Origin of the sequence: Embleya sp. NBC_00888 (assembly GCF_045207655.1) — a bacterium.
Taxonomy (GTDB): domain Bacteria; phylum Actinomycetota; class Actinomycetes; order Streptomycetales; family Streptomycetaceae; genus Embleya.
Genome location: NZ_CP108784.1, coordinates 3,452,501 through 3,510,171 on the forward strand (window position 1 = coordinate 3,452,501; position 57,671 = coordinate 3,510,171).

Annotated in this window: 44 protein-coding genes, 3 rRNA genes and 2 pseudogenes (2 of these 49 running past the window's edge); 18 read left to right on the top strand and 31 right to left on the bottom strand. The window is 71.5% G+C overall.

Annotation, left to right across the window (positions count from 1 at the left end; translation table 11 throughout):
* From OG948_RS14140 to mtrA, 4 genes are all read right to left on the bottom strand, one after another.
* A protein-coding gene (locus OG948_RS14140) for a ComF family protein (RefSeq protein WP_406300255.1) crosses the window boundary here: on the bottom strand, window positions 1-495 show its 5' portion. 387 nt of this gene lie to the left of the window's left edge; 495 of the gene's 882 nt are visible here — the first part of the coding sequence; its start codon is at window positions 493-495; its stop codon lies beyond the left edge, outside the window.
* Window positions 496-660: 165 nt separating this feature from the next.
* Window positions 661-2,436, bottom strand: coding sequence for an LpqB family beta-propeller domain-containing protein (locus OG948_RS14145; protein WP_406296704.1), 1,776 nt, complete (start codon window positions 2,434-2,436; stop codon window positions 661-663).
* The gene (mtrB, locus tag OG948_RS14150; RefSeq protein ID WP_406296706.1) at window positions 2,433-4,205 is read right to left on the bottom strand and encodes an MtrAB system histidine kinase MtrB; all 1,773 of its coding nucleotides are present in this window, start codon (window positions 4,203-4,205) and stop codon (window positions 2,433-2,435) included. The genes OG948_RS14145 and mtrB overlap by 4 nt, the downstream gene beginning before the upstream one ends.
* A 16-nt stretch (window positions 4,206-4,221) precedes the next feature.
* Complete coding sequence (gene mtrA, locus OG948_RS14155; protein ID WP_026219725.1) at window positions 4,222-4,899, bottom strand: MtrAB system response regulator MtrA; 678 nt, start codon at window positions 4,897-4,899, stop codon at window positions 4,222-4,224.
* 381 nt (window positions 4,900-5,280) lie between these two features.
* Between mtrA and OG948_RS14160 the strand changes: the two genes are divergently transcribed.
* The 5 genes from OG948_RS14160 to OG948_RS14180 are packed head-to-tail and all read left to right on the top strand — an operon-like array spanning window position 5,281 to window position 10,908.
* Window positions 5,281-6,837, top strand: coding sequence for a hypothetical protein (locus OG948_RS14160; protein WP_406296708.1), 1,557 nt, complete (start codon window positions 5,281-5,283; stop codon window positions 6,835-6,837).
* A complete protein-coding gene (locus OG948_RS14165) occupies window positions 6,834-7,502 on the top strand; it encodes a DUF4129 domain-containing protein (protein WP_406296710.1) in 669 nt (222 codons plus the stop codon). Before OG948_RS14160 ends, OG948_RS14165 begins: the two co-directional genes overlap by 4 nt.
* Window positions 7,499-8,641: a DUF4350 domain-containing protein gene (locus tag OG948_RS14170; protein WP_406296712.1), complete on the top strand. Its 1,143-nt coding sequence runs from the start codon at window positions 7,499-7,501 to the stop codon at window positions 8,639-8,641. The genes OG948_RS14165 and OG948_RS14170 overlap by 4 nt, the downstream gene beginning before the upstream one ends.
* Complete coding sequence (locus tag OG948_RS14175; protein ID WP_406296713.1) at window positions 8,638-9,606, top strand: AAA family ATPase; 969 nt, start codon at window positions 8,638-8,640, stop codon at window positions 9,604-9,606. Before OG948_RS14170 ends, OG948_RS14175 begins: the two co-directional genes overlap by 4 nt.
* 6 nt (window positions 9,607-9,612) lie before the next feature.
* Window positions 9,613-10,908 (top strand): DUF58 domain-containing protein, encoded by a 1,296-nt coding sequence (locus tag OG948_RS14180; protein WP_406296715.1) that lies wholly within the window; start codon window positions 9,613-9,615, stop codon window positions 10,906-10,908.
* 212 nt (window positions 10,909-11,120) lie between these two features.
* Here the strand turns inward: OG948_RS14180 and OG948_RS14185 are convergent, their stop codons facing one another.
* From OG948_RS14185 to OG948_RS14210, 6 genes are all read right to left on the bottom strand, one after another.
* On the bottom strand, window positions 11,121-11,861 hold the full coding sequence (locus OG948_RS14185) for a response regulator (RefSeq protein ID WP_406296717.1): 741 nt from the start codon (window positions 11,859-11,861) through the stop codon (window positions 11,121-11,123).
* Window positions 11,858-12,994, bottom strand: coding sequence for a sensor histidine kinase (locus OG948_RS14190; protein WP_406296719.1), 1,137 nt, complete (start codon window positions 12,992-12,994; stop codon window positions 11,858-11,860). Before OG948_RS14190 ends, OG948_RS14185 begins: the two co-directional genes overlap by 4 nt.
* Window positions 12,995-13,741: 747 nt before the next feature.
* A 5S ribosomal RNA gene (gene rrf, locus OG948_RS14195) occupies window positions 13,742-13,858 on the bottom strand.
* Between the two features lie 125 nt (window positions 13,859-13,983).
* Window positions 13,984-17,112: ribosomal RNA gene (locus OG948_RS14200) — 23S ribosomal RNA — on the bottom strand.
* 344 nt (window positions 17,113-17,456) lie between these two features.
* A 16S ribosomal RNA gene (locus OG948_RS14205) occupies window positions 17,457-18,980 on the bottom strand.
* The 16S, 23S and 5S rRNA genes sit together here, the layout of an rRNA operon.
* 763 nt (window positions 18,981-19,743) lie before the next feature.
* Complete coding sequence (locus tag OG948_RS14210; protein ID WP_406296721.1) at window positions 19,744-20,751, bottom strand: stage II sporulation protein M; 1,008 nt, start codon at window positions 20,749-20,751, stop codon at window positions 19,744-19,746.
* 50 nt (window positions 20,752-20,801) lie between these two features.
* Between OG948_RS14210 and OG948_RS14215 the strand changes: the two genes are divergently transcribed.
* On the top strand, window positions 20,802-21,803 hold the full coding sequence (locus tag OG948_RS14215) for an RDD family protein (protein ID WP_406296722.1): 1,002 nt from the start codon (window positions 20,802-20,804) through the stop codon (window positions 21,801-21,803).
* Here OG948_RS14215 and OG948_RS14220 read toward each other — a convergent pair.
* A complete protein-coding gene (locus tag OG948_RS14220) occupies window positions 21,787-22,392 on the bottom strand; it encodes a hypothetical protein (RefSeq protein WP_406296724.1) in 606 nt (201 codons plus the stop codon). The genes OG948_RS14215 and OG948_RS14220 overlap by 17 nt on opposite strands.
* 9 nt (window positions 22,393-22,401) lie before the next feature.
* A complete protein-coding gene (locus tag OG948_RS14225) occupies window positions 22,402-22,857 on the bottom strand; it encodes a MarR family winged helix-turn-helix transcriptional regulator (protein ID WP_406296726.1) in 456 nt (151 codons plus the stop codon).
* Window positions 22,858-22,941: 84 nt separating this feature from the next.
* Here OG948_RS14225 and OG948_RS14230 point away from each other — a divergent pair, with 84 nt between their 5' ends.
* Complete coding sequence (locus OG948_RS14230; protein WP_406296728.1) at window positions 22,942-23,871, top strand: zinc-binding alcohol dehydrogenase family protein; 930 nt, start codon at window positions 22,942-22,944, stop codon at window positions 23,869-23,871.
* 46 nt (window positions 23,872-23,917) lie between these two features.
* Here the strand turns inward: OG948_RS14230 and OG948_RS14235 are convergent, their stop codons facing one another.
* The 8 genes from OG948_RS14235 to OG948_RS14270 all read right to left on the bottom strand — a co-directional run bounded on the left by OG948_RS14235 (window position 23,918) and on the right by OG948_RS14270 (window position 32,232).
* On the bottom strand, window positions 23,918-24,694 hold the full coding sequence (locus tag OG948_RS14235; protein ID WP_406296730.1) for an HNH endonuclease family protein: 777 nt from the start codon (window positions 24,692-24,694) through the stop codon (window positions 23,918-23,920).
* A 157-nt stretch (window positions 24,695-24,851) separates the two neighbouring features.
* Window positions 24,852-26,300, bottom strand: a complete 1,449-nt coding sequence (gene ahcY / locus OG948_RS14240) for an adenosylhomocysteinase (RefSeq protein ID WP_406296732.1) — start codon at window positions 26,298-26,300, stop codon at window positions 24,852-24,854.
* Between the two features lie 159 nt (window positions 26,301-26,459).
* Window positions 26,460-27,440 (bottom strand): cation diffusion facilitator family transporter, encoded by a 981-nt coding sequence (locus tag OG948_RS14245; RefSeq protein ID WP_406296733.1) that lies wholly within the window; start codon window positions 27,438-27,440, stop codon window positions 26,460-26,462.
* 231 nt (window positions 27,441-27,671) lie between these two features.
* On the bottom strand, window positions 27,672-28,910 hold the full coding sequence (manA, locus tag OG948_RS14250) for a mannose-6-phosphate isomerase, class I (protein WP_406296735.1): 1,239 nt from the start codon (window positions 28,908-28,910) through the stop codon (window positions 27,672-27,674).
* Between the two features lie 2 nt (window positions 28,911-28,912).
* Complete coding sequence (locus OG948_RS14255) at window positions 28,913-30,094, bottom strand: SIS domain-containing protein (protein ID WP_406296737.1); 1,182 nt, start codon at window positions 30,092-30,094, stop codon at window positions 28,913-28,915.
* Complete coding sequence (locus OG948_RS14260; protein WP_395874503.1) at window positions 30,091-30,276, bottom strand: Trm112 family protein; 186 nt, start codon at window positions 30,274-30,276, stop codon at window positions 30,091-30,093. Before OG948_RS14260 ends, OG948_RS14255 begins: the two co-directional genes overlap by 4 nt.
* 104 nt (window positions 30,277-30,380) lie before the next feature.
* Window positions 30,381-31,751 carry a phosphomannomutase/phosphoglucomutase gene (locus OG948_RS14265; protein ID WP_406296739.1) on the bottom strand — a complete coding sequence of 457 codons (1,371 nt, stop codon included), beginning with the start codon at window positions 31,749-31,751 and terminating at the stop codon, window positions 30,381-30,383.
* A 106-nt stretch (window positions 31,752-31,857) separates the two neighbouring features.
* Complete coding sequence (locus OG948_RS14270) at window positions 31,858-32,232, bottom strand: DUF3499 domain-containing protein (protein WP_395874499.1); 375 nt, start codon at window positions 32,230-32,232, stop codon at window positions 31,858-31,860.
* A gap of 277 nt (window positions 32,233-32,509) precedes the next feature.
* Here OG948_RS14270 and OG948_RS14275 point away from each other — a divergent pair, with 277 nt between their 5' ends.
* Window positions 32,510-32,875 carry a metallopeptidase family protein gene (locus OG948_RS14275; RefSeq protein ID WP_078976974.1) on the top strand — a complete coding sequence of 122 codons (366 nt, stop codon included), beginning with the start codon at window positions 32,510-32,512 and terminating at the stop codon, window positions 32,873-32,875.
* Between the two features lie 117 nt (window positions 32,876-32,992).
* Here the strand turns inward: OG948_RS14275 and OG948_RS14280 are convergent, their stop codons facing one another.
* The 3 genes from OG948_RS14280 to OG948_RS14290 all read right to left on the bottom strand — a co-directional run bounded on the left by OG948_RS14280 (window position 32,993) and on the right by OG948_RS14290 (window position 38,598).
* On the bottom strand, window positions 32,993-34,462 hold the full coding sequence (locus OG948_RS14280; RefSeq protein ID WP_406296741.1) for a DUF5719 family protein: 1,470 nt from the start codon (window positions 34,460-34,462) through the stop codon (window positions 32,993-32,995).
* A complete protein-coding gene (locus OG948_RS14285; RefSeq protein ID WP_406296743.1) occupies window positions 34,459-38,196 on the bottom strand; it encodes a glycosyltransferase in 3,738 nt (1,245 codons plus the stop codon). Before OG948_RS14285 ends, OG948_RS14280 begins: the two co-directional genes overlap by 4 nt.
* A 132-nt stretch (window positions 38,197-38,328) precedes the next feature.
* Window positions 38,329-38,598: a WhiB family transcriptional regulator gene (locus OG948_RS14290; RefSeq protein WP_355545315.1), complete on the bottom strand. Its 270-nt coding sequence runs from the start codon at window positions 38,596-38,598 to the stop codon at window positions 38,329-38,331.
* An 829-nt stretch (window positions 38,599-39,427) separates the two neighbouring features.
* Here OG948_RS14290 and OG948_RS14295 point away from each other — a divergent pair.
* Both OG948_RS14295 and OG948_RS14300 read left to right on the top strand, forming a co-directional pair.
* A complete protein-coding gene (locus OG948_RS14295) occupies window positions 39,428-39,991 on the top strand; it encodes a cysteine dioxygenase (protein ID WP_406296745.1) in 564 nt (187 codons plus the stop codon).
* Window positions 39,988-40,386, top strand: a complete 399-nt coding sequence (locus OG948_RS14300; protein ID WP_406296747.1) for a rhodanese-like domain-containing protein — start codon at window positions 39,988-39,990, stop codon at window positions 40,384-40,386. Before OG948_RS14295 ends, OG948_RS14300 begins: the two co-directional genes overlap by 4 nt.
* Before the next feature lie 260 nt (window positions 40,387-40,646).
* Here the strand turns inward: OG948_RS14300 and OG948_RS14305 are convergent.
* Window positions 40,647-41,759: pseudogene (locus tag OG948_RS14305) on the bottom strand (glycosyltransferase 87 family protein); the annotation flags it as partial.
* A gap of 209 nt (window positions 41,760-41,968) precedes the next feature.
* Here OG948_RS14305 and OG948_RS14310 point away from each other — a divergent pair.
* Window positions 41,969-43,135, top strand: a complete 1,167-nt coding sequence (locus OG948_RS14310) for a molybdopterin-dependent oxidoreductase (RefSeq protein ID WP_406296749.1) — start codon at window positions 41,969-41,971, stop codon at window positions 43,133-43,135.
* Window positions 43,132-43,638: a hypothetical protein gene (locus OG948_RS14315; RefSeq protein ID WP_406296751.1), complete on the top strand. Its 507-nt coding sequence runs from the start codon at window positions 43,132-43,134 to the stop codon at window positions 43,636-43,638. The genes OG948_RS14310 and OG948_RS14315 overlap by 4 nt, the downstream gene beginning before the upstream one ends.
* Window positions 43,639-44,398: 760 nt before the next feature.
* Here OG948_RS14315 and OG948_RS14320 read toward each other — a convergent pair.
* Genes OG948_RS14320 through OG948_RS14330 form a run of 3 tightly spaced genes read right to left on the bottom strand, consistent with a single transcriptional unit; the run spans window position 44,399 to window position 46,427 of the window.
* A complete protein-coding gene (locus OG948_RS14320) occupies window positions 44,399-45,118 on the bottom strand; it encodes a class I SAM-dependent methyltransferase (protein WP_406296752.1) in 720 nt (239 codons plus the stop codon).
* Complete coding sequence (locus tag OG948_RS14325) at window positions 45,115-45,735, bottom strand: DUF2064 domain-containing protein (protein ID WP_406296754.1); 621 nt, start codon at window positions 45,733-45,735, stop codon at window positions 45,115-45,117. Before OG948_RS14325 ends, OG948_RS14320 begins: the two co-directional genes overlap by 4 nt.
* Window positions 45,732-46,427: a glycosyltransferase family 2 protein gene (locus OG948_RS14330; protein WP_406300256.1), complete on the bottom strand. Its 696-nt coding sequence runs from the start codon at window positions 46,425-46,427 to the stop codon at window positions 45,732-45,734. Before OG948_RS14330 ends, OG948_RS14325 begins: the two co-directional genes overlap by 4 nt.
* 219 nt (window positions 46,428-46,646) lie before the next feature.
* Here OG948_RS14330 and OG948_RS14335 point away from each other — a divergent pair, with 219 nt between their 5' ends.
* Window positions 46,647-47,342 carry a response regulator gene (locus OG948_RS14335; RefSeq protein WP_406296756.1) on the top strand — a complete coding sequence of 232 codons (696 nt, stop codon included), beginning with the start codon at window positions 46,647-46,649 and terminating at the stop codon, window positions 47,340-47,342.
* Window positions 47,339-48,451, top strand: coding sequence for a sensor histidine kinase (locus OG948_RS14340; protein WP_406300257.1), 1,113 nt, complete (start codon window positions 47,339-47,341; stop codon window positions 48,449-48,451). The genes OG948_RS14335 and OG948_RS14340 overlap by 4 nt, the downstream gene beginning before the upstream one ends.
* 305 nt (window positions 48,452-48,756) lie before the next feature.
* On the opposite strand, the gene OG948_RS14345 is transcribed toward OG948_RS14340, so the two are convergent.
* Window positions 48,757-49,755 (bottom strand): NAD-dependent epimerase/dehydratase family protein, encoded by a 999-nt coding sequence (locus tag OG948_RS14345; protein WP_406296758.1) that lies wholly within the window; start codon window positions 49,753-49,755, stop codon window positions 48,757-48,759.
* A 715-nt stretch (window positions 49,756-50,470) separates the two neighbouring features.
* Between OG948_RS14345 and cofD the strand changes: the two genes are divergently transcribed.
* Window positions 50,471-51,433, top strand: a complete 963-nt coding sequence (gene cofD, locus OG948_RS14350; protein WP_406296760.1) for a 2-phospho-L-lactate transferase — start codon at window positions 50,471-50,473, stop codon at window positions 51,431-51,433.
* Window positions 51,433-52,767, top strand: a complete 1,335-nt coding sequence (locus OG948_RS14355; RefSeq protein ID WP_406296762.1) for a coenzyme F420-0:L-glutamate ligase — start codon at window positions 51,433-51,435, stop codon at window positions 52,765-52,767. Before cofD ends, OG948_RS14355 begins: the two co-directional genes overlap by 1 nt.
* Window positions 52,768-53,215: 448 nt before the next feature.
* Here the strand turns inward: OG948_RS14355 and OG948_RS14360 are convergent.
* Together OG948_RS14360 and OG948_RS14365 are read right to left on the bottom strand one after the other, a co-directional pair.
* A pseudogene (locus OG948_RS14360) lies at window positions 53,216-53,659 on the bottom strand (SRPBCC family protein); the annotation flags it as partial.
* A gap of 193 nt (window positions 53,660-53,852) precedes the next feature.
* The gene (locus tag OG948_RS14365) at window positions 53,853-54,782 is read right to left on the bottom strand and encodes a DNA-3-methyladenine glycosylase family protein (protein ID WP_406296764.1); all 930 of its coding nucleotides are present in this window, start codon (window positions 54,780-54,782) and stop codon (window positions 53,853-53,855) included.
* Between the two features lie 82 nt (window positions 54,783-54,864).
* Between OG948_RS14365 and OG948_RS14370 the strand changes: the two genes are divergently transcribed.
* Window positions 54,865-56,109: a glycosyltransferase gene (locus OG948_RS14370; protein ID WP_406296766.1), complete on the top strand. Its 1,245-nt coding sequence runs from the start codon at window positions 54,865-54,867 to the stop codon at window positions 56,107-56,109.
* A gap of 22 nt (window positions 56,110-56,131) precedes the next feature.
* On the opposite strand, the gene OG948_RS14375 is transcribed toward OG948_RS14370, so the two are convergent.
* Window positions 56,132-57,298: a peptidoglycan recognition protein gene (locus tag OG948_RS14375; RefSeq protein WP_406296768.1), complete on the bottom strand. Its 1,167-nt coding sequence runs from the start codon at window positions 57,296-57,298 to the stop codon at window positions 56,132-56,134.
* Window positions 57,299-57,422: 124 nt separating this feature from the next.
* On the opposite strand from OG948_RS14375, the gene OG948_RS14380 reads away from it, so the two are divergent.
* Window positions 57,423-57,671: the 5' end (the start) of a TIGR03089 family protein gene (locus OG948_RS14380; protein ID WP_406296770.1), read on the top strand. The gene runs 498 nt beyond the window's last position; the window shows 249 of its 747 coding nt (coding positions 1-249); its start codon is at window positions 57,423-57,425; its stop codon lies beyond the right edge, outside the window.

Here is a 57,671-nt window from a genome sequence, read left to right on the forward strand (position 1 = left end):
CCGTTCACGTGCGGAAAGACCGGCTTGATCCCGTACTCGACGGGTATGTCGCAGTGCCGGCAGCACGCGCGTACGGGTCCCGCCCGCGCGCAACCGACCGGCCGCGCGCACGGCCAGCTCGCCGGTGGCGTCCCGACCCCGGCGGCGCACCGCGGCCCGGGTCGAGGGCACCGGGACCAGCAGACAGGGCCCGGCCGGGTCGCTCAGCCCGGCCGCCGCGGCCCGCGCGAGCGCGTCGCCGAGCGGACGGGCCAGGGTGTGCGCGCCGTGCTCCTTGTACGCGGCGAGCACCGAGCGCACCGGCCCCTCGTACCCGGTGATCGCGTGCACCGGCGGCAGGCCCTCGGGCGCGGGGGTCGGCCGCGCGGGCGCGGGCTCCGGGGCGAAGACCCCGTGGCACTCGGCGCACAGCAGCGCGCCCGGCTCGGCGCAGCCCGCGCAGTGCACGGGCAGCACCAGGTCGGCCCATGTCGCGAACACCCGACGCCGTTCCATGTCCCCAAGCTCGCACGTCCGGCCCGGAAACGGACCCGTCGCGGGCGCGACCACCCGATCCGGTCATGGCGCGCCGTGGCGAACGATCGAACCCGCCCGGGCCCGACCGGACCCGCCCACAGCCGACCGGTACGCCACGCGGCCCGCCGGGACGGCGGGCACGCCCTAACCGGGATAGACCGGGTACAGCCCGCTGTGCACCTTGGTCCAGTTGTTGCCCTGGGACAACTGGTAGATGTTCTCCTCGCCGGAGTCCGCCAGCAGGGGCTGGTCCGCGCCGTCCGGGGCCGCGATGCGCAGCATGCCGTTGACCGAGGCGACCGAGACCGAGATGCCGCCGTCGATGTCCACGATCTGCGGCTGGAGCGCGCCTTGGCCCTCCTTGCCCAGCACCACGAGCCGGTCGGCGCCGTTCCAGGAGATCGCCTTGACCTCGACCAGCGAGGGGATCACCGAGCGCGGCGCGGCGATCGTCATGGCCACCGTGCCGTTGCTCACCCGCCGCTCGACCCGGCCGATCAGGACCTTGCCGTTGTCCACGATCAGCGCGGCGCGCGCGCCGTCCGGGGACAGCCGCAGGCCGGTGATCCGGGACGCGGCGATGCCCTGCACGTCGACCTCGACCCGGGTGATCTGCTTGCGTTCGTCCTCGTACAGCGCGAGCACCCGCTCGGCGTTCCTGGTCCGGTCCAGCACCCACAGCACACCCCGGCCGTCCCAGGTCGGGCTGAGCAGCGACGCCGGACCCGTGCTCAGCCACTCCTGAACCTCGCCGTGGCCGTCCACGTCACCGACCCACAACTTGCGGCCGTTGGTGTCGATGCCCGCGATCCGGCGGCGGAAGGGGTCGCGCGAGACGGCGATCTGGTCGACCTTGTAGGTGCCGTCGCCGAAGGGTCCCGGCAACACCGGCGGATTGCCGTTCGGGCCGGGCACCACGTTGACCACGTTGCCCTTGGCGATGAAGTAGCCGGTGGGCGAGGACGTCTTGGCGGCCCGACCGGGGTCGTACTGCGCCGCGTCGTCGTCGGAGAGCGAGCACATCGGGGCGCCGCCGCCGGTGATCGAGACGGAGTCCACCCCGGAGACCTGGCGCAGCGTGTACAGCAGTTGCGCGGCCATCCGCTCGCAGCCCTTGGTCTGGGCGAGTCTGGCCTCGCGGTTGAGCTGGACCCGGGCGATCCGGTTGTCCTCGATCGAGACCACCCGGTCGGCCGGCGCGGTGCCCGGCGGGAACGCGGTCTCCACGACCGGCCGCAGCCAGTCGGTGGGGCCTTCCACGAGTTGGCGCACCAGCGCGGAGGTCAGGCCGACCCGGCTGCGCAGGTAGACCGGGTCGGGCACCAGCATGTCCTTGCCCACCGGCATCGCGGTGGCGAACCAGTAGGTGTTCACCGACCGGTAGATCCGGTGGAACTCGGCCCGGGACAGGATCAACCCGTCCGGAAGGTCGGCGATCCGCCACTGGTTGTCGGTGCCCAGACGCAGTTGCAGGGTGGCCCGGTACTGCGCGTTCGGCTGCTGCTCGGGCTGGTAGGCGTTGCGGCTGTCGACCGTGCCCACCCGGGTGCCGGACACCTCGGCCTGGTAGGTCCGCTCGTCGGCGCCGGGCACGAGTTCGATCCGGGCGATCGACTCGAGCACCACGATCTCGCGCGTGGGCACCCACTTGGCCCGCGCCTCCGGGGTCAGGTAGGCCCGCGCCGTCGCGTAGTCCGGCTCGTCGCTGGTGACCGCCTCCAGGAAGCCGGCGACCATGCCGTGCGGCTGCTCGCCGGGCTTGGGCGGCACGGCGAACACTCGCACCTGCTGCTCGGGGCCCTGGTCCTTGGTGCCGCCCTTGCCGGCCTCGCGCACGCTGCCGCTGTGCGGCATCGACGCGCACGCGCTGAGCGTGCACAGCACACACAGCAGGGCCAGGAACGGGGTGATCCGCCTCATCGACTGCCTCCCGGGGATCCGGCCGCGCGCACGGTGCGCCGATACGGCGAGCCGGCCGGGCCCAGGCCCCGATTGGCCCGCGAGTCCTCGGGCTCCAGCGGCAGCGGCGAACGCACCAGTTCGCCGCCCGCGGTCTTGGGCAGGCTCAGCCGGAACTGCGAGCCGCCGCCGGGCTCGCCCCACGCCTGGAGCCAGCCGCCGTGCAGGTTCGCGTCCTCCAACGCGATCGACAGGCCCAGGCCGGTGCCGCCGGTGGTCCGCGCCCGGGCCGGGTCCGCTCGCCAGAACCGCGCGAACACCAGGGAGGACTCGCCGGGCTTGAGGCCCACGCCGTAGTCGCGCACGGCCACCGCGACCGAGTCCTCGCCGCCGGCGACGCTGACCACCACGTCGTGGCCCTCGCCGTGCTCGACCGCGTTGACCACCAGGTTGCGCAGCACCCGGTCGATCCGGCGCGGGTCCACCTCGGCCACACACGGCTTGTCCGGCACGCGCACCACCAGGCGGCTGCCGCGGCGCTCGGCCAACGGCTCGGCGCCCTCGACCACCCGGCGCACCAGGTCGCGCAGGTCCACCGGCTCGGCGTCGAGCACGGCCGCGCCCGCGTCGAACCGGCTGATCTCCAGCAGGTCCGACAGCAGCGCCTCGAACCGGTCCAACTGGTTCTGCAACAGCTCGGCCGATCGCCTGGTGGCCGGGTCGAAGTCCTCGCGCGCCTCGTGCAGCACGTCGGCGGCCATCCGCACGGTGGTCAGCGGCGTACGCAATTCGTGCGAGACGTCCGAGACGAACCGGCGCTGGACCCGGGAGAGCTCCTCCAACTGTCTGATCTGGTTCTGCAGGTTGGAGGCCATCTTGTTGAACGAGGACCCCAGCCGGGCCAGGTCGTCCGCGCCGACCACGCGCATGCGCTCCTCCAGGCGCCCGGCGGCCAGTCGCTCGGCGATCCGCGCCGCCATCCGCACCGGCGTCACCACCTGCCGGGTCACCAGCGCGGCGATCGCCACCAGGAGCAGCACCAGGAACACCCCGGCGGTGGCCAGCGTGCTGCGCACCAGCCCCAGGGTCTTCTCCTCCGGTCCGAACGAGAAGAAGTAGTAGAGCTGGTAGGACCCCCCGTCCGGGTCCTCCAACCGGGCTCCGACCACCAGACCGGCCTCGCGGGTTCGCTCGGCCGGACCGTCGCCGCGCTGCCCCTCGCGGACGATCTGGGTGTACTGCAACAGCGCGACCCCGCGCTTGAGGCCGACCTCGCGGCGCAACTCGGCGGGCACGCTCGCGTCCGGGACCACGTCGCCGGACGCGCGCGGGCTGCGGCCGGACCCGGGGGAATCGTCCGCGGTGTCCTGGCTGGTGGCGGCCACGTCGTAGACCCCCTGACCGCCGCTGGAGAGCTGCTTGACCAGCGCGTTGAGCCAGTCGCCGGTGTTCACCCGGGTGCCGGACGCCGGGGTGCCGGTGGGCACCTGGACATGCCGGCCCGGACTGGTGGCGATCTCGTCGGCCTGGGCGCGGGCATCCTCGAACCCGCCCTGGGCCTGGGACCGGGCGGAGGCCACCTTCGCGTCGAGCAGGCCGTTGCGGACCTGGCCGACCACCACCACCCCGAGCAGCACCATCACGGCGACGGACAGGACCAGCGTGGTGGCCACCACGCGAAACTGGATCGATCTGTTCCACAGCGCGATGACCCGGCCCACGCCACCGCGCACACGACGCAGGGCGAGGGACCAGGCCGACGGGGAGGGCGGGCGCTGTGCGGTGCTCACCGGTACGAACTCAAGGTCAGGCCGGTCCCGCCTTGTAGCCGACCCCGCGCACGGTGACCACCGTCTCCGGGCGCTCGGGATCGCGCTCGATCTTCGAGCGCAGCCGCTGGACGTGCACGTTCACCAAGCGGGTGTCGGCCGCGTGTCGGTAACCCCAGACCTGTTCGAGAAGCACCTCGCGGGTGAACACCTGCCAGGGCTTGCGGGCGAGTGCGACAAGGAGGTCGAACTCCAACGGGGTGAGCGCGATGTTCTGCCCGTCCCGCTTCACGGCGTGGCCGGCCACGTCGATCACCAGATCGCCGATCACCAACTGTTCCGGGGTGGGTTCTTCGGCTCTGCGCAGGCGGGCCCGCACACGAGCGACAAGCTCCTTGGGCTTGAACGGTTTGATCACATAGTCGTCGGCTCCGGATTCCAGCCCGACCACGACGTCGACCGTGTCGCTCTTGGCGGTGAGCATCACGATCGGCACGCCGGACTCGGCACGGATCTGGCGGCAGACGTCGATGCCGTCGCGGCCGGGCAGCATCAGGTCCAGCAGCACCAGGTCCGGTTTGACGTCCCGGAAAGCCTGGAGTGCCTTGTCGCCGTCCGCCACGAACGACGGCTCGAACCCTTCGCCACGCAGCACGATGCCGAGCATCTCGGACAGTGCGGTGTCGTCGTCAACGATGAGGACGCGTCCCTTCATGTGCATCATCGTCGCATTACCGGATTGTGACCTGCACTCATCCGACCGATTCCGGCCGCGTCCACGCGCGTCAAATCCACCTTTTTCGGGGCAATTGCCATGATCGAGAAGGTGGAATCACCGCGAATACCGGTCGAATACCGAGGCGTACGCCGGCCCGCCGACTCGCGCAACGGACATTTCGGCCACGAGCACGACCGCCGCGGGCATCCGCCGACGCCGCGCCGGCCGGCCCCGGAACGCGTGCGGAGCCCTCCACGTTGTCCACCCGATCGGTGCGCCCGCACGGCGAACCGCATCCCGTGACCGCCCGTTCATCCGGGCCCCGCGCAGGCATGCCACGATGAGTCACCACCCGATCAGGACGAGGAGCGCAAACGCATGACGGACTCGCCCGGCCCGCCCACCCCGGACGCCCCGGGGCCGGACGGAGAACGCCCGTCGGACGACGCCACGTCACCCGACCGGACCGCACCCGCGCCTGCCTCGCAACCTCCGGCCACACCCCCGGTCGCGCCTCCCGCCACGCCCTCGTCCGCGGGCTCGTCCCCGGACGAGACGGCCGGCGAGGCCGCCGAGGAGGCCGCCGGCGAGCCCGTGCCCGCGGACCGGCCCACGTCCTCGGACGAGCCCGCGTCCTCGGACGAGCCCGCCGCCGCGAACGCGCCGACGTCGTTGGACAAGCCGCCCGCCGAGGACCGGCCCCAGCAGCCCGGCCCGCGGGCCCCGGCTCCCGGTTGGGCACCCGTCCAGCCCCCCGCCGCCGGCTGGGGCCCGCCCCAACCGGGCCCGGGCAACGGCTGGGGACCCCCGAACCAGGGCCCGGCCAACGGCTGGGGACCCCCGCAGCAGGGCCCCGGCCCGCAGGGACCCGGTCCGGACCCGCGCTGGGGCGGCAACCAGCAGCCCCTGTGGGGCGCTCCTCCCGGCTGGAACGGCCCCTACGTCCAGGCCGCCAAGCCCGGCGTGATCCCGCTGCGCCCGCTGAGCGTCGGCGAGATCCTCGACGGCGCCTTCGCCGCCATGCGCTCGCACTGGAAGGTCATGATCGGCATCGCCGTCGTGGTCGCCCTGCTCACCCAGTGCCTCGAAGTGCCCATCACGTGGCTGCTCAACCGCGAGTTCTCGCCCAGCGACCTCGGCGACGACCCCTCCGGCGAGGAGGTCCGGCACTACCTGCGCGACACCGCCGCACTGGTGTTCGTGCCGATCGTGGTCTCCACCCTCGGCCAGATCGCCGCCACCGCCATGCTCACCGTCGTGGTCAGCCGCGCCGTGATCGCCAAGACCATGTCCGCCGGCCAGGCCTGGGCGGCCGTCCGCCCGCTGTTCCCGCGGCTGCTCGGGGTCACCTTCGCCAGTTGGCTCATCCCGGTCGGCGCCCTGCTGGTGGCCCTGCTGCCCGGCCTGGTCCTGCTGGCCGTCGGCGCCGACGGCCTCGGCGCCCTGCTGCTGCTCCCCGGCATGATCGGCGGCATCGTCGCGGCGATCTACCTCTACGTCTGCCTCGCCCTGGCCGGCCCCACGCTGATGCTGGAGAAGCAGTCGGTCCGCAAGTCCCTGGAACGCTCACGCAAGCTGGTCACCGGCTCGTGGTGGCGCGTGTGCGGCATCATGCTGCTGATCGCGCTGATCATGGCGATCGTCGGTGGCATCATCCAGACACCGTTCCTGCTCGCCTCCGACGGCTTCTCGGCGATCACCGCCTCGGACGCCTCCGACATCCCCGAACCCTCCTTCCTCGACCTGCTGATCACCGGCGTCGGCGCGGTGATCTCCTCCGCGCTGCTGTTCCCGTTCGCCGCCGGCGCCACCGCGCTGCTCTACATCGACCAGCGCATCCGCCGCGAGGCACTGGACCTCGACCTCGCCCGCGCGGCCGGCGTCCTGGACGACCAGCCCGGCGGCGACACGACCTCGGGACCCACGCCGGCGTGACCCGCCACATGCCGCCGATCCCGGCCCGGGACTGGGAACCGGTGGACATCCCGCGCGACGACGCGCGGGATGCCGCCCGGGACGAGCTCTCCCGCAGCGAATACCACCGCGACGACCCCAGCCTGCTCAGCCGCGCCCTGGACTGGTTCTTCGACCACCTGGGCGACCTGCTCTCCCGGGCCGGCGACAACAGCCCCGGCGGCGGCATCGGCCTGGTGGTGATCCTCCTCGTGCTGATCGCCGCGATCGTGCTGCTGCGGCTGCGCCTGGGCCCACTGCGCGCGGCCCGCCGCCGCGCGGACCTGCCGATCTACGGCGACCAGGGCCCGATGTCGGCCGCCCGACACCGCGCCGCCGCCGACGCGCACGCCGCCGAGGGCCGCTGGGACGAGGCGGTCCGCGAACGCTTCCGCGCCATCGTGCGCGCCCTGGAGGAACGCGCCGTGCTCGACGTACGCGCCGGCCGCACCGCCGACGAGGCGGCCGTCGAGGCGGGCCGAGCGCTGCCCGACGCCGCGGCGGACCTGCGCACCGCCGCGGCGACCTTCGACGACGTGCACTACGGCGGCCGTACCGCCGACCGGGAACTGGACCACGCCCTGCGCGAACTCGACGCCCGCTGCGCCGCCGCCCGCCCGCACACCGACGAGCGGGTGCCGCGATGAGCGAGACCGCGCTCGGCCCCACCACCGAACAGGTGTGGCGGCGCCTGCGCCTCCCCCTGGCCCTGGTCGCCCTGGTCCTGATCGTGGTCTCCGCGCTCGTACTGCTCCAGGGCGACCGACACGAGGGCCGCCTGGACCCCCGCTCCACCGGCGGCCAGGGCAGCAAGGCCCTGGCCCGGCTGCTCGGGGCCGAAGGCGTCCAGGTGAGCACGGTCCGCTCCGCCGAGGAGGCGGCCCGCTCCGTCGGCCCGGACACCACCCTCCTGCTGCCCTTCCCCAACCTGCTCACCGAAGAGAGCCTGCGCACCCTCGCCGCCGCCGCGCCGGCCCGCACCGTCCTGGTCCGCCCCGGCGAGGACGCGCTCGCGATCCTGGCGCCCGGCGTGCACACCGCCCGCGACGCCGACCACCGCACCCTGCAACCGGGCTGCGCACTGCCCGCCGCCGAGCGCGCGGGCGACGCGGACATCGGCGGCGGCCGCTACGACACCTCGCTGCTCCCCGGCGCCACCGGCTGCTACCCGGACGCGGGCCGACCGACGCTCGTGCTCGCCCCGATCGGCACCGGCCACGACACGGTCGTGCTCGGCTCCGGCAGCCCGCTGGTCAACGACCGGCTCGACGACCGCGGCAACGCCGCCCTCGCACTCAACCTGCTCGGCGCCCACCCGCGCCTGGTCTGGTACCTGCCCGGCTCCGGCGAACTCCCGCCCGCCGACGACTCGCTGTGGGACCTGCTCCCCTCCGGCTGGCGGTGGGGCGCCGCCCAACTGGCCGTGGCCGCCGTCCTGCTGGCCCTGTGGCGGGCCCGCCGACTCGGCCCCGTGGTGGCCGAACCACTCCCGGTCGTGGTGCGCGCCGCCGAGACCGTGGAGGGCCGTGCCCGGCTGTACCAGCGCGGCCGCGCCCGTGGCACCGCCGCCGAACTGCTGCGCGCCGCCGCCCGCGAACAGCTCGCGCGCGCCCTGGGCGGCAACGCCGGCGAAGCCGCCCTGATCGCCTCGATCACCGCCCGCACCGACCACACGTCCGCGCACCTGCACGCCCTGTTGTACGGTGCGAACCCGGAGAGCGACGAGGCCCTCGTCACCCTGTCCGACGAACTCGACGCGCTGATAAGGCAGGTACGCACGACGTGAGCGCACCCGAGCAGACCCGCGAGGCGCGCGACGCCCTCGAAGCCCTGCGCGGCGAGATCGGCAAGGCCGTGGTCGGCCAGGACGCCGCCGTCACCGGACTGGTGATCGCCCTCCTGTGCCGGGGCCACGTGCTCCTGGAAGGCGTCCCCGGCGTCGCCAAGACCCTGATGGTGCGCGCCCTCGCCCGCAGCCTGGATCTGACCACCACCCGCGTGCAGTTCACCCCGGACCTGATGCCGGGCGACGTCACCGGCTCGATGGTCTACGACGCGCGCACCGGCGCGTTCTCCTTCCGCGAGGGCCCGGTGTTCACCAACCTGCTGCTCGCCGACGAGATCAACCGCACGCCGCCCAAGACCCAGGCCGCGCTACTGGAAGCCATGGAGGAGCGCCAGGTCTCGGTCGACGGCACCACCCGACCGCTGCCCGACCCGTTCATGGTCGCGGCGACACAGAACCCGATCGAGTACGAGGGCACCTACCCGCTGCCCGAGGCCCAGTTGGACCGCTTCCTACTCAAGCTCACGCTGCCGCTGCCCGAGCGCGACGACGAGATCGTGGTGCTGCGCCGGCACGCCGAGGGCTTCGACCCGCGCGACCTGGAGGCGGCCGGCGTACGCCCGGTCGCGGGCGCCGCGGACCTGGCCGCCGGTCGCCGGGCGGTGAGCGCGCTGCGCGTCGACCCGAACATCCTGGCCTACGTCGTTGACCTGTGCCGGGCCACCCGGACCTCCCCGTCCCTGGCCATGGGCGTCTCCCCACGCGGCGCCACCGCGCTGCTCGCCGCCGCGCGCGCGTGGGCCTGGCTGGCCGGCCGCGACTACGTCACCCCCGACGACGTCAAGGCACTGGCCCGCCCGGCCCTGCGACACCGCGTCCGGCTGCGTTCCGAGGCCGAGATGGAAGGCGTCACGCCCGACGTGGCGATCGACGCCGTCCTGGCCCACACGCCGGTCCCGCGTTAACCGCCGATGGCCCTGACCGGTCGTGCCGTCCTGGCCGCAGCACTGGGCATCCTGGTGGTCGGCCTGCTCCTGCCGTCCCTGGTCGGTCTGGCGGTGGTCGAGGGCGCGCTGCTGCTCGGCATCCTCGCCGACCTGCTGCTCGCCGCCGGCGTCCGCGGCCTGGCCTTCGAACGAGGCGGCGACACCGCGGTCCGCCTCGGCGAACGCGCCGAGGTCACGCTGACCGTCACCAACCCCGGCACCCGCCCCCTGCGCGGCCGACTGCGCGACGCGTGGCCGCCGAGCACCGGCACCACCACACAGCGGCACGACCTGGGCATCCCCGCCGGCGAACGCCGCCGGCTCACCACCACGATGACCCCCACCCGCCGCGGCGACCGCAACGCCTACCGGGTCACCGTCCGCTCGATCGGCCCGCTGGGCCTGGCCGCCCGCCAGGCCTCGCACCAGGTGCCGTGGCGACTTCGCGTGTTGCCCGGCTTCCCCAGCCGCCGACTGCTGCCCTCCAAGCTGGAACGCCTGCGCGAACTCGACGGCCGCTCGGCCCTGCTCACCCGCGGCGCGGGCACCGAGTTCGACACGCTGCGCGAGTACGTCCCCGGCGACGACGCGAAGTCGATCGACTGGCGCGCCTCCGCCCGCAACCAGGGCGTCGTGGTGCGCACCTGGCGCCCCGAACGCGACCGACACATCCTGATCGTGCTGGACACCGGCCGCAGTTCGGCCGGCCGGATCGGCGACATCCCGCGCCTGGACGCCGCGATGGACGCGAGCCTGCTGCTGACGGCGGTCGCCAATCACGCGGGCGACCGGGTCGACCTGCTCGCCTACGATCGCCGCGTACGCGCCGAGGTCCGCCGGGCACCCCGAAACGGCATACTCCCCGCCTTCGTCCAGGCGATGGCCACCCTGGAACCGGAGTTGATCGAACCCGACGCCCGAGGCATGGTCGCCGAGGTCCTGCGCCGCTCCCCGCGCCGCTCACTGATCGTGCTGATCACCGGCCTGGAACGAGAGGCGGTCCAGGAGGGAATCCTCCCGGTGCTGCCCGGCCTGGCCGCCCGTCACGAGGTGATCGTGGCGTCGGTCGCCGACCCGGCGATCACCGCCATGGCCGGCCGGCGAGGCGATGTCACGGCGGTCTACGAAGCGGCCGCCGCCGAGCGCGAACTGGCCGAACGCCGCTCCACCGCAGCCGAGTTGCGCCGCAAGCGGATCACCGTCGTGGACGCCCCACCCGGTGAACTGGCCTCGGCGCTCACGGACATGTACCTGGCCTTGAAGCTGGCCGGGCGGCTGTAGCTCGAAGGGTCGGCCCGAGCGAGCGGACGGAGTCGCCGTTGCGGGCGCGTCCGCCGCTCGGCCGCGCCGACGCTCCTCGCGATGCCGGATCAGCTCCTCGACCGCACTCGGCAGCGTCGCCTCGAAGTCGATCGGCTTCGCCCGGGTCGGGGTCACCACGACCCGGACCATGCCGTGCCCCGCGGGATGTCGGACGGAGCGAGTCGGGGTGTTCAACCACCCGGGGTGACGTGCCCGTTCGCCCACGCCCAGGCCGCGATCCCGACCCGATTGCGCACCCGCAACTTCGCCTGGATGTTCGCGATGTGCGTCTTGGCGGTGCCGGCGGTGATGTACAACTCGGCGCCGATCTCGGCGTTGGTGTGTCCCCGGGCGATCAGCCGAACGATCTCGTGCTCCCGGGTGGTGAGCGGATCGGGGGCCGGGGGCCCGGCCGGGGTGGGATTCGCGGCCGAAGTCGAGGTCACAGCGGACGTCGGGTTCGGGTGTGGGTATGGGTATGGGTGCGGCGGGTGCGGGTCCGGGTTCGCCGACAGTCGATCGAGCAGGCGGACGGTGACCTGCGGGCTGATCAACGTGTCACCCGCCATCGCCGCCCGGACCGCCTCGATCAACAGCGTGGGGCCGGACCGCTTGAGCAGGAACCCACAGGCCCCGTTGCGCAGCGCGGTGTGCACGTACTCGTCGACTTCGAAGGTGGTCACCACGATCACCCGCGTGGGCGTGGCCACGGCCGGGCCGGCGAGCCGCCGGGTGAGTTCGAGCCCGTCGAGCCGAGGCATGCGAATATCCGCCAGCACGACGTCCGGACGCAGCCGTGCCGCCGCCTCGACGGCCGCGACACCGTCGGCCGCCTCACCGACCACGGTCATGTCCGGCTGCGAATCCAGCACGAGCCGAAACCCGCTGCGAATGTCGTCCTGGTCGTCGGCGATCAGGATGCGCGTGGTCACCGGTTCCTCGTTTCCTGGGTCGAGCGAGCGGTTCCGCCGGCCGTGGGCACGGGTTGGGGCGGGTCGACGGAGTGGGGAGCGCGGTCGGCGCGGTCGGCGGGCAGGATCGCGTGGACGCGCCAGCCGCGTTCGAACGGTCCGGCATGGAACTCGCCACCCGCCTCGCGCACCCGCTCACGCAGCCCGGCGAGCCCGCGCCCGCCGCCTCCCGTGCGACGGCGCGCGAGGTCGTCGGTGACGGCGACGGCGGCGCCCGTGACGCCCACGGTGTCGTTGTCGTCCACCACGAGTACCGCCACGGCCGGACGGCCGAATCGGGACGTCGTGGTGACCGCGACGTCCACGCCGACCGCGTTCGGCGCGTGTCGGCGGACATTGGTCAGTGCCTCGACCACCACCCGGTGGACGGCGGCCGACGTCTCACGGGACACAGCGGTCACTGGGACGTCCGAGGTCGGGTCGGCGGTGGTAACGGCGCCGGCCGCGGTCGTGAGTTCGGGAGCGATGGTCAGGACCGCGCGGGTGCCGGCCGAGGTGGTGAAGTCGGCGATCAACTCCGGCAACCGATCGATACCGGGCAAGGCCGCCCGAGACGCCGCCCGATCCGAGTCGCCGACATGCAGCGTGGTGACCATTCGGTCCATCGATGCCAACGCCGCCAAACCGGCCCGCTCGATCCGCTCGAGGGCGACCAGCGCCCGAGCGGGGTCCGACGCACCGACGAAGCGGGCCGCCTGGGCCTGCGCGACGATGCCACTGACGTCGTGCGCGACGTAATCGTGCAAGTCCCGGGCGATGTCGAGCTGCTGCTCACGGCGAGCCGACGCGACCGCGGCCACCCGCCGCCGCTCGACCAGTCGCGGATACCCGCCCAGGACCACCGCCACGACCACCGGAAGCCCCCAGAACACCGCCGCGCCGAACGCCTCCAGGGGGCCACCCCGCCACTCCGCCAACGGCAACGACCACAGCGCGACCGCAGCCCCCATCGCCCCGATCGCACCCCCTGCCGACCGCCACGGCTCCCAACGCGCGCACACCCCGACCAGAACCAGCAGTACGGCCACCCGGGCGAGCCCCCACATGCCCGACTCCGTCGACGAGGACCACACCTGCCCCAGGAGGGAGATCAAACAGAGCCCACCCAGCCCGACACACACATACGACAGCCACGCCCCCGGCCGCGGCCGACACAACACGGCCCACAGCGCCACCGCACCGCCGGCCACGGTCGGCACCACCGCAAAGGAGCTCTGCCCAAAACCAATCCCGAGCCCGACGCCAACGACGGCAACCACACAGACAACCGCCGAAGCACGACCGCCGGACATCCCGATCCCGAGCCTGATCCCGGTCCACGTCCTGATCCCGAGCGTCACATCCCACCCCGAATCCCACCGACAGCGGCAGGCCCTCCAGTGCGGACTTCAGTGCCGGCCTCGACTCGGAACCCTCCATCGGCAGCAGTGCCCATCGGCGCGTTTCCCCCATCCATCACATGATCACCAGAGCGTAGACGCGCGCACTTTCCACGCGCCTCTACCAAAAGGCAGAGAGCCCACCCGGGTCCGCATCTGCCGATCGTCCGATGGCCCGATGGAGACCCGGACCTTGCGGCGAGAGGTGAGCTTTGGTTGGCAAAAAGCATCCGGGGGAGGTGCTCGGGTGGCGTATGCCAGATGACGTTCCCGAGTGGGGCGGGTTTTCGAGCGCGCAGCGCGGGCGGTGCCGTCAACCAGCCATCGAACATCCGTGCCGAGAGCCGGTTCGTGCCCTCTCGGTCGATGCCGGATACGAGGCCGCTCGAAATGGAAATCCGCGGAAGAGCCGGGAAACGCAAAAGGCCCATCCCTGTTCGGGATGGGCCTTTCACACGTTGATTCCGGCGGCGTCCTACTCTCCCACACCCCTTCGAGTGCAGTACCATCGGCGCTGGAGAGCTTAGCTTCCGGGTTCGGAATGAGACCGGGCGTTTCCTCTCCGCCAAGACCACCGGAAAACCATCGAACCCTGCAAAAGGGTCGTTCGGTGAACCAGAAATCACATGCGGTGATTCAATTATCAAACGGGTTCCCCGAAACCGATTGCGGTTCGGGAACCACACAGTGGACGCGTAGCAACTGAGGACAAGTCCTCGGCCTATTAGTACCGGTCAGCTCCACCCCTTACAGGGCTTCCACACCCGGCCTATCAACCCGATCGTCTCTCGGGGGCCTTACCCAACCGAAGTTGGTGGGAGTCCTCATCTCGAAGCAAGCTTCCCGCTTAGATGCTTTCAGCGGTTATCCCTCCCGAACGTAGCCAACCAGCCATGCCCTTGGCAGAACAACTGGCACACCAGAGGTTCGTCCGTCCCGGTCCTCTCGTACTAGGGACAGCCCTTCTCAAGACTCCTACGCGCACAGCGGATAGGGACCGAACTGTCTCACGACGTTCTAAACCCAGCTCGCGTACCGCTTTAATGGGCGAACAGCCCAACCCTTGGGACCTACTCCAGCCCCAGGATGCGACGAGCCGACATCGAGGTGCCAAACCATCCCGTCGATATGGACTCTTGGGGAAGATCAGCCTGTTATCCCCGGGGTACCTTTTATCCGTTGAGCGACGGCGCTTCCACAAGCCACCGCCGGATCACTAGTCCCTGCTTTCGCACCTGCTCGACCTGTCGGTCTCACAGTCAAGCTCCCTTGTGCACTTACACTCGACACCTGATTGCCAACCAGGATGAGGGAACCTTTGGGCGCCTCCGTTACCCTTTAGGAGGCAACCGCCCCAGTTAAACTACCCATCAGACACTGTCCCTGATCCGGATCACGGACCCAGGTTAGACATCCAGCACGACCAGAGTGGTATTTCAACGACGACTCCACGAACACTGGCGTGTCCGCTTCAAAGTCTCCCACCTATCCTACACAAGCCGAACCGAACACCAATATCAAACTATAGTAAAGGTCCCGGGGTCTTTCCGTCCTGCTGCGCGAAACGAGCATCTTTACTCGTAGTGCAATTTCACCGGGCCTGTGGTTGAGACAGTCGAGAAGTCGTTACGCCATTCGTGCAGGTCGGAACTTACCCGACAAGGAATTTCGCTACCTTAGGATGGTTATAGTTACCACCGCCGTTTACTGGCGCTTAAGTTCTCAGCCTCGCCCCGAAGAGCTAACCGGTCCCCTTAACGTTCCAGCACCGGGCAGGCGTCAGTCCGTATACATCGTCTTACGACTTCGCACGGACCTGTGTTTTTAGTAAACAGTCGCTTCTCGCTGGTCTCTGCGGCCACCACCAGCTCGGAGAGCAAGTCTCCTCACCAACAATGGCCCCCCTTCTCCCGAAGTTACGGGGGCATTTTGCCGAGTTCCTTAACCACAGTTCACCCGAACGCCTTAGTATTCTCTACCTGACCACCTGAGTCGGTTTGGGGTACGGGCCGCCACGACACTCGCTAGAGGCTTTTCTCGGCAGCATAGGATCATCCACTTCCCCACAATCGGGTCGGCATCAGGTCTCAGGCTCGTGTTGTGCGGATTTGCCTACACAACGCCCTACACCCTTACCCCGGGACTACCACCGCCCGGGCTGGACTACCTTCCTGCGTCACCCCATCGCTCACCTACTACCCGATTGGTTCGGCGGCTCCACCAAAACCGTTCACCCGAAGGATCCCGGCGGCTTCACGGCCTTAACATCACGAGGTTCGGCGCTGGCGCATCGTAGCGGGTACGGGAATATCAACCCGTTGTCCATCGACTACGCCTGTCGGCCTCGCCTTAGGTCCCGACTTACCCTGGGCGGATTAGCCTGCCCCAGGAACCCTTGGTCATCCGGCGCACACGTTTCTCACGTGTGATTCGCTACTCATGCCTGCATTCTCACTCGTGCAGCGTCCACCGCTGGTTTCCACCGCGACTTCACTCGCTGCACGACGCTCCCCTACCCATCCGTACGCCTGAACCACGAAGGCTTGGCTACATGTACGAATGACACGACTTCGGCGGTGCGCTTGAGCCCCGCTACATTATCGGCGCGGAATCACTTGACCAGTGAGCTATTACGCACTCTTTCAAGGGTGGCTGCTTCTAAGCCAACCTCCTGGTTGTCTCTGCGACTCCACATCCTTTCCCACTTAGCGCACGCTTGGGGGCCTTAGTCGGTGCTCTGGGCTGTTTCCCTCTCGACCACGGAGCTTATCCCCCGCAGTCTCACTGCCGCGCTCTCACTTACCGGCATTCGGAGTTTGGCTTATCTCAGTAACCTGGTGAGGCCCATCAACAATCCAGTGCTCTACCTCCGGCAAGAAACACACGACGCTGCACCTAAATGCATTTCGGGGAGAACCAGCTATCACGGAGTTTGATTGGCCTTTCACCCCTAACCACAGGTCATCCCCCAGGTTTTCAACCCTGGTGGGTTCGGGCCTCCACACGGTCTTACCCGCGCTTCACCCTGCCCATGGCTAGATCACTCCGCTTCGGGTCTTGGGCGCGCGACTCAATCGCCCTGTTCGGACTCGCTTTCGCTACGGCTACCCCACACGGGTTAACCTCGCCACACACCGCAAACTCGCAGGCTCATTCTTCAAAAGGCACGCAGTCACGACCACCCACGACTAAACGCGGATGGCGACGCTCCCACGGCTTGTAGGCACACGGTTTCAGGTACTATTTCACTCCCCTCCCGGGGTACTTTTCACCTTTCCCTCACGGTACTAGTCCGCTATCGGTCACCAGGGAATATTTAGGCTTAGCGGGTGGTCCCGCCGGATTCACACGGGATTTCTCGGGCCCCGTGCTACTTGGGAAATGCGCAAGCAAGCCGCACATGTTTCGTCTACGGGGGTCTTACCCTCTACGCCGGACCTTTCGCATGTCCTTCGACTACATGTACGGTTTCTGACTCGCCGACCGGCCGGCAGACCGATCAAGCACACTCCCACGACCCCGATCACGCAACCCCTGCCGGGTATCACACGTGACCGGTTTAGCCTCATCCGATTTCGCTCGCCACTACTCTCGGAATCACGGTTGTTTTCTCTTCCTGCGGGTACTGAGATGTTTCACTTCCCCGCGTTCCCTCCACACACCCTATATATTCAGGTGCGGGTGACAGCCCATGACGACTGCCGGGTTTCCCCATTCGGACACCCCCGGATCACAGCTCGGTTGACAGCTCCCCGGGGCCTATCGCGGCCTCCCACGTCCTTCATCGGTTCCTGGTACCTAGGCATCCACCGTGCGCCCTTAACAACTTGGCCACAGATGCTCGCGTCCACTGTGCAGTTCTCAAACAACAACCGATTCCCACGAACATTCAGGCCACGCCTACCAATCTTGCGACTGGCGGTTCGACAACCGTCCGAGGATCGGAACCTACCCGAGACAACAGACCAGCCCCAACAGCCAACAGGCTGTGGGGCCGGGCCCGTTCCCTCAGGACCCAACAACGTGCCCGGCGGAAGCCTCCGACCGACCCGCGCTTTCCACGCCCCGAAGAGCAGTACTCACGAAGATCTTTGAAAGATCCCACCGAATAGTCAACGTTCCACCCATGAGCAACCCCTTCGATACATGCGATCGAAGCGGGCTATGTGCTCCTTAGAAAGGAGGTGATCCAGCCGCACCTTCCGGTACGGCTACCTTGTTACGACTTCGTCCCAATCGCTGGTCCCACCTTCGACGGCTCCCCCTCTTGCGAGTTGGGCCACCGGCTTCGGGTGTTACCGACTTTCGTGACGTGACGGGCGGTGTGTACAAGGCCCGGGAACGTATTCACCGCAGCAATGCTGATCTGCGATTACTAGAGACTCCGACTTCACGGGGTCGAGTTGCAGACCCCGATCCGAACTGAGACCGGCTTTTTGAGATTCGCTCCACCTCGCGGTATCGCAGCTCATTGTACCGGCCATTGTAGCACGTGTGCAGCCCAAGACATAAGGGGCATGATGACTTGACGTCGTCCCCACCTTCCTCCGAGTTGACCCCGGCAGTCTCCTGTGAGTCCCCATCACCCCGAAGGGCATGCTGGCAACACAGAACGAGGGTTGCGCTCGTTGCGGGACTTAACCCAACATCTCACGACACGAGCTGACGACAGCCATGCACCACCTGTACACCGACCAAAAGGGGCACCTGTCTCCAGATGTTTCCGGTGTATGTCAAGCCTTGGTAAGGTTCTTCGCGTTGCGTCGAATTAAGCCACATGCTCCGCCTCTTGTGCGGGCCCCCGTCAATTCCTTTGAGTTTTAGCCTTGCGGCCGTACTCCCCAGGCGGGGAACTTAATGCGTTAGCTGCGGCACGGACGACGTGGAATGTCGCCCACACCTAGTTCCCAACGTTTACGGCGTGGACTACCAGGGTATCTAATCCTGTTCGCTCCCCACGCTTTCGCTCCTCAGCGTCAGTATCGGCCCAGAGACCCGCCTTCGCCACCGGTGTTCCTCCTGATATCTGCGCATTTCACCGCTACACCAGGAATTCCAGTCTCCCCTGCCGAACTCTAGCCTGCCCGTATCGAATGCAGGCTCGGGGTTAAGCCCCGAGTTTTCACATCCGACGCGACAGGCCGCCTACGAGCTCTTTACGCCCAATAATTCCGGACAACGCTCGCACCCTACGTATTACCGCGGCTGCTGGCACGTAGTTAGCCGGTGCTTCTTCTGCAGGTACCGTCACTTTCGCTTCTTCCCTGCTGAAAGAGGTTTACAACCCGAAGGCCGTCATCCCTCACGCGGCGTCGCTGCGTCAGGCTTTCGCCCATTGCGCAATATTCCCCACTGCTGCCTCCCGTAGGAGTCTGGGCCGTGTCTCAGTCCCAGTGTGGCCGGTCGCCCTCTCAGGCCGGCTACCCGTCGTCGCCTTGGTAGGCCACTACCCCACCAACAAGCTGATAGGCCGCGGGCCCATCCTGCACCGCCGGAACTTTCAACCCCCCACCATGCGGAGGAGGATGTTATCCGGTATTAGCTCCGGTTTCCCGAAGTTATCCCAGAGTGCAGGGCAGGTTGCCCACGTGTTACTCACCCGTTCGCCACTCATCCACCCCGAAGGGCTTCAGCGTTCGACTTGCATGTGTTAAGCACGCCGCCAGCGTTCGTCCTGAGCCAGGATCAAACTCTCCATTGATGTTCACCGGTAATCCGGTGGAACACAATAAGTGAGCGGCGACTCTCCCGAAGGAATAGTTCGGGTATGTCGCCGGCGTCCTTGCTGTGACCTGGGCCCACTGACGGAACCCAGGATTTTCTTCAAAGGAACCACCAACACTCTCCACACACCGCCATGTGACGGGGCTTCAAGCGCCGGGGGTGTTTCTTTGGCGTTGACTTTTGGCACGCTGTTGAGTTCTCAAGGAACGGACGCTTCCTTCGGTGCGGAGTCAACCGCGCCCTCCGGGCGTTTAACGTTCAAGATGTTTCAGTTTTTCGTTTTCCGTGTTTCGCTTTCGCGTTTCCAGCTTAGCACACCGTTTCGGCGGCTTCGCTTTCCTCGCTTTCGGCTTCCATCGCGTTTCCGCGTTTTCCGCCTCCCGGACTCTAGCAGATCTTCCGACCCGCTTTTCGTCCGTTGCTTTCGGCCTTCGAAACTTTCGTTTCCCCGGCTTCCGGCTCTTCGAGCTTAGCAGATTCGGTAACCCGTTTCCGCCGTGCTCCGGCCGATTGGAAATTCCAAAACCACATGCACAAGAACAGCAAATAGCCGAACCCGTCGCGAATGAACGCGACCGATGATCGAGAAATTCGATGGTGATGCTGCGGCAGGAGTGCGGTCCTTGACGGACGCCCCGCTCGGCTCTGGCAGAGACTACCAGACTGTCGCGCCGTTGAACAACGTCGCGACAACCCTTCGAATCTACGTGTGCGATCGGTGGGCTGTCAAGATCACCTCTTCAGGCGACCATCGGCAGTTCGTCCGCGACGTCCGAGGATGCCACATCCCCCCGCTCTCCGGCGAATTCGGCCCGGCGACCAAGGATCAGCACGTACCCGAGGAACAACGACTCCGCTGCCACGCCGATCGCGATGCGGCCCCAGGTCGGTAGGCCGGACGGGGTCACGAAGGCTTCGATGACGCCGGATACGACCAGGACCAGGGCCAGTCCGACAGCCATACCCAAGGCGATCCGGCCCTCCTCGGCGATCGCCCTGGCTCTGCTGCGCGGGCCCGGGTCGATCACCGTCCACCCCAGGCGCAGGCCCACGCCGGCCGCGATGAACACCGCGGTGAGTTCGAGCAGGCCGTGCGGTGTGATCAGGCCGAAGAACACGTCCAGTCGACCCGCGTCGGCCATCAGACCCGCCGAGACACCGACGTTCATCGCGTTGCTGAAGACGATGAACAGCACCGGCAGGCCCAGCAGGATGCCCAGCGCCAGGCAGCCGGCCGTCACCCACGCGTTGTTCGTGGCCACCTGCGCGGCGAAGGAACTCGCGGGCGCGCTCGAGTAGTAGGTCTCGAAGTCGCCGCCCGGGCGAGTCATCTCCCGGATGTCCTCCGGCGCGCCCACCGCGTCGCGTACCGCCGGATCGTGGGCGACCCATGCGGCGATGATCGAGGCCAGTGCGAGGAACACCATCGCCGTCACGCCCCACCAACGGCGACTGCGGTAGACCGCGACCGGGAATCGAACGGTCAGGAAGAGCATCGCGTCCCGCCAGGCCGGCGTGCGGGGTGCGGTGACCGCCGAGCGGGCCCGCGCGGTCAGCGTGGAGAGTCGGCCGACCAGCATCGGGTCGGGCGCGGCGGAGCGGATCGTCGACAGGTGGGTGGCCGTGCGGCGGTACAGCGTGACCAGCTCGTCCACCTCGGGTCCCGACAAGCGCCGTCGGCGGCGGGTGAGTTGTTCCAGGCGTTCCCACTCGTGGCGGTGTACCGCGACGAACACGTCGACATCCATACGGTGCATCCTCTCTGGGAGCGACATCGACGCACACACTGGAGGTGGACGTGTCCGAGCTCGTCACGGGAGAAGCGGTCGCGCTCGACCTGCGCCCCGCGCGGTTGCCCAGCCGGGCACTCGCGATGGTGATCGACCTGGCCGCGCAGTTCGCGCTGCTCTTGCTGACGGTCTGGCTGGTGTCGCTGGCGGTTCCGGACGCGGACGAGGCGCTCGCGGCGGCGTTGTCGTTGTCGATCCTGGTGCTGGTCCTGATCGGCTGGCCGGTGGCGTGGGAGACCGCGACGCACGGGCGCTCGCTCGGGAAGATCGCGCTCGGGCTTCGGGTGGTTCGCGACGACGGCGGGCCGGTCCGGTTCCGGCAGGCATTGGTGCGCGCGTTGCTCGGGTTCTTCGTGGACTTCTGGACCACGATCGGATGCGGCGCGGTGTTCTCGTCGCTGGCCTCGAAGAACGGCAGGCGCCTCGGGGACATGGCGGCCGGGACGTTCGTGGTGCGGGAGCGCACCCCGGGTGCTCGGCAGCTTCCGCTGCCGCTGCATCCGGCCGCCGCGGCGTGGGCGGCCGGGATCGAGCTGTCCGGGTTGACCGACGAGCTCGCGTTGGCGATTCGGCAGTACCTGTCGCGGCGCGGTGAGCTCGATCCGGCGATAGAGGCGTCGCTGGGCGAGCGGCTGATGGTGGACACCGCGAACCGGATCGGGATGGGGCCGCCGCCCGGAATGCATCCGGTGGTCTTTCTCGCCGCCGTGCTCGCCGAGCGCCAGCGCCGGGACTGGGAGCGGTACACGGCCGCCCGACACGGATACGCCCCCACCACCCCTCCTCCCTCGGGATCGGAATCGGGATCGGGATGGGGCTCGACACCGGGACCGGGACCGACGCGGACCCCGGCCTGGGTGCCGCCTCCCCCTCCGGCGCCCCAGTCCGCTCCCACACCGCCACCGCCGTCCCCGCCGGCCCCGCCCATCGAGCCCGCCCAGCCCACCGAACCGGTCCAGCCCACCGAGCCCACCCGCCGCAAGGATCCCGGCTTCACCCCGCCGTCGTGATCCGGCGGTTCGGCGGTGTGTCGAGGGTTTCCAGTTCGATGCCGGGGGCGGCGAGCACCACGTCGCCGCTCAGGTGCACGATCGCGCGGTCGCCGGTGGCCAGGTCGTCCACCTCGTAGCGTTCGACGATCAGGCCGTCGTGGGTCTCCACCGCCGCCAGCGTCCAGGACTGGTCCACCGTGTGAGCGGCCAGCACCGGTTCGGTCAGCGCGATAAGGCGCAGCCGGGCGGTGCCGCCGGGGGCCAGGTTCAGCAGGGTCGCGGTGGCGATCAGGAAGGCCGGTGAGCGGCCGGTGAAGCCGGCGGCCTTCGCCTCGGCCTCGGTCGCGGGCACGTCCAGGGTCGGGTCCGCCGCGGCGCGCAGCCACACCACGCCGGCGGCGCCGTCCACGACCGTCGCGCCGCCGCGGACCCGCCAGCCGCCGGCGAGCGCCTCCAGGCGCAGCGGTCGGCCCCGAGCGTCGAGGGTCAGGTCGATGCCGCTTCCGGTGTAGCGCCAGCCGATCGGGCCGGGGGCGCAGGAGAAGCGTTCCGTGCCGAGGGGGGCGCCGTCGTGCGGGTCGTGGAAGGAGTAGGTGCCTGAGGGCATGCGCGGACCCTACGACACGGTGGGTTCGCCGGCGGCCACCACGCGGGTGAGCAGGGCGAGGAAGCCGGCTCGTTCGGCGGGGTCGAGCGGGGCGAGGAGTTCGTCCATCGCGGCGTCCACGAGCGGTTCCTGCCGGGCCAGGCGCTGTTCGCCGGCGTCGGTGGTGGTGATCGCGTTCTTGCGCCGGTCGCGTGGGTCGGGGGTACGGGTGACCAGGCCGTCGGCCTGGAGGGTGTTCAGGATCGCGACCATGTCCTTGGGATCGATGGCCACCGTGCGGGCGAGTTCGGCTTGGGCGACCGGGCCGTACTCCTGGACCGCGATCAGCACCAGGTGATGCAGCATCGGCATGCCGTCGCCGGCCAGCGCCCCGCGGACCAGTCCACGGCCGTGCGCCGCGGCGCGGCCGAGCAGCCAGCTCGGCAGGACGCGGATCCGGGCGGGGGCGGGCAGCTTGTCGACCATGGGCGCAGCCTACCCGGGAATCATTGGACTTTCCCACGATCAGTCGAATATCGTTGGAGTTCCCCATGATTTCTGGAGGTGTGTGTGCGTCGCGTTCGCTATTACGAGTACGGCGGTCCCGAGGTGTTGCGCGTGGAGGAGGCCGAGGCGCCCGAGCCGGGGTCGGGCGAATTGCTGATCCGTACCGAGGCGATCGGGGTGAGCCTGCCGAGCGTGCGGAAGGTGCGCGAGGGCGGGCTGCCGCTGCCGGGGGTGTTCGGTGGGGACGTGGCCGGCGAGGTGGCCGCGGTCGGACCGGACGTCACCGGGTACGCGGTCGGGGATCGGGTGGTCGCGATCTCGTTCACGAACGCGTACGCCGACCTGGCGCTCGCGCCGACCTTCACCGCGTCGCTCATCCCGGCCGCCGCGAGCGCCGTGGACGCGGTCGCGCTGGTGCGTGGCGGGCAGGTCGCGCTCGGCGCGCTGGCCTCGGCCGGCTCGGTCGAGGGGAAGTCCGTACTGGTCACCGGTGCCGCGAGCGGGGCCGGTCACCTGGCCGTGCAACTGGCCCGCACGCGCGGCGCTCGCCGTGTGGTGGCGGCCGTCGGCTCGCTCGACAAGGCCGACTTCCTGCGCGGCTCGGGGGTCGACGACGTGGTGCGCTACGACGCCGAGTCCTGGGGCGAGCCGGTCGACGTCGTCCTGGACGGCGTCGGTGGTGACGTGTTGCCGCGCGCGGTGGCCGCGCTCGCGCCGTTCGGGCGGCTGGTGTTCTTCAACTCCGGCGGCGGGACGGTGCCCGCGTGGGAACTGCTCGCGGGCGCGCGGACGATCACCGGGATGTCGATGGCCCGGTTCTCCACCGCGTTCCCGGACTTGTACGAGCGGCATCGGCGGGAGTTGTGGGACCTGGCACTGTCGAGCCGACTCCGGGTCGCGGTGCACGAGACGTTCGCGCTCACGGACGCGGCGAAGGCGCACGCGGTGATCGAGGCGCGCGCCAACCTCGGCAAGGTCGTATTGCGGCCGTAGACGGAGCCGGTCACGAGCCGGTCACTCGGCCGGCCCGCTCACCCGGTCAGCCCGCGCACTGCGCGAGCATCGCCTGCTTGTCCGCGTCGGTCACCGGCAGGTCGTACTTGATCGAGACCTGCGCGTAGCGGACCACGTACGAGCAGCGCACCGCCTTGTTCGGCGGCAGCCACGTCGCCGGGCTCGAATCGCCCTTGCCACCGTTGATCGGGCCGTCCACCGCGAGCAGGTTGAGCGGGTCGTTGGCGAGTCGCCGGCGCTTGTCCGCGTCCCACTGCGCGGCGCCCATCTGCCAGGACGCGCTGAGCGGCACCACGTGGTCTATCTGCACCGCGGACGCCTTGGCCTTGGTGAACGCTATGTCCTTGCCGGAGTAGGGGTCGGACAGCGTCATGGTGGTCACGACACAACCCTTGGCGTCCTTCCATCGGGTCGCCAGGCCGTCCCGCTTGAGGATGTCGTCGCGCGTGTCGCAACTGTTCCGGCCGAACGGGACATCGGTGACGCTGTCGGTCCAGGCCGGCCCGTACTTCTCCCGGCCGTAACCGGTCTGCGGACCGCGGCCCTTGGTGTTCACCCGCTCGATCAGCGCCCGGGCCCGGGTCAGGTCGGCGGACGAAGTCAGCGGCGCCAGGCCCGGCTTGACGCCTTGCTCGTTCTCCAACGGGTTCGCCGCGGTGCTGCCGCCCGGGGCCTGCTCCGGCGCCGAGGCGGCCGTGGCGGAGTCGGCGCCCGCGGCGGATTCGGCCGTGGAGTCGTCGCCCTGGCAGGCGGTCAGCGTGACCGCGACGAGCAGGATGGATATGTACGTCCGCCGTTGCATGCGACCGCCCCCCGAGGGATGTCGTGTGTCGTTGGTCGATGGCTACCCGCAACAGGCCGGGCGGCGCACGATCCGTGCGCCGCCCGGCCTGGCAGGGTCGATCCGAGTCTTCGGCATCGGCGATCGACGGCGATGCGTCGACCACCGACGGCCGATGTCAGTAGCGGTAGGCGTCCGTCTTGTACGGGCCCTCGACCTTGACGCCGATGTAGGCGGCCTGCTCCTCGGTGAGCGTGGTGAGCTTGACGCCCAGCGCGTCCAGGTGCAGCCGCGCGACCTTCTCGTCCAGGTGCTTGGGCAGCACGTAGACGCCGACCGGGTACTCCTCGGGCTTGGTGAACAGCTCGATCTGCGCGATGGTCTGGTTCGCGAAGCTGTTGGACATCACGAAGCTCGGGTGACCGGTCGCGTTGCCCAGGTTGAGCAGCCGGCCCTCGGACAGCACGATCAGCGTCTTGCCGTCGGGGAAGGTCCAGGTGTGCACCTGCGGCTTGACCTCGTCCTTGACGATGCCCGGGATCTTGGCCAGACCGGCCATGTCGATCTCGTTGTCGAAGTGGCCGATGTTGCCGACGATCGCCTGGTGCTTCATCCGCTGCATGTCGGACGCCATGATGATGTTGAAGTTGCCGGTGGTGGTGACGAAGATGTCACCGATCTCGACGACCTCGTCCAGCGTGGTGACCTGGTATCCGTCCATCGCCGCCTGGAGCGCGCAGATCGGGTCGACCTCGGTGACGATCACCCGGGCGCCCTGGCCGCGCAGCGACTCGGCGGAACCCTTGCCGACGTCGCCGTAGCCGCACACGACCGCGACCTTGCCGCCGATCAGCACGTCGGTGGCCCGGTTGATGCCGTCGATCAGCGAGTGGCGCACGCCGTACTTGTTGTCGAACTTGCTCTTGGTGACCGAGTCGTTGACGTTGATCGCCGGGAAGAGCAGCGAACCGGCCTGGAACATCTCGTACAGGCGGTGCACGCCGGTGGTGGTCTCCTCGGTGACGCCCTTGATGCCGGGAGCCATCGCGGACCACTTGCCGGGGTTCTCCGCGAAGGTCGCGCGCAGCAGCGCCAGGAAGACCGTGTACTCCTCGGAGTCGGCGTCGGTCGCGTCCGGGACGGCGCCCGCCTTCTCGAATTCGACGCCCTTGTGCACGAGCATCGTGGCGTCGCCGCCGTCGTCCAGGATCATGTTCGGGCCGTCATGGCCCGGCCAGTTCAGCGCCTGCTCGGTGCACCACCAGTACTCCTCCAGCGTCTCGCCCTTCCAGGCGTAGACCGGTACGCCGCGCGGGTCCTCGGGTGTGCCCTCGGGGCCCACCGCGATGGCCGCGGCGGCGTGGTCCTGGGTGGAGTAGATGTTGCAGGACACCCAGCGCACCTCGGCGCCGAGCGCGACGAGCGTCTCGATCAGCACGGCGGTCTGCACGGTCATGTGCAGCGAGCCCATGATCCGGGCGCCGGCCAGCGGCAGCGACGCGGCGAACTCGCGACGGATCGACATCAAGCCGGGCATCTCGTGCTCGGCGAGGGTGATCTCCTTGCGACCGAACGCGGCGAGGGAGAGGTCGGCAACCTTGAAGTCGCCGTCGAGCTGCGAAGCCATGTTTTGGATCCTCTGCGGAGGGGGTGGATGGGACTGGAGACACACCGGTGCCGCGGGCGCCGATGCCGTGCCATCCAGTCGGACACTTCTGTGCCTACGGGTCGCGGACCCGACCGCCCTCTGCAGCGACTGTCGTTGTGCGCCAACGACGTTAACACCTCAGTCGCCGCTCACGTGCGGTCCCTTGCCGCCCGGCGTGGCCTCGGGGTCCGCGCCGCGCACGGCCTCCTCGGCGCGGTAGATGTCCGGCTCGAGGTAGATCACCCGGGCGATCGGTACGGCCGCGCGGATGCGCTCCTCGGCGGCGTCGATGGCCCGGGCCACCTCGGCCGCGGTCTCGTCGTGGCGGACCGCGATCTTCGCGGCGACCAGCAGCTCCTCCGGGCCCAGGTGCAGCGTGCGCATGTGGATGAGCCGCTCGACGTCGGGGCCGGCCACGATGGCCGCCTCGATCTCCCGGACCGTCTCCACACCGGCCGCCTCGCCCAGCAGCAGGCTGCGGGTCTCCATGGCGAGCACGATGGCGATCAGCACCAGCAGGATGCCGATGCACAGCGTGCCGATCCCGTCCCAGACACCTTCGCCGGTGGCCACCGCGAGGCTGACCCCGCCCAGCGCCAGTATCAGGCCGATCAGCGCGCCGAAGTCCTCCAGGAGCACGATCGGCAACTCGGGCGACTTGGCCCGGCGGATGAACTGCGGCCAGGTCAGCGCGCCTCGGTGCAGGTTGGACTCCTGGATCGCGGTGCGGAACGAGAAGCTCTCCAAAATGATCGAGAAGACCAGTACGCCGACCGCCCAGTACCAGCTCTTCAGCTCGTGCGGGTGGGCGATCTTCTCGTAGCCCTCGTAGATCGCGAACATGCCGCCGACCGAGAACAGCACGATCGAGACGAGGAAGCCGTAGATGTAGCGCTCGCGGCCGTAGCCGAAGGGATGTTCGGGCGTGGCGTCGCGTTGCGAGCGTTTGCCGCCGACCAGGAGCAGGATCTGGTTGCCCGAGTCGGCGAGCGAGTGCACGCCCTCGGCCAGCATCGACGAGGATCGGGTGAAGGCGAAGGCCACGAACTTGCCCACCGCGATCCCCAGGTTGGCCGCCAGTGCCGCGACGACCGCCTTGGTTCCGCCACCCGCGCTCATAGGTCGACTCCCACCCGTTGGTTGACCACTGTCGTCATCGCCGGTCACTGTCGTCGTCGGCCGCCTGCCGCCGTTCGTCGGCGATCAGTGTGCCATCGGCCACCCGCCTACCCCGGGATGCTTGCGATATCGGTATCCGGCGTCGATCGGCCGGCGGGACTCGTCTCGGCGCGCGCGGCTCGGTCGATGCGCGGCTCGATCCGTCGGCGCGGCTCGATCCGTCGGCGCGGGTCAATCGGTCGAGGCGGCTCGGGAGCACGGGACGGTGGCCCGGAAGACCAGGCCGTCGGCGCCGTCGACGGTGACCGCGACCCGGGGTTCACCCGCGCGGACGTAGATCGATTGGCCGCGCGCCAGGTCGAGCACCTCGCCGTCGGCGCCGGTGGCGGTCGCGGTGCCGCGCACGCACAGCAGGATCTGCGGGCCGGCGGTGTCCAGGAGGTAGGGCTCTCGGGTCCCGGTCGAGCGCAGGCGGGAGAGTCTGAAGTCGGCGACCGGGGTCGCGTAGACCTCCTCGGCCGGGTCGACCTCGGTCGGCTCGGGGCCCAGGATCTCCACCGGACCGGCCCGGAAGGCCATGATTCGCAGCAGTTCGCCGACGTCGATGTGCTTGTCGGTCAGCCCGCAGCGCAGCACGTTGTCCGAGTTGGCCAGGATCTCGACCACGACCCCGTGCAGGTAGGAGTGCGGCATGCCGGCCGCGAGGAAGACCGCCTCGCCCTCGCGCAGCCGGATGTGGTTGAGCAGCAGTGCCACCGCGACGCCGGGGTCGCCCGGGTGGCGTTCGGCCAGACCCGCGACCGCGGCGCAGGCCTCCGCGTACGGCGATCCGTTCGCGGCCAGTCGGCGGCAGGCCGCGGCGACCGCCTCCACCACGCCGGTGCGCAGCCGCGCGGGCAGCATCAACACGTGCGTGGTCGCCGCGCGCAGCGCCGCCTCCTCGTCCGGGTCACGCAACGCGCGGGCGAACGGCGCCAGTTCCGGAACGTCGAGGGCGTCGAGCAGCTTGAGCGTCTCGGCGATCTCGCGGTAGCCGACCAGACCCTCGAAGTCGCCGAGCGCGCAGATCATCTCCGGCTTGTGGCTGGAGTCGCGGTAGTTGCGGTGCGCGGCGTCGATCGGGACACCGCGCGCCTCCTCCTCGGCGTAGCCGTGCCGGGCCTGTATCGCGTCGGGGTGCACCTGGAGCGAGAGCGGCTCCTCCGCGGCCAGCACCTTGATCAGGAACGGCAGGCGCGGGCCGAACCGGGCCGCGGTGTCCGGGCCGAGTTCGCCGTCGGGGTCGGCGGCGATCAGCTCGACCAACGAGCGCGGCCCGCGGCCCCGGTCGACCTCGGAGGGCGCGCCCGGGTGGGCGCCCATCCACAGTTCGGCCTGCGGTTCGCCGGTGGGGGCGACGCCGAGCAGTTCGGGGATGGCCGTGAGCGAGCCCCACGCGTTGGCGCGGATCCGGTTGAGAAGGCGGTCCATGGCTAGCGGGGACCACCTTCGGTCCAGGAGAACAGCCCCGGTACGGCGGGGCCGACCCCGGTGCCGAGGGCCAGGTAGACGGCGGCGAAGTCGGTCACCGCGATCAGCTCCGCGAGTCGCTCGACGGGGCTGCCGCCGCGCGCGCCGACCTCGCCGACGGCGGAGCGGCCGAGCGCGGTCAGCGTGCGCTTGGCCCGGTCCAGTTGCGGCGCGGCGCCGGCGTCGTCGTGGTCGACCAGCAGCACCGGGTGCAGGCGCACCGACTCGGCCTCGTCCACCCGGTCGCGGAAGAAGTCGTCGGGGTCGCCGGCGTCGACCGAGCCGCCCGCGGCGAAGACCCGGTCCTGGTAGCGGCCCCCGGTGGGCAGCGCGCCGGACAGCGCGGGGGTGGCCGCGACGCCCACGCACATCGTCGCGAAGCGCTCGGCGGCCACGCCCGCGACGGTGCCGGCGCCCCAGATCACCGGGATGGTGCCGGCGATCGCGACGGCCAGGCCCTTGGCCGGGTTGAGGTAGGCGTCGGCTCCGGGCCGGCAGCGGTTGCTCACCTCGTCCAGCCGGTCGGCCGCCGCGTCCACGCCCGCCAGCCCCTCGCCGGGGGTGAACGCGCTCGCGCCGCACGCTCCGGTGATCGCCAGGAGTGCGGTGAACAGCGGCCAGAAGGCGGTCTGCGCGGCGAACGCGGTGTCGTCGGCGTAGCCGGCCGCGCCCACCGGCGTCGCGTCGACGGGCACCCGGACCACCACGCCGCGGGACTGCTGCACGGCGGCGTCCAGGGCCGATCCGGCGGGCGTGGCCGCGACCACCTGGCAGCCGCGCCGGTAGGCCTGGCCGGCGAGGTCGATCAACGCCGGCTCGTCGCCTCGACCGGCCAACAACACGAGGTCCATCGGACCGGCCCACCCGGGCAGCAGGCCGCCCGCGGCGAGCACCAGGGGCAGCGCCGCGTCCGCGCCGGTGACCGCGCGCAGCGCGTGCCCGAGCGGCCCGTACGCGGGCGCGGCCAGGATCACCGTGCGCGGGCGGTCCCGGGGCGAGATCGCGGCGGGCACGGCCTCGCGCGCGGCCTGCGCGGCCCGCCGTACCTGCGCCCCGGCACCGGCCAGGGCACGCAGCGTGTCCGCCGCGTCGGCCCGGGCGATGCCGTCCTGGTCGTCCAGCAGGCCCTCGTCGAGGATGTTCATGCCCGCGCGGTACCGGGCCGGCGAGCCTCGTCCACCAGCAGTACCGGGATGTCGTCGACGACGGGGTAGACCAGCCCGCACGTGGAGTTGTCGCACGCCAGCGCGGCGTCCCCGTCCTTGTGCAGCGAGGCGTGGCAGACCGGGCACGTCAGGATCGCCAGCTGCGACGGTTCCAGATTCACGACATCTCCACCTTTTCCGGCCGCTCGCGCCGATTCGTACATATCCGTCCCGATTCGGCGCGGCAGCCGTCCGATTGAACCCATCACATTACCGAGCCGACGCCTCAGCCCCGGACGAGTGCCAGTACCTCGTCGCGGATCGCGATCATGGTCGGCTCGTCGTCGGCCTCGACGTTCAGCCGCAGCAGGGGTTCGGTGTTGGACGCGCGCAGGTTGAACCACCACCGATCGGCCAGCACGGTCATCCCGTCCAGGTCGTCCACGCTCACGCCGGTCCGGCCCTCGAACGCGGCGCGCACCTTCGCGGTCGCGGCGGCCTGGTCGGCGACCTCGCTGTTGATCTCGCCGGAGGCCGGGTAGCGGTCGTACTCGCTCGCGAACGCCGACAGCGGCAACTTCTGGCCGCCGAGCGCGGCGAGCACGTGGATCGCGGCCAGCATGCCGGTGTCCGCACGCCAAAAGTCGCGGAAGTAGTAGTGCGCGGAGTGCTCGCCGCCGAAGATCGCGTTGGTCTGCGCCATCTCGCCCTTGATGAACGAGTGGCCCACCCGGGTTCGCACGGCCCGGCCGCCGGCCTCGGCGACGATCTCCGGAACGGCGCGCGAGGTGATCAGGTTGTGGATGACCACCGGCGCCTGCTCGCCGTTCGCCTTGGCCCGGGCGATCTCGCGGACCGCCACCAGCGCGGTGACCGCGGACGGCGAGACCGGGTCGCCGTTCTCGTCGACCACGAAGCAGCGGTCGGCGTCGCCGTCGAAGGCCAGGCCCAGGTCGGCGCCGCTCGCGCGGACCTCGGCCTGGAGGTCGACCAGGTTCTTCGGGTCCAGCGGGTTGGCCTCGTGGTTGGGGAAGGAGCCGTCCAGTTCGAAGTACAGCGGGACGATCTCCAGCGGCAGCCCGCTCGCGGCGCCGAGCACGGTGGGCACGGTGTGGCCGCCCATGCCGTTGCCCGCGTCCACGACCACCTTGAGCGGCCGGATGCCGGTCAGGTCGACCAAGCCGAGCAGATGCGCGGCGTAGTCGGCCAGCACATCGTGTTCGGTGATCGTGCCCGGCTCGCCGGCGTACTCGGGCACGCCCGCCTCGGCGAGCGCGCGGATGTCGGCGAGGCCGCTGTCCTGGCCGATCGGGGCGGCGCCCGCGCGGCACATCTTGATGCCGTTGTACTGCGCCGGGTTGTGGCTCGCGGTGAACATCGCGCCGGGAAGGTTCAGGCTGCCACTGGCGAAGTAGAGCTCGTCGGTGGAGGCCAGGCCGATCAGGGTCACGTCCGCGCCCTGGGCGGCGGCGCCGGCGGCGAACGCGCCGGAGAGCTCCGGCGAGGACGGGCGCATGTCCCAGCCGACCACGATCGCGTCGGCCTCGGTGACCCGCACGAAGGCCGCGCCCAGTGCCCGCGCGGTGTCGGCGTCCAGTTGGTCGGGGACCACGCCCCGCACGTCGTACGCCTTCACGATCTGGGAGAGGTCGCGCACCCGAAGACTCCACTCGCTTGGCCGCGGTCGCGATTCGCCGCGGTGTTGGCCGTTGACCGTCGATCCCTGCCCCGCGGACGACGCATCAGACCCTATCGGCCGGCGGTCAGCTCTCGGGTGAGCGCAGGACACGCAGGTGGCCCCGCCGGCCGGCCTCGGGGCGACCGTCGCGGTCCTGCGGCTCGGGCGCCGGCTGCGGGGGCTGCGGCGGGCGGGCGGCCTCGCGCACCGCGTTGGCCAGCGCCTCGAGGTCGTCGCTGCTGGGCTTGCCCGCGCTCGGATCCGGCGCCAGGCGCACGACATCCCAGCCGCGCGGCGCGGTCAACCGCTCCGAGTGCTCGGCGCACAGGTCGTAGCAATGGGGCTCGGCGTAGGTCGCGAGAGGGCCCAGGACGGCCGTGGAGTCGGCGTAGACGTACGTCAACGTGGCGACTGCGGTTCGACCGCAGGCGGTCCGCGAACAGCGACGTACAGGGCTCACGACGATGGACGGTACCGCAAGCGGACCCAAGCCGCGTCGTATCCGGGTGCGGTGTGACTCACGTGTCGCTCCTCACAGGGTGTCGGCGGCGTCGGCCGCCGCCCGACGGGGCCCGCGTCCGGGCGGGGACCGGGCGCGGAGCGAGCCGGCGTGGACCGATCCGGATCCGGCGGTCAGGCTCTAAGCTCGTCCCGTGCACAACGAGCACTCGGTCCCCTCTTCTCCCCGCGAGCGCGACCGGCGCCGCCGCAGTCGGCGCGACCGGCACGGCCGCGGCATGCGCGGTCCGCTCGCCCCACCCCCCGTGCCGATCGCGCTCACCCGCGCGCAGCGGTTCGACGACCTCGCCGCCGATGTCGTCGAACGGCTCGCCAAGCGCTGGCCGCAACTGGAGGAGGTCCGCTTCGCGGTCCTGGACGTGCCCGAGGCCGAGACCGCGGTGAACGGCGACGAGGCGGTGGCGCTGGGTCGGCTGGTGCCCGCGACCAAGGCCGTGCCCGCGACGATCATCCTGTACCGGCGCCCGCTGGAGTTGCGCGCGGAGGGCCGGGCCGAGCTGGAGATGCTGGTCAACGACGTGCTCGTGGAACAGGTCGCGGACCTGCTGGGCATGGATCCGGACACCATCGACCCCGACGACTGAGCGGGAAGACCACCGCGCCGGCCCGGGTCCCCCTCGTGGGGGCCCGGGCCGGCGCGTCGTGGGCGATCGGGTGCGGTGGCGGCCGCGACCGGCGCCGGCGGCCGATCGGTGCCGGGTCTACCGCTGCGGGACCAGCAGGGACAGGTCCTCGCGCGCGTTGGGCACCACCGCGGTCTCCGGGGCCGGCACGAACGGCTGGACCGTGAAGGCCGCGGTCTTGCCGATCGTCTCGGTGAGCGTGCGCACCACGTGCACCGGCTGCGAGCCGGCCTGCGGTTCGGCGACCACCGCGAACCGGGTCGCCCCGGCGGGCACCGGGGCGGGCACCTGCACGGTGGTACCGGCGGGCACCTCGACGTCGGCGGACACCGGCTCGCCCTTGTCGCCGATCGAGGTGAGCTTGACCTTGGCCGGGCCCTTGGGCGCGGTGATCGAGATCGTGCTCGTGACCGCGCCGCCGCTGCGGTTCTCCGCGACCACCGCGCGCCCGGCGAGTTCCGGGGTGGCGGCCAGGAAGGCCACCTCGGCGTCCGTCCCGGTGCCCTGCACCACCCGGACGCCGGCGATGATGTCCGCGCGGCCGGAGACCAGCCGGATGGCGCCCGCGTCGGTCCGGTTGACCGGGCCCAGGTCGATCACCGTCAGCTTGTTGCCCTTGATGTCCGCCGTCTCGTGCTCGACCGGCTTGAAGGTGTTCACCTTGCCGGCGATGGACAACTGCACGTCGGTGCTCTCGCCGCTCGGCGACAACATCATCAGTTGCACGTTGCCCGCGTCGCCGGTCAGCCCGGGCAGGCCGGTGAGGACCAGGTTGCGGCCGGGAGCGCCGGCCGAGGGCAGCCAGTCGGTGCCCACCGCGCCCTCCTGGTCGCGGATCGCCGCGCCGACCCGACCGGTGCGCGCGATCACGTGCACCGCGATGCCGTTGAAGACCGCGCCCGGGTTGAGCGTGCGCAGCAGCACCGGCATCGTCGCGCCGGGCGCGAGCGTCAGCCCGCGGCCCGCCTCGGCCTCGATCGGGCCGTTGGGCCCGAACAGTTCCAGGTCGACGACGGCCGGTGTGTCCTTGCTGTTGGACAGGTACAGGTACGCGTCGCGGTTCTCGGTGGTGGAGGTGCCGACGAACCAGCGGTCGGTGGTCGGTGCCTCGCAGGCCAGACCCGCCAGCCCGCGACCGGCCCCGCTGGGCACCCGGGCGACCGCTCCGGCCGAGAAGCCCGGCGCGAACGCCCCGCCGGCGTTGGCCAACACCGGTGGGACCTCGGCGTTGTCGACGCCGAAGCTCGCGAGCTTGCCCGGCGCCTCGACCTTGGTCCGCACCTTGGTGCGGTCGCCGAGTTCGACGACGCTCGCCTCGCCGGCGCCGGCCGCGCCCTGGCCGGGCGGGGTCAGCGCGGAGACCGCCGCCGAACTGCCCGGCAGTTGGCGGATCGACGGGCAGCTCAGCTCCGCCTGCTGGACCGGCACCCGGCTCGCCGCCGGCGGCGGCGCGGCTTTGCTCTCGGTCGGGCGGGTCACGATCGCCAGGCCCACGACGACGGCCAGCAGCGCGACGACGACGGCCAGGGAGAGGGTGGTGCGCTTCACGGGCGGTCTCCCTGCGAGGGCGGCGGCCACGGCTCGTCACCCGAGCGCGGCTCGGGCGGCCATCCGCCGTGGTCCGGGTAGGCGTTCGGGTCGTATTGCGGCGCGGGCACCACGTTGCCGTACTCGTCGTAGACCGGCTGCTGCGGCACGGGGGGCGCCCAGCCGTACGAGCCCGCCGCGTCGGATCCCTCCGGAGCGCCCTGCGGGACCTGGGCACCCTGGGCACCCTGGTCGTACTGGTAGCCCTGGTAGTCCGGGTAGCCCTGGTACTGCTGCCCGTAGTCCTGCTGCGGGTACTGCTCGTAGGCCGGCGTCGCCTGCGCGTCGTAGGCGGCGCCGTTCCACGCCTGTACCGGCACCGGCGCCTCGGCCGGATCGGTGCGCTGTTCGGGGAAGCCGAACTCGTCGAGGCCGTCGCCGCCCGGCGCGACCGGTACCGGCTCCGGCGTCGCCTCGTCCGCCTCGGCCTTGACCCGACGACCGCGCCGACCGGTGCCCTCGCCCGCGGCCGGGATCGGCGCGGCGCTGTCCGGCAGGTCGTCGTCGGTGCCGCGCCTGCGCGCGGGCAGTGCCATCACGAACACCACGAACACCAGGACGCCCTGGACGAGCAGCCACATGCCGTGCCCGCCGGAGGCGTGGGTGAGTTCGAGCCGACCCGCCTCGGGACGCAGCTCGAAGCCCTGCGCCCAGCCGTCCAGCGTGCGAGCGGTCAACTTGCGGCCGCCCTGGGTGGCCTCCCAGCCCGAGTCGGCGCGTTCCGCCAGGCGCAGGATCCGACCCTGCGGGCCGGCCTCGATCCGGGTGGACACGCCCTCGCGGGTGGAGGGGATCGCCTTGGCGCGACCGTCCGGGTCGACGATCAGCGCGCGGCCGACCGGGTATTGCAGGCGCCACAGCGTCGCGCCCTGGGTGGCACCGACCCGGGTCAGGCCCGGGGTGCCGTCCAAACGCGCGGTGAGCTCGTTGCCCACCGGCGGCTTGAGCTGGACGAACTCGATGCCGTACGGAACGAGCATGCTCGCGTCCGCACCGCCACCCCCGGAGAGCAATTTGCCCAGGAACGTGTCGAATTGTCGGTATGTCGATGCCTTGGGCGCCAACTCGGCGTCGCCCAGCGCCGGACCCGCGCCGCGCACGATCGTGTAGCTCACGTTGCCCGGCTCGGGCGCGGTCAGCACCAGCGTGCGCGAGTGCCGCGGGCCGGTGGCCTCCTCGGCCACGAACGCGGGCACCACGACCGGGTCACGCCGCTCCAGCGGCCCGTTCGCGCCCTGCCACAACCAGGCCCCGGCCGCCACGACCGGGGTGAGTGCGGCGAACACGGCCAGCACCACCGCGGCGGGCTGGCGCCAACCGAAGCTGCCGGCCGCGACCCGGGTGCGGGCGTCCTCGGCACCGACCATCGCCGCGGCCACGTAGCCGAGCGCGATCACCACGACGGCCGCGCCGGGCCATGCGGGCGCCTTGTCGCCGGTGGCCTCGACGGTGAGTTCGACGTGACTGGTGACGATCGCCAGCACCAGGCCGACCAGGGCGACCGCCCACGCGCCGAGCACCGCGGCCCGGCGCGAGTCGCGCAGCAGCGCGGCCAGCGCGACCAGCAGCAGCGCGCCGGTCAGCCAGGCCGGCAGCGTGCCGGGGCCGCCCGGGTCCAGCAGCAACAGACCGACCGGACTGGTGCCCTTCTCGGCGAGCGCGTCGCCGGCCAGCCCGGGCTCGGCCAGGAACAGGGTGGGCTTGCCCGCGAGCGCCAACGTCCACGGGCCGAGCAGCACGAGCGGGGTGACGAGCACGACGCCCACCCGCACGAGCAGGCCGACCCCGGGGCGCGCGCCGAGGCGTCCGGCGAAGGACAACCCGACGGCGATCAGCGCGAGCAGCGCGACCGCGAGCCACAGCAGCGGCGTGAACGCCGCCGCGACGGCCAGGACCAGGCCGGTGGCCCAGGCCGCGCGCATGGACGCCTTCAACTCGCCCGCGCCGAGCACCTGCGCCGCGCCTCGGGCGACCACGGGGGCCAGCACGAGCGCGACGGCGGTACCGATCCGGCCGGTGGCGATCGCACCGGTGGCCACCGGGGTCAGTGCGTACACGGCCGCGCCCCACACCCGGACGCCGGGCCCGGAGACCAGCCGGCGCGAGCACAGGTAGGCGCTGATCCCGGCGAGCGGGACGCTGCCGATCAGCAGCACCGCGACGGCGGTGCCGGCCTTGCCCAGCAGGAGCGTGGCGAACGCGGCGAGCGCGCCGACGTAGGGCGGCGCGCTCGCCGCCTCGCCGAAGCCCACCCCGTGCCAGGTGTCGCGGTAGCGGTGCCACAGGTCCGCCGCGCCCTCCGGCGGGGGCAGCAGGGCGCCGCCGAACAGGCTGCCGCCGCCGAGCAATCCACGGGCGGCGAACAGGGTGACCAGGGTCAGTACCAAGGCGAGCGAGAGTCCGGGGCGGCGCATCAGCACGCGCAGCTTGACGAAGCTCTCCGTGTCGAGCGACTCGGAGTCCTCGTCGGTGGGGCCCGACTCCGCGCTGCTGTGTCGACCGGACCGGTTCTCCGGCTCCTCGCTCCGCCGCAGGTTGCCGATCAGGCCCTCGGCGGCGTGCCGAACGGTGGCGGCCCGGCTGGGGAACAGGTCGCCCAGGTCCTTGTCCGACATGGTGCGGGTCCGCGAACGGGCGCGCCGCGCGGAGAGGAACGCGGCCGGGCGCAGCAACACCGCCATGGTGCCGAGCAGTTCGTCCAGGGCCATCCCGGGCAGCTTGCCGAGCAGGTAGCCCAGGCTGCGGAACAGGCCGCCGAACAGCAGGCGCAGGTACAACAACGGCCAGGTCGCGCCGGTGGTGTTGGCCAGCAGCGTGAAGGCGGCGCCCCTGCGGTCCACCCGGTGCGGGCGGTTCGCCGCGACGTCGATCGGCCGGCGCTCGCGCGTGGCCGCCTCGGCGTGTTGCACCACCGCGTCCGGTACGACGACCACGCGGTGTCCGGCGGCGTTGACCCGCCAGCCGAAGTCGGTGTCGTCGCGGGAGAGCGGCAGGCGCGGGTCGAAGCCGCCCAGGCCCTCCCACACGTCCCGGCGCACCAGCATGCCCGCGCTGGAGACGGAGAGCACGCCGCGGACCGCGTCGTGCTGGCCCTGGTCCTGCTCGCGGCGCTCCAGGCCGGTCCAGCGTCGGCCGCTGCCGGTGAGCGTGGTGCCGACCTCGAGCAGTTGCCTGCGGTCGTACCAGCTCCGCACCTTGGGGCCGAGCACGGCCGCGGAGGGCAGTTCGTCGGCGGCGCGCAGCAGCAGGTGCAGCGCGTCGGGGGCGGGCTCGCTGTCGTCGTGCAGGAGCCACAACCACTCGACCGGCTCGGTCGATCGGGGCGGGCGGTCCTGGTCGGTGTCGCCGTACGGGTCCGACGCGTCGTACGCGTCGATCCGGTAGGGCAGGGACGCGGGGTCGACGTGCGGCGCGGCACGCAGGGCTTCGCTCACGGCGGCACCGAACGCGGTCCGTCGCTCGGTGTGCAGCACCGAGCCCTGACCGAGCGCGTCCTCGAGCAGACCGACCGAGGCGTCGGTGCTGCCGGTGTCGACCGCGAGGACGCGCTGGACCGGGCGCTCCTGACCGAGCAGGCCGGTCAGTGTGCGCGGCAGCCAGCGTGCCCCGTCATGGGCGACGAGGATCGCGGTGACGATGTGCCGTGGGAAAGCCGGAGCTTGCGCGTATGCCGACTGATGGCTGAAAAGTGACATCGAGTGCGGGGACCCCGGGGGGCTCGAAGCGGCGTGGTACCAGCGGTCCGGCATCCGGCCGAACGGCCAACACACTACGCGACGGGCACCCCGCGCCCGCGCTGCTCGGACTCGGGCCCGAACAGGCGATGGTCAGACGGCCGCCTTCTTGAGCCTGCGCCGCTCGCGTTCGGACAGCCCACCCCAGATCCCGAAGCGCTCGTCGTTGGCCAGCGCGTATTCCAGGCACTCGTCGCGCACCTCGCACGCGAGGCAGACCTTCTTGGCCTCTCGCGTCGAGCCGCCCTTCTCCGGGAAGAAGGACTCGGGGTCGGTCTGCGCGCACAACGCGCGCTCCTGCCAACCGAGCTCCTCCTCCTCGCTCTCGCCCTCGGCGACCAGTAGCTGGAACAGCTCGCCCATCGCGTGCCTCCTCGACCCGTTTTTGCGTCCCCGTGATTAAGCCGTTACCGGTAACGGTTCACGACGTGTGTGAAATTACAAGCGCGTCGTTGCTGCGACGTCAAGCCGGGCTCTGCTATTAGAGCGGGGATTCACTCCCCGGGAGCACAGCAATCCGAATTGACCACATAAATGGACAGATCCGGACACTCTGTCGTGTCACGTGATCGCCGCGACGTTCCGGGCGGGGAGCGTACCGGCGGGGGCGCGACGACATTCGATGCCAACCCGTGATGACCTCTGCAATGGACTACGCCTCACACGGTCCGCACAGTTCCCCGGACGAGCCGGAAAACCGCGATGATGACCGAGGTCACATACCTCGGCTCACCCGAAAATGGGCCTCCCCGTGCCCGGGAGGCTTCAATCCCTTCCCAGGATTCCTCACCCGAATCGGGCAGCGCTCGGCCGATTCGGGTGAGCGCGGCGCCGGCGGGGCCGTGGCGAGTTGACAGGGACACCCCCCAGACGATGTCCTTTTCCCATGTCCGCACGCTGCAGCCGGTACCGGAGTCGTCCTGTCGACGTCCGTCGGGTGTTCAGCGCGCTGTGTCCGCCGTGCGACCACGTGTACAGCTGTTGTCCGAGCTGTATCGCCTGAGGACGCCTTTTCGGTCGTCCTCCGCGCAAGCGGCGGCACTCTTTTCCCCTTTTATCGGCACGGCCGTCCCCCATGGCCGGATGTCCGTTCGGGTTGCTGTCGACCGCTCGCGTGTTCGCTTTCGATCCGCCGCGTTCGCCTGATCCGCCGCGCCAGAGAAATAGCGCAGACATCCCGAAGGACTCCCCTATGTCCAGCGACATCACCGTCGCCGGCGACCCGCTCGCCGCCCCCGCCGTGCTCGCCCTGCCCGTCGCCCCGCCCGTCCGCCCCGCCGTCGCCCGACTCGCCGCGCTCGCCCGCCGGCACGCCGACCTGGTCGCGGCCGAGCTCGACCAGGTCCGCTACGACCCGATCTCCCGCTGGTACAAGCGGCTCGCCGCGACCGAGGACATGGAGGTCTGGCTGCTGAGCTGGCTGCCCGGTCAGGGCACCGGCCTGCACGACCACGGCGGCTCGTCCGGCGTGTTCACCGTGGTCTCCGGCGAACTGCACGAGCGTTCCCTGGTGGTCACCCCGTTGCGCCGGGCCGGCGCCCGCGAACGGGTGCTCGGCGCCGGCTCCACCCGCGTGTTCGGGCCGACCTATGTACACGAGGTGACCAACATGGGCACCGAGCCCGCGATCAGCGTGCACGTGTACGCACCGCGGCTGGACTCGATGAACCTGTACGACGCCGGCGAGGACATCGCGCGGCCGAGCTTCGAGCCGCTGCGCCGGGTGGGCGTCGAGCGTTCGGGGGACCAGTGGTGAGCGCCGTCGACCGACTCCTCGAGCAGGCCCGGGCCCGGCTGGCGCGGGTGACCCCCGAGCAGGCGCATGCCGCCTTCCACGACGGCGCGGTGCTGGTGGACACCCGCCCCGACTTCCAGCGCGACGTCGACGGCGCGATTCCCGGCGCGCTGATCATCGAGCGCAACCATCTGGAGTGGCGCCTGGATCCCGAGGGTTCGGCGCGGGTGGCCGAGGCCACCGGCTACGACCTGCGCGTGGTCGTGTTGTGCGACGAGGGCTACGCGTCCAGTTTCGCCGCGGCGTCGCTGGTGGACCTGGGGCTGTCCGAGGCGACCGACCTGATCGGCGGCTTCCAGGCGTGGAAGGCCGCGGGCCTGCCGGTGGTGCCGTCGGCGGGCCGCGCTCGGCGATAGAGCGCCACGCCGAGCACGAGCAGCAGGGCCGCGCCGTAGCCGAGTTGATGGGTGGCCCGGACCTGACCCGGGGTCGGTTCCAGGCCCCAGGTGAGGTAGAGGGCGTACCCCGCCGGGCCGAGCGCGAGCCACTCCCAGCGGCGCCCGTCCAGCGCCACCAGCGCGACCACGAGCAGCGCGTACCACGGGTAGGCCGGGGTCAGCACGAACAACATGCCGCCGGTCAGGGTGAGCGCGCCGTGCCACGGGCGGTCCGGGTCGGCCCGGGCCGCCACGACCGCGGCCAGGACGATCAGCACGACGACGGCCGCGTACGGGGTGAGGTCGGTCGGCAGCACCAGGCCGAGCAGACCGAAACGCGCGCCGTCGTCGTAGCGCTCCTCCTTGAGGTAGCCGGGCAGGTAGCCGAGCACGGCGGGGCCGGCCGCGAGCACGTGCGGCAGGTAGACCAGCACGACGGTGAGCGCGGCCGCGCCCAGCAGTCGCACCGGGGCCCGGCGTACGCCGCCGGCCAGCGCGGCGGCGGGGAACATCTTGGTCGCGGCGGCGCCGCCGAGCAGCACGCCGCCCAGGAGCGGCCGGCGGCCGGCGATCGCGGCCAGGCCGAGCACCATGAGCAGCACGCCGAGCACGTCCACGTGCGCGTTGTTGCCACTCTCCAGCGCGACCATCGGACACCACGCCCACCACACCGCGTGTCTGGGGTCGCGGCCGAACCGGCGCAACACCAGCAGCAGCGCGGCGCTCACCAGCATCGCCAGCAACGCGGCGGCGCCCTGGACGGGTTCGGGCCGGCCGGGCGGGGTCGCGACGTGCACGAGCCAGTAGTACGCCTCGGCCACCGGCGGGTAGATGGTGTGCACCTCGGGCCGGTTGATCCGGGTGCACGCGCCGTCCGGCAGCGGGTGCTCGAACCACCCCGAGCACTCGCCCGGCGGGAACAGCCAGTCGTCGCGGAAGCCGGCCACCTCGGGATCCGCCGGCGCGTGCGTATACGGCGAGCGACCCGCGGCCTGGACCCGCCCGTCGAACGCGTAGCGGTAGGCGTCGTCGCTGGTGCGCGGCGGGGCGCCGGCGGCCAGGACGGGCAGCGCGACCGCACCGGCCAGGATCAGCACCACCGCACGGCGCACCGGGAGTCGGTGGACGAGGAAGGCGCCGAGCGCGAACAGCGCCCAGGCGGCGCCGTACACGACGTACACGCCGACGCTGCCGGGGTGGGTCCACGGGCCGTGTACGGCGAAGCCGACGGCGACGGTCAGGCCCAGGCCGGTACCGACGGCGGTGATCGTGGTCGCGGTGCCGGTGGCGGGGGTGCCGATGCCGGGTGTGCCGGTGGTGGGGGTGCTCGTGCCGGCGGTGCTCGATGCCATGCGGCGAGTGTGTCGGCGGTGGGGGCGTTTTCGGGGCGTCCCGGGCCGGGCGTCAGCACTCCGTAAGGCGGTCGGGGTAGGGCGGTCCGGGTCTCCTGGGGTCGAGCGTCGGCACTCCGTAGGGCGACCGGGTCTCCTCGGTCGAGCGTCAGCACTCCGTAAGGCGGTCAATGGGGGCCTGCGGGGGGATTTCGGCGTTGGCTGGGGGGATGAAGCTCGACATCCGCTTGCCGGACCCGCCCGCCGCGTTGCGGCGCGGTCCGTTCCGAGCCGGCGCGTTCCGCGGCGCTCTGCACGATCCGCGTACGGCCGTCCTCGTCGGCCGGTTGCTCGGCCTCGCCTTCCTGATCTGCTTCCTGACCGGCCTGTTCAGCCATCTCCTCCAGCATCAGCCGTACTGGCTCGCGCTGCCGTCCCGGCCGGTGTGGGGGTATCGGGTCACCCAGGGGCTGCACGTGGCGACCGGGATCGCGGCGGTGCCGCTGCTTCTGGTGAAGCTGTGGGTGGTCTATCCGCGACTGTTCGCCTGGCCGCCGGCGAAGTCGGTGGGGCAGGCGCTGGAGCGGTTGTCCATCGCGGTGCTGATGATGGCGGCGATCTTCGAACTCGTCACCGGGCTGCTGAACATCGTGCAGTGGTATCCGTGGCCGTTCCCGTTCGTACCGGCGCACTACTGGATCGCGTGGGTGGCGGCCGGGGCGATCACACTGCATGTCGCGGTGAAGCTGCCGCTGATCCTCGCCCACTGGCGGCGGCCCCGGGGCGGGCCGGCCGATCCCGAAGGGCCCTCGCGGCGCGGCCTGTTGACCGTGCTCGGCGCCGGGGTGGGCGTGGTCACGTTGGCCACGGTGGGGCAGACGGTGACCCCGCTGGGGCGCGTGTCGGTGCTGGCGCCGCGACGGGCGGACATCGGCCCGCAAGGCCTGCCGGTGAATCGCACGGCTGCCGCGGCGGGCGTGTTCACGGCGGTCCGCGATCCCGCGTGGCGCCTGGAGGTGGTCGGCCCGCGACCGTTCGCGCTGACCCGGGCCGAACTGTTGGCGATGGCGCAACACGAGGCGACGTTGCCGATCACGTGTGTCGAGGGGTGGAGCGCGTCGGCGCACTGGTCCGGGGTGCGGATTCGGGACCTGATGGCCCGGGCGGGTGCGCCGTCCGGAGCCCGACTGCGGGTGTTCTCGCACGAGCGGTTCAGTCCGTACTCGGTGATGGAGATGCCGGACGAGTATGCCCGCGACTCGTCGACCCTGCTGGCGCTGATGCTCAATGGCGCGCCGCTGGCCGAGGACCACGGGTATCCGGCGCGGATCATCGCGCCGAACCGGCCGGGCGTGCTCCAGACGAAGTGGGTCGCCCGCATGGAGGTACTGGGATGAGTACGGCGATGGAGCCCGAGCCGGTCGCGCCGCGAACCGGGCGGGTGGTGGGCGCCGTCCGGTTCGTGCTGGGCGCCGCCGGGTTGGCCGGCATCGGGTGGGGCGTGGCCGGTGTCCGGAACGACCCGTTCCTGACCGAGCGGGTGGGTCTGGCGAAGTGGTTGATCGCCGGAGTGCTGCTGCACGACGGGGTGTTCGCCGTCGTGGTCTTCACCGTCGGCGCGTTGGTGATGCGGTTCGGGCGGAGGCCGGCCGCGTGGGTGCGACGGACCGTGCTGGGCGGCCTGGCGGTGGGCGTCGTGGGCACGCTGATCGCGCTGCCGGCGCTGCTACGGCCACTGCCGACGCAGAACCCGTCGGTGCTTCCACTGAACTACGGCCGCGGGCTGGCGATCGTATGGGCGGGGGTGGTGGTGGGGACCGCGGGGGTGGTGGTGTTCCGCCGGGTGCGGGGACGAGAGCGAGACGGGGGTGAGGCCCGGGGCGCGGCTGAGGGGCGGTGATGCGGCGGGTCGGCGGGGCGGCGGGGGGTGGGCTGTGCGGGGGGCTGTGCGGGTTGGCGCCGGCGGGTCGGCGGGGGCAGGCTGTGCGGGTCGGCCGGCGGGTCGGCGGCGGGTCGGCGGCGGGTCGGTCGGCGCGTGGTCGAGTCCGGGCCGTCGCCGGCTTTGGAGCCAGGCGGAGACGGCTCAGGGCAGTGCAGGGCGGCGAAAGCGCGGCCCAGGCGGGACAGTCGGCGCGTATTCGGGCTCGGGCCGTCGCCGGATCGGGGACGGCCGGCGACGGCTCGGAACCGATGCGGGGTGGCGGAAGCGCGGCCCAGGCGGGCCGGTCGGCGCGTATTCGGGCTCGGGACCGGTACAGGGTGGCGAAGGCACGGCCCAGGCGAGCCGGTTCGGCGCGTGTTGGAGGCCCGGGTCGCCGGCTCGGGACCGGTCGGCGAGGGTTCATGAGCGGCGCAGGGCAGCGGAGGCGCGGCCCGGTCGGGGCGGTCGGGGCGTGTTCGAGCCCGGCCGTCGCGGATTGGGAGCCGGTCGGCGACGGCTCAGGAACGGCGCAGGGCAGCGAAGGCGCGACCCGGTCGGGGCGGTCGGCGCGTGTTTAGGCCCAGCCGTCGCGGCTCGGGACCGGTCGCGAGGGCTCATGAGCGGCGCAGGGCAGCGGAGGCGCGGCCCGGTCGGGGCGGTCGGGGCGGTCGGGGCGGTCGGGGCGGTCGGCGCGGGTTCGAGCCCGGCCGTCGCGGATTGGGAGCCGGGCGGCGACGGCTCAGGAGCGGCGCAGGGTGGCGAAGGCGCGGCCCGGGTGGGTCCAGGTGTCGGTCACGGTGAAGTGGTGCGTCGGGGCGAGCCGGCGCAGCGCCGGGGTGCCCACCCGGGCCCAGCGGAAGGCACCGCCGTGGCTGCCGCGGTCGTCTTCGACCCGGGCCGCGAAGCGTTCGTACACGTCCTGTGGATCGGTCTCCACCACGAGCAGGCCGCCGGGGGCGAGCAGGCCGTGAATGCGGTCGAGCAGCCCGCCCGGGTCGCCACCGATGCCGATGTTGCCGTCGGCGAGGAGGGCGACCGCCCAGCGACCCTCACCGGGCAGCGGGTCGAACACCGACCGGCACAACGCGGTGGCCCCGGCGGTCCGGGCCCGCGCGACGGCGGTCGGCACCGGGTCGACACCGAGCGCGGTCACGCCTCGACGGCTCAGCGCCGCGGCCAGTCGGCCCGGGCCGCAGCCGACGTCCAGGGTGGGACCGGTGCAGCGGGCGAGCATGGTGTCGTCGGCGGTGTCCGGTTCGGCGCACCAGCGGGCCAGTTCGAGGCGTTGCCGACGGTGGCCGTGCCGGCGGACGTACACGGCTCCGCCGTCGCGCAGGGCGAGCGCGTACGGGTCGGTGGTCCGGGCCTCCGTCCCGAGGTGGGTCGGAGCGTCCGCCGGGATGTCGGACCGCGCGTTGGCCGGGTCGGCCCCGCGTTCGGGCTCGCGGACCAGGGTCATGCGTACACCTCGCCGCCGAGCAGTGCGCGGGCCACGCCGGCGCAGTGGGTGCCGGGGATGTCGCGGGTGACGGCGGCCAGGTCGGCGGCCGTGTCGATGTCGGTCAGGGTGGGCAGGTCGCGCACGGTCAGTCCGGCGGCGAGCAGCCGGGACCGCTGGACCGCGCCGGTCCGCGGCACCGACATCGGTACGCCGGGGAACACCGACGGGTCGGGTTCGCGCAGCCCGATCGCCCAGAATCCGCCGTCGGTCGCCGGGCCGAACCACGCGTCGGCGGCCGACCAGTCCACGGTCAGCAGTTCGGGGGTGACCTGCGGGGTGTCCATGCCGATCAGCAGGGTCGGCCCGGTACAGCCGGCGAACGCGGCCGCCAGGCGCAAGTCGAGTCCCCCGGCCCCTTGCGGCACCACCTCGAAGCCGGCCGGCAGCCACGGCCCCGGTTCGCCCGCGAGCACCAGGACCCGACGGCGCGCGGGCGTCGCGAGCACCGCCGCCAGTGTGTCGGTGAGCGCGGCCTCGGCCACCGCCGCGGCCTGGTCCGGGGTCAGCGGCGGGGTCAGCCGGGTCTTGACCCGGCCCGGCAGCGGCGCCTTCGCGATGACCAGGAGGGTGCTCACGCGGGCCGCCCGGCACGGGCGAGGACGGCGCTCATGTCCCGGACCGCGGTGACCGTACCCCGCACCGTGCCGGTCACCTTGGAGCGGCCCGAGCGCGGCAGGTACCGCACGTTCGTCTCGGCGATCCGCCAACCGGCGTCGGCGGCGCGGACCACGGTCTCCAGCGGGTAGCCGGAGCGGCGGTCCGAGACCTCCAGCGCGAGCAGGTCGGCGCGCCGGGCGGCCCGCATCGGGCCGAGGTCGTGCAGCCGTGCTCCGGTACGTCGGCGCAGGCGGCGGGCCAGGACCGCGTTGGCCAGGCGCGCGTGCGGCGGCCAGGCGTTCAAGGTCTGCGGGCGGCGGCGGCCGAGTACCAGGTCCGCGTCGCCGGCGAGCACGGGTCCGGCGACCGAGGGCAGTTCGTCCGGGTCCAGCGACGCGTCGCAGTCGCAGAAGCACACGATCGGCGCGGTCGCCGCGAGCAGGCCCGCGTGGCAGGCCGCGCCGAAGCCACGGCGTTCCTCGACCACCACGCCGGCGCCGAGCGAGCGGGCCAGCGCGGCCGACCCGTCGCGCGAGCCGTTGTCCACGACGATGGGGCGGTATCCGGCCGGCATCCGGGCAAGCACCCACGGGAGCGCGTCGGCCTCGTCGAGACACGGCAGCACGACGTCCACGACATGCTCGGCGGGATACGCCGAAGAGGCTTCCATGTGCTCGGCAGGGTGCGCCGAAGAGGCTTCCATGTGCTCGGCGGGATGCGCCGAAGAGGCTTCCATGCGGCTCACGCTAAGTACGTGCCGGCCGCATCCCCAGGCTTGACGTGCTTACGGAGTGCTGACGTCGCGGCGATGCGGCCGTGTGGGTTACGGGCCGCTTACGGATCGATCGCCCGCCGGAATCGTCCCCTTCGCGCACCTACACTCGCCGGCATGAAGGTGCTCGTGGTCGATGACGATCCGACCGTGGCCGAGGTCGTCGTCGGCTATCTCGAACGTGCGGGGTTCGACACGGCGCACGCCGCCGACGGGCCGACCGCGCTCGAGCTGGCAGCCGTCGAGATGCCCGATCTGGTGGTCCTGGACCTGATGCTGCCCGGCATGGACGGGCTGGACGTCTGCCGACGGCTGCGCGAGCGCGGCCCGGTGCCGGTGGTGATGCTGACCGCGCTGGGCGACGAGGGCGATCGGGTGCTCGGCCTGGAGGTCGGCGCGGACGACTACGTCACCAAGCCGTTCAGCCCGCGCGAACTCGTGCTGCGGGTGCAGTCCGTGCTGCGCCGGGTCGCGGGTCCCGGCGCGCCGACCGCGGCGCCCTCGGTACTGCGACACGCGGACATCGAGGTGGACGTCGGCGCTCACCGCGTGCTCCGCGCGGGCCACGAACTCTCGCTCACGGCACGTGAGTTCGATCTGCTGTGCTTCTTCCTCGGCAGCCCGGGACGGGCCTTCACCCGGGAGGAGCTGATGCGTCGGGTCTGGGGCTGGGAGTTCGGCGACCAGTCCACGGTGACGGTGCACGTGCGACGGCTGCGGGAGAAGATCGAGGACGACCCGGCCGCGCCCCGGCTCCTGGTGACCGTGTGGGGCGTGGGCTATCGGCTGGAGGTCGAACCCGGATGCCGGTGAAGGATTTCGCGCTGATCTGCCTGATCGCGGCGGGCAGCGGGCTCGGCGTCACCCTGCTGGGCCTGCTCGGCCTGCGGGCGCTGCGCAATCGTTCGCTCTCGGTCGCGCTGGCCGCGATGTCGGTGGTGACGATAGCCGGCATGGCCGCGGGTACGGTCGGGGTCTCCCAGGCGATGTTGCTCTCCTCGCACGACCTGACCGTGGTGATGGTGGTCTGCGCGGTCTCGGCGGTGCTCGCGATCGGCGTGGCGATGCTGCTCGGCCGCCCGGTGGTGGCCGACGTCCGCGCGCTGCGCGGCTCCGCGCGGGCCTTGGGCGGCGGCGCGCCGGGGCCGTCGCGGCGGGTCTCGGCGGTGGTCGAACTCGCGGAGTTGGGACGAGAGTTGGAGCGGGCCGGCGTACAACTGACCGAGTCCCGGGAACGCGAACGGGCGGTCGAGCACGCGCGGCGCGAGCTGATCGCGTGGATCTCGCACGACCTGCGCACGCCGCTCGCGGGCCTGCGCGCGATGGCCGAGGCGCTGGAGGACGACCTGCCCGAGGATCCGGCGCGCTATCACCGCCGGATCAGGATCGAGGTGGATCGGCTCAGCGGCATGGTGGACGACCTGTTCGAGCTGTCCCGGATCCAGGCGGGCGCCCTGAAGCTGACCCTGGCCCGGGTCTCGCTCTACGATCTGGTGGCGGACGCGATGGCCGGCACCGAGGCGTTGGCCCGGTCCTGCTCGGTGCGGCTGGCGGGCGAGGACATCGTCGCGGTCCCGGTCCGGGTGGACGGCCGTGAGATGTCCCGGGCGATCACAAACCTGCTGGTCAACGCGATCCGGCACACCCCCTCGGACGGCACGGTCGCGGTCGGGGTACGCACCGCCGAGGGCGAGGTCGTGGTCTCGGTCACCGACGCGTGCGGCGGCATCCCCGAGGAGGACCTCCCCCGAGTCTTCGACACCGGCTGGCGCGGCACCCACGCCCGAACCCCCTCCCCTGGCGGCGGCGCGGGATTGGGCCTGGCCATCGTCAGAGGCATCGTCGAGGCCCACGCGGGCCGGGTGGGGGTGGCCAACACGGGCGGCGGATGCCGCTTCGAGGTACGACTGCCGGCGGGGTAGGGGCGGGGGATGGGCCGAGCGGATGGGGCACTGGGGTCGGCGGGGCGGGTCGTGTTGGCGGGGCGCGGGGGTGGGGGTCGGCGCACCTGCGTCGTCGGCGCGGGAGGCAAGGCTCCGAGGTCGCGAGGGTGGCGGGTCGACGCGCCCGTGTCGTCACCGCAGGCAGGCAGCGCGCCTGGGTCGCGGGGGTGGCGGGTCGACGCGCCGGCGTCGGCGTCGGGGGGCGGGCGGCTTGTCTGGATCGCGGGGGTGGGGGTTGGGGCGAGCGCTGGGTGTGGGGCCGCGTCGGTGGGTGGACCGAGAGGTCAGGTGGCGGTGGCGAACTCTGCCATTCCGGTGGCGAAGTCGGTTTGGGCTTGCCAGCCGAGTTCGGATTCCATGCGGGCCGCGGAGGCGGTGATGTGGCGGACGTCGCCGAGGCGGTATTCGGCGGTGGTGATCGGGGTGGGGCCGGCGTGGGCCTTGGCGAGTGCCGTGGCCATTTCGCCCACCGTGTGGGGGACGCCTGTGGCCACGTTGTAGGTGCGCAGGCCGTGGCCGGAGCGCTCCAGGGCGGCCAGGTTGGCGGTGGCGACGTCGCGGACATGGACGAAGTCGCGGCGTTGGCCGCCGTCTTCGTACACCCTCGGCGGCATGCCGGCGCGCAGCATCGAGCGGAAGATCGCGGCGACACCGGCGTACGGGGTGTCCAGCGGCATCCTCGGCCCATAGACGTTGTGGTAGCGCAGCGCGGTGGCCACACCTCCGGTGGCCCGGGCCCAGGCGCCGGCCAAGTGCTCCTGGGCGAGCTTGGTCGCGGCGTACACGTTGCGCGGGTCGGGTGCGGCCTCCTCGCAGATCCGGCCGGGAGTGACCGCGCGCCCGCAGGTCGGACAGGGCGGCTCGAAGCGGCCGGCCATCAGATCCTCGACCGGCCGCGGACCCGGCATCACCTCACCGTGCTCGACGCAATGACCCAGGCCCTCGCCATAGACCACCATCGAACTCGCCAACACCAGGCGTCCGATCCCCGCCCGCGCCATCGCGGCAAGCAACACCGCGGTGCCCAGGTCGTTGCAACCGACATAGTCCGGCGCGTCGTTCAGGTCCAGCCCCAACCCGACCTTGGCGGCCTGATGGCACACCGCGTCCACGCCCACCAACGCCCGATCGACCACCGCCGGATCGCGCACGTCCCCCCGCACCGCGTCCACACCCTCGACCCCCACCACGTCGAGCACCCGCACGTCGTGCCCCGACTCGGTCAGACACTCGACCACGTGTGCTCCGATGAACCCGGCGCCGCCGGTAACCAGGATTCGCATACCGCCAACGCTAGACACGCGGACACCCCCGAAACCCCCCAACCACACCAACGTCACCCGTTCGTAAGACCTACACACCCCCGCCCGCGCCGGCGACCCGGACGCATCGATCCGCCACCCCCACGACCCCACCACCTCCAACTCACCACACCCACGACCCCGTCGGTTCGGCCGTCCCATCCGGCGACACGCGCCCGTCGCCCGCCCCCGGCACGTCTTCTCCCGCGACCCGGTCACCTTCGACCCGCCACCCCCACGACCTCGGCGCCTCGCCTCCCGCACCGACGACACAAGTGCACCGCCCCACCACCCCGATGCGACGCCTCCCCGGTGACAACCACCACCCCGAACACGCCCCACCCCCGACCCGGACAACCCGGCTCGCCCCACCCCCGACGCGTCAGCGCCCCCGACCCACCCCCACCCCGGTGATCGACGCGCGAAGCGCGGAGAGCGGCGGAGCCGCAGGTAGGGACGGTGTGACCCGGAGCGAAGCGCAGGGACACACCGTCCCGAGCGAGGCGCCGCTTTTTCTTGGAGGAGCGAAGCGGGGGAAAGAAAAAGCGGCGCCTCGCGAGCCGGCGACGAAGTCGCCCAACAAGCAGCAACGCCCCACCCACGACTCCGGCCCGCCACCCCACGCCCCCACCCACGACCCACCCCCTCGCGAGCCGGCGACGAAGTCGCCCGACAAGCAGCCTGCGAGACTGGCCCCATGCGCATCGTTGTACTTGCCGGCGGCATCGGTGGGGCCCGGTTCTTGCGGGGTCTCAAGGCGGCCGTTCCGGAAGCGGAGATCACCGTCGTCGGCAACACCGGGGACGACATCCACCTGTTCGGGCTCAAGGTGTGCCCGGACCTCGACACCGTCATGTACACGCTCGGCGACGGCATCAACGAGGAGCAGGGCTGGGGCCGCCGGGACGAGTCCTGGAGCGTTCGCGAGGAGATGGCCGCGTACGGCGTCGAACCGACCTGGTTCGGGCTCGGCGACCGGGACTACGCGACGCACATCGTGCGGACCCAGATGCTCGCCGCCGGCTATCCACTGTCGGCGGTCACCGAGGCGCTGTGCGCGCGGTGGCAGCCCGGCGTCCGGCTCGTGCCGATGAGCGACGACCGGGTGGAGACGCACGTCGTGGTCGACGACGCGGACAAGCCCGGGACCCGCAAGGCGATCCACTTCCAGGAGTACTGGGTCCGGCTGCGTGCCGCGCCGACCGCGCACGCGATCGTGCCGGTCGGGATCGAGACCGCCAAGCCCGCGCCCGGCGTGCTGGAGGCGATCGCCGAGGCCGACCTGATCCTGTTCCCGCCGTCCAATCCCGTGGTCAGCATCGGCACCATCCTGGGCGTGCCCGGCATCCGGGAAGCGCTGGTGGCCGCCGAGGCGCCGGTGGTCGGGCTGTCCCCGATCATCGGCGGCGCGCCGGTGCGCGGGATGGCCGACCGGGTCCTGGAGGCGGTCGGGGTCGAGACGACGGCGGCCGCCGTCGCGCAGCACTACGGGCCCGGCCTGCTGGACGGCTGGCTGGTGGACACCGCGGACGCGGACGCGGTGCTCGCCGTCGAGGCGGCCGGCATCGCGTGCCGAGCGATCCCGCTGCTGATGACCGACGTCGAGGCCACCGCCGAGATGGCCCGCGCCGCGCTCGCGCTCGCGGACGAGGTGCGCTGATGGGCGCCCCGCCGCGCGGCTACGCGGTACTCGGGCTGGCCGGCCTGCCCGAGATCGGCGAAGGCGCCGACCTGGCCCGGCTGATCGCGGACGCGGCGGCGGGCCCGGACGGGCCCGGCCTGCTCGACGGCGACGTACTCGTGGTCACCTCCAAGATCCTCAGCAAGGCCGAGGGTCGGCTGCTGCGCGGGGTCGATCGGGAGAAGGTGATCGACGCCGAGGCGGTGCGCGTGGTCGCCCGCCGGGGCGATACCCGGATAGTGCAGACCCGGCACGGTTTCGTGATGGCGGCGGCGGGTGTGGACGCCTCCAACACCGAGCCCGGCACGCTGCTGTTGCTCCCGGAGGACTCGGACGCGTCGGCGCGCCGGCTGCGTGCGGCACTGGCCGAGCGAACCGGCGTACGGGTGGGCGTCGTCGTCTCGGACACCTTCGGTCGGCCCTGGCGCAACGGGGTCACCGACGTGGCGATCGGCGTCGCGGGGCTGGACGCGGTGGACGACCACCGGGGTCGGACCGACACGCACGGCAACGAGCTCGCGGTGACCATCACCGCGGTGGTGGACGAACTCGCGAGCGCGGCCGAGTTGGTCAAGGGCAAGGCGGGCGCGGTCCCGGTGGCGATCGTGCGCGGCCTGGACGGCCTGGTCACCGACGCGGACGGCGCCGGAGTGCGCCCGCTGGTACGCGGCGCCCAGGACGACATGTTCCGCCTGGGCACGGCCGAGGCGATCGCCGAGGGCGCCCGAACCGCGATCACCGCGCGACGTACGGTGCGCGCGTTCACCGACGAGCCGGTCGACCCGGCGGCGGTCCGCCGCGCGGTCGCCGCCGCGATCACCGCGCCGGCGCCGCACCACACCGTGCCGTGGCGGTTCGTGCTCCTGGAGAGCGCGTCCGCCCGAACCGCGCTGCTCGACGCGATGCGTGACGCGTGGGTGGCCGACCTGCGCGCGGACGGGCTGGACGAGGACCGGATCGCGCGCCGGACCAAGCGCGGCGACGTGCTGCGCGCGGCTCCGTACCTGGTGGTGCCGTGCCTGGTCACCGAGGGCGCGCACACCTACCCGGACCCGGTACGCGCCGGCGCCGAGCGGGAGATGTTCACCGTGTCGGCGGGCGCCGCCGTACAGAACCTCCTGATCGCGCTGACCGCGGAGGGTCTGGGGTCGGCGTGGGTGTCCTCGACGATGTTCTGCCCGGACGTGGTTCGCGCGACGCTCGCCCTGCCCACCGACTGGGACCCGATGGGCGCCATCGCGGTGGGCCGCCCGGCCGAGCCGCCCCGGGAGCGCCCGGTCCGCACGGCGGACGACGTGATCGTGGTGCGCTGAGCGGCGCGCGTCCCAGACACCCGGGAAAACCGAACCGAAGCATCCGAAAACCGAACCGAAGCTCTGACCCAAACCAACCAAAGCCCTGAACCAAACCGAAGCACCCGGAACAAAAAGGGGTGGGCCCGCCATCGTCGTCGATGGCGGGCCCACCCCTTCCGCACGGTCTCTGCCGCCTGGCGCTACCGGCCCGGATTCGGTGGGTCCACACCGCCGCCGACGTGGTGTCGGGGAGCGATGTCCGGCCGATGTCCGGGGGCTTCACGCCGTGTCAGTGACTCCCTGCCGAGGCTCCACCGATGGTCGGCGGGGCCTGCGGGCGCGGCGGCGGGATGTGCCCGCCGCCGGGGGCTCCGGTACGCCCGGGGGTCGGCGACATGCCGGGGCTGTCATAGGGCGGGGGCGACGTGCGCGGCCCGTCGGGGGAGCCGAGGCTGCCGGGCGGCGCCACCTCTCCGCGCCAGGCTCCGGTCTCGTGGCCCTGCTTCTCCACGAACACCTTGAAGTGTTCGAGGTCGCCCTTGGTGCGGCCACGCACGAAGCCGAGCTTGTCCCCGACCGTCTCGACCAGGCCGTCGGGGTCGAACTCCATCTGGAGCATCACCCGGGTGTGCACGTCGTCGAGCCGATGGAAGGTGACCACGCCGGCCTGGTGCGGGCCGTCCAGGGTCTTCCACGCGACCCGCTCGTCGGGTCGCTGTTCGGTGATCTCGGCGTCGAACTCCCGGGTCACCCCGGCGATTCGGGTCACCCAGTGGGTGTGCGTCGGGTCGAGTTGGTCGATCCGCTCGACCCCGCTCATGAACTGCGGGAACTCCCTGAACTGGGTCCACTGGTTGTATGCGGTGCGGACCGGCACGTCCACGTCGATCGAGTGCTGGACGGTCGTCACGAGCACTTCCTCCTCGTTCTCGGTGTCGGTTCCCGCTGCGGTACTACACAGCCGGGTCCTACACCCGAACGGCTGCCCGAGGCCCTCCGGGACAAACGTGGCGCATCACGCTCGCGTTGCTCGGACCCGGCATCGATCGATCTTCACAACACCATCCTCACAACACCGATCCTCGTCCTCACAACACCGATCCTCACAACGTCTTGCCGACGAAGTGCGGGCGTGGTGCGTAGCGCGGCGCCCGCCGCGGCACCTTCACCCCCGACATCCGAATCAACAACGCGGCCCGATGCCGGTTCCCCGCATAGCCCGCGAGCAGCTCGAGCATGCCCGCGTCGTCGACCGCGTGCCCGGCCAGCGCGAAGCCGATCGTCTTGGGCAGGTGCAGGTCGCCCACCGACAGTGCGTCCGGATCGCCGTGCGAGCGCTGCATCGTCTCGGCCGCCGTCCACACCCCGATCCCGGGCACCAGGCGCATCAGTCGCGCCGCCTCGGGATGCGCGACGCCCGTGGTCGCCTCCAGTCGTCCGGCCACCCGGGTCGCCTCGATCACCGTGCGCGAGCGGCGCCCGTCGACGCCCGCGCGGGCCCAGTCCCAGGACGGGATCATCGCCCAGGTACGGGCGTCGGGCACCACCCGCAGCCCGGCCGGCGCGGGCCCGGGCGGCGCCTCGCCGTACTTGCCCAGCAGCAGCCGAAAGGCCCGCCGGGCCTCGATCGTGGTGACCTTCTGCTCCAGGATCGAGGGCACCAGCGCGGCCAGGACCAGCGTCGTACGCGGCATCCGCAGGCCCGCGAACCGGCGTTCGGCGTCCCGGACGATCGGGTGCAGGGCCACGAAAGCGCTCGGGTCGTCCTCGGCGCCGAGCAGGGCCGGCAGCGCGTCGAGCTGCCATTCGGCACCCGGGCCCCACGCGCTCGCCTCGATCTCGCCGGTCGCGGGGCGGTCGATCAGGCGCAGCGTGCACGGGCCGTCCGGGGTGCGCGAGGTACGCCACACCGAGCCGTCGGTACCCGCGTGGTACGTCGGGTCGCTGTGCCCACGGCGCAGTTGGCCGACGGTGAGCCGCAGGTCGATCGCGAAGCCGGGACGCCACACACGATGGAGGGCACTCGGGTGCAACGGGCTCTCCTCGTGGTCCTGGTCGGGACCGCCACCGTACCTTCCCGGTTTTGCCCCGATGTGCGCAGAGCAGACTTCACCTATGCGGGTGATGGCGTTCGGCACCTATGACACGACCGTCCACCCCCGGGTGGGAATTCTCATCGAGGGCTTACGGCGCCACGGTATCGAGGTGGTGACCTGCAACGTCCCGCTCGGGCACATGGACGCGGGGCCGATGGTCCCGCCGCCGGCGGCCCATCCGGGGATCCCGCGCCAGCGAATACGGCACGCCCGGTGCATCGCGGAGTTGGTCGCCAAGGCCCGGCGCGCGCCGCGTCCGGACGTGGTGATCGTCGGCTATCAGGGTCGGCTCGACATCCAGATCGCCCGGCGGCTGTTCCCGGGTGTCCCCCTGGTGCTGGACCACCTGGAGAGCGTGGACGACGTGGCCGACCGACTCGGCCAGGCCGCGCAGGCCGAGTTGCGCAAGGTCGACCGGATCGAGCAGGCCGCGATCGCGGCGGCCCGATTGGTGCTGGTGGACACCGAGGAGCACCGCCGGGTACTCGCGCCGGCGCAGCGCGAGCGGGCCGTGGTGGTACCGATCGGGGCGCCGCAGGTGTGGTTCGACGCGGCCTCGGACCTTGGACCGCGTGCCCGGGCAGGCATGCGGGCGGATCACCCGCCGGACCTTGCCGCGGATCCCCTCACCGGTCCGGATCCGGCCACGGACCCCACCACGGGTCTCCCCCAGGATTCCCCCACGGACTTCGTACCGGACTTCCGCCCCGGCGAGGACCTGCGGGTGATCTCGTTCGGGCTGTACTCGCCGGTCCAGGGCGCACCGGTGATCGGTGCCGCGCTGAGCCGCCTGGACGGCTACCCGATCGCCGTGACGATGATCGGCCGAGGCCTCCAGGCCCAGCGAACGCGGGACCTGGTCGGGCCGAACGCGCCCCGGGTGACCTGGCGGACCTGGGTGCCCGAGGCCGAGCTGCCGCGTCTGGTCGCGGCGCACGACGTATGTCTGGGCGTGTTCGGGACCGGCGCCAAGGCACTGCGGCTGGTCCCGAACAAGGTCTTCCAGGGAGCCGCCGCGGGGTGTGCGGTGCTCACCTCGGACACCGCGCCGCAGCGCCGACTGTTCGGCCCGGCCGGGCTGTTCGTCCCCGCGGGCGACTCGGACGCGCTGGCCGACGCGCTGCGCCGGCTGGCCCAGCATCCGGCCGAGGTGGCCCGGCTGCGTGCCGCCGCCGCGGCCCTGGCGCGCGAACGCTTCGTCCCCGAGGCGGTGGTGGAGCCGCTCGTGGAACGGCTCCGGGAGATCGTCGACAAACGATCCTGACCGCCCGCGGCCACCCCGCCGCTCACCCCAGCCGCAGCGCCACGTCCCGACGGATCGCGCCCAGTTCGTCATAGAGCGCCTGTCCCGGGCACTCCGTGTTGAACGCGTCCCGGTGCCCGGAGATCACGTCGAACGAGTGCGTCGTGCCCTTCGGGTAGCGGCTGCCGCTGTCCGACGAGGTCAGCGTGACCTTGCCCTTGGCGTCGCGGTCGTCGAGGCCGAGCTTCCACGCGAGCAGCCTCGACAGGGAGATCAGCATCGGCCCGGGCGGCTGGGCCTTGGTGTAGGTGCCCATCGCGGCGACGCCCATGCTGTCGGTGTTGAACCCGAGGGTGTGTGCGCCCAGGACCGGCTTGTCGGTGCCGCCGGCGCGGCCCTCGAAGATGGTCCCGCACTTGTCCACCAGGAAGTTGTAGCCCACGTCGGCCCAGCCGTTGGTCTTGACGTGGTAGCGGTAGATCGACCGGAGCACCTTCGCCGAGTCGCTGCACGGGAAGTCGTTGCCGTCGGCGGTGTGGTGCACGAACGCGGCCCGGACCGTGTTCGTGTACTTGAACTTCGCGTCGCGCAGCGACTCGTCCGCGCCCCAGTCCTTGCGCGCGACGATCGCCGGCTCGATGGCGTGGCCCTTGACCGCGCGGCCGTCGGTGCGCTTGGGCAGGCCCGGGAGCGGCGGCATGCGGTCCAGGATCGACTCGCCGGGATCGACCAGCTCGGCGCGCAGGTCCTTCGGCGACACCCCCTCCAACACGCCCACCCGGATTTGGATGCCGTCGGAGGGGCCCGCCCAGAACGGCTCGGTACCGCTGCGCCCGCCGGCTCCCGTCCCATCGACGTCCTCGCCGCCGGTGCCGCCGTCGCCACCCGCGTGCGACGCGTGCAACTCGCGCCACGGACTCCACACCCCGCCGGTTCGGGTGCGTACGTGCACCACGACGCGTTCGCCCGTGCCGGGACCGGCCCAGGTGACGCCGAGCAACGAGTAGGCGGGCGTACGGCGTTCGGTGGTCAGCACCTCGGTCCGGCCGGTGCGCGGCGCGGTGGCGTCCGGCTCCTGTTCGATGCCGGCCAAGGGGAGGGTCACCGTCGAGCCGGGGGTGCTCGGCCGCGGGTCGGCCTGCGCGGGCGGTCCGAGCAGCATCGCGGGTACGGCGAGGGCGGCGATCGACAACGCGATTCTGGTGTACACGGGCAGACCCTCCATTGTGGGGTGGTCGAGTTCTACGGGTGCCCGGACAACGACAAAGCCCGTACTAAATGTCGTAAATACACCCATTTGCCGCACGGATTCATGTGCTCGATAGGCTGGGCCCATGCCCAGCACCCCGGTCGATCAGTTGCGCACCGCGCTCGCCGCCGACTCCACGCGGCCCTTCACCACCTTCTACGACGACGCCACCGGCGAGCGGGTCGAGCTCTCGGTCGCGACGTTCGACAACTGGGTCGCCAAGACCGCGAATCTGCTGCGCGACGACCTCGCGGTGGAGCCCGGAGCGCGGGTGTCGCTGCTGCTGCCCGCGCACTGGCAGACCCAGGTGTGGCTGCTCGCGGCCTGGTCGCTC

Bases quoted from the DNA above. Each gene is read 5' to 3' on its own strand.
- OG948_RS14145 (WP_406296704.1), bottom strand. From the start codon at position 2,436: ATGAGGCGGATCACCCCGTTCCTGGCCCTGCTGTGTGTGCTGTGCACG.
- mtrA (WP_026219725.1), bottom strand. From the start codon at position 4,899: ATGAAGGGACGCGTCCTCATCGTTGACGACGACACCGCACTGTCCGAG.
- OG948_RS14160 (WP_406296708.1), top strand. From the start codon at position 5,281: ATGACGGACTCGCCCGGCCCGCCCACCCCGGACGCCCCGGGGCCGGAC.
- OG948_RS14170 (WP_406296712.1), top strand. From the start codon at position 7,499: ATGAGCGAGACCGCGCTCGGCCCCACCACCGAACAGGTGTGGCGGCGC.
- OG948_RS14180 (WP_406296715.1), top strand. From the start codon at position 9,613: ATGGCCCTGACCGGTCGTGCCGTCCTGGCCGCAGCACTGGGCATCCTG.
- OG948_RS14210 (WP_406296721.1), bottom strand. From the start codon at position 20,751: ATGGATGTCGACGTGTTCGTCGCGGTACACCGCCACGAGTGGGAACGC.
- OG948_RS14220 (WP_406296724.1), bottom strand. From the start codon at position 22,392: ATGCCCTCAGGCACCTACTCCTTCCACGACCCGCACGACGGCGCCCCC.
- OG948_RS14225 (WP_406296726.1), bottom strand. From the start codon at position 22,857: ATGGTCGACAAGCTGCCCGCCCCCGCCCGGATCCGCGTCCTGCCGAGC.
- OG948_RS14235 (WP_406296730.1), bottom strand. From the start codon at position 24,694: ATGCAACGGCGGACGTACATATCCATCCTGCTCGTCGCGGTCACGCTG.
- ahcY (WP_406296732.1), bottom strand. From the start codon at position 26,300: ATGGCTTCGCAGCTCGACGGCGACTTCAAGGTTGCCGACCTCTCCCTC.
- OG948_RS14245 (WP_406296733.1), bottom strand. From the start codon at position 27,440: ATGAGCGCGGGTGGCGGAACCAAGGCGGTCGTCGCGGCACTGGCGGCC.
- manA (WP_406296735.1), bottom strand. From the start codon at position 28,910: ATGGACCGCCTTCTCAACCGGATCCGCGCCAACGCGTGGGGCTCGCTC.
- OG948_RS14255 (WP_406296737.1), bottom strand. From the start codon at position 30,094: ATGAACATCCTCGACGAGGGCCTGCTGGACGACCAGGACGGCATCGCC.
- OG948_RS14275 (WP_078976974.1), top strand. From the start codon at position 32,510: ATGCGCGGTCCGCTCGCCCCACCCCCCGTGCCGATCGCGCTCACCCGC.
- OG948_RS14285 (WP_406296743.1), bottom strand. From the start codon at position 38,196: ATGTCACTTTTCAGCCATCAGTCGGCATACGCGCAAGCTCCGGCTTTC.
- OG948_RS14290 (WP_355545315.1), bottom strand. From the start codon at position 38,598: ATGGGCGAGCTGTTCCAGCTACTGGTCGCCGAGGGCGAGAGCGAGGAG.
- OG948_RS14295 (WP_406296745.1), top strand. From the start codon at position 39,428: ATGTCCAGCGACATCACCGTCGCCGGCGACCCGCTCGCCGCCCCCGCC.
- OG948_RS14310 (WP_406296749.1), top strand. From the start codon at position 41,969: ATGAAGCTCGACATCCGCTTGCCGGACCCGCCCGCCGCGTTGCGGCGC.
- OG948_RS14315 (WP_406296751.1), top strand. From the start codon at position 43,132: ATGAGTACGGCGATGGAGCCCGAGCCGGTCGCGCCGCGAACCGGGCGG.
- OG948_RS14320 (WP_406296752.1), bottom strand. From the start codon at position 45,118: ATGACCCTGGTCCGCGAGCCCGAACGCGGGGCCGACCCGGCCAACGCG.
- OG948_RS14330 (WP_406300256.1), bottom strand. From the start codon at position 46,427: ATGGAAGCCTCTTCGGCGTATCCCGCCGAGCATGTCGTGGACGTCGTG.
- OG948_RS14335 (WP_406296756.1), top strand. From the start codon at position 46,647: ATGAAGGTGCTCGTGGTCGATGACGATCCGACCGTGGCCGAGGTCGTC.
- OG948_RS14345 (WP_406296758.1), bottom strand. From the start codon at position 49,755: ATGCGAATCCTGGTTACCGGCGGCGCCGGGTTCATCGGAGCACACGTG.
- cofD (WP_406296760.1), top strand. From the start codon at position 50,471: ATGCGCATCGTTGTACTTGCCGGCGGCATCGGTGGGGCCCGGTTCTTG.
- OG948_RS14355 (WP_406296762.1), top strand. From the start codon at position 51,433: ATGGGCGCCCCGCCGCGCGGCTACGCGGTACTCGGGCTGGCCGGCCTG.
- OG948_RS14370 (WP_406296766.1), top strand. From the start codon at position 54,865: ATGCGGGTGATGGCGTTCGGCACCTATGACACGACCGTCCACCCCCGG.